General features: G+C 68.7%; 53 protein-coding genes and 1 riboswitch (1 of these 54 running past the window's edge). Of the genes, 35 read left to right on the forward strand and 18 right to left on the reverse strand.

Going from position 1 to position 56,750, the window contains the following annotated elements:
- Positions 1-1,107 (forward strand): IS1634 family transposase (locus tag B4E96_RS00005; protein ID WP_286955807.1); only part of this gene is annotated, 1,107 nt, incomplete at its 5' end.
- A 14-nt stretch (positions 1,108-1,121) separates the two neighbouring features.
- On the opposite strand, the gene B4E96_RS00010 is transcribed toward B4E96_RS00005, so the two are convergent.
- Positions 1,122-2,036, reverse strand: coding sequence for a hypothetical protein (locus B4E96_RS00010; RefSeq protein WP_286955809.1), 915 nt, complete (start codon positions 2,034-2,036; stop codon positions 1,122-1,124).
- A 1-nt stretch (position 2,037) separates the two neighbouring features.
- The gene (locus tag B4E96_RS00015; RefSeq protein WP_286955811.1) at positions 2,038-4,893 is read right to left on the reverse strand and encodes a hypothetical protein; all 2,856 of its coding nucleotides are present in this window, start codon (positions 4,891-4,893) and stop codon (positions 2,038-2,040) included.
- A 223-nt stretch (positions 4,894-5,116) separates the two neighbouring features.
- On the opposite strand from B4E96_RS00015, the gene B4E96_RS00020 reads away from it, so the two are divergent.
- The 3 genes from B4E96_RS00020 to B4E96_RS00030 all read left to right on the forward strand — a co-directional run bounded on the left by B4E96_RS00020 (position 5,117) and on the right by B4E96_RS00030 (position 7,086).
- Positions 5,117-5,893, forward strand: coding sequence for a hypothetical protein (locus B4E96_RS00020; protein ID WP_286955813.1), 777 nt, complete (start codon positions 5,117-5,119; stop codon positions 5,891-5,893).
- Positions 5,893-6,438, forward strand: coding sequence for a hypothetical protein (locus tag B4E96_RS00025; protein ID WP_286955814.1), 546 nt, complete (start codon positions 5,893-5,895; stop codon positions 6,436-6,438). Before B4E96_RS00020 ends, B4E96_RS00025 begins: the two co-directional genes overlap by 1 nt.
- A 147-nt stretch (positions 6,439-6,585) precedes the next feature.
- On the forward strand, positions 6,586-7,086 hold the full coding sequence (locus B4E96_RS00030; RefSeq protein WP_286955892.1) for an amino-acid N-acetyltransferase: 501 nt from the start codon (positions 6,586-6,588) through the stop codon (positions 7,084-7,086).
- Between the two features lie 34 nt (positions 7,087-7,120).
- On the opposite strand, the gene B4E96_RS00035 is transcribed toward B4E96_RS00030, so the two are convergent.
- Entirely contained in the window at positions 7,121-8,122 is a 1,002-nt protein-coding gene (locus tag B4E96_RS00035; RefSeq protein WP_286955815.1) for an A/G-specific adenine glycosylase, read from the reverse strand.
- A gap of 38 nt (positions 8,123-8,160) precedes the next feature.
- On the opposite strand from B4E96_RS00035, the gene B4E96_RS00040 reads away from it, so the two are divergent.
- A complete protein-coding gene (locus tag B4E96_RS00040) occupies positions 8,161-8,919 on the forward strand; it encodes a hypothetical protein (protein WP_286955816.1) in 759 nt (252 codons plus the stop codon).
- 49 nt (positions 8,920-8,968) lie between these two features.
- On the opposite strand, the gene disA is transcribed toward B4E96_RS00040, so the two are convergent.
- Together disA and radA are read right to left on the reverse strand one after the other, a co-directional pair.
- Positions 8,969-10,081 carry a DNA integrity scanning diadenylate cyclase DisA gene (disA, locus tag B4E96_RS00045; protein WP_259793665.1) on the reverse strand — a complete coding sequence of 371 codons (1,113 nt, stop codon included), beginning with the start codon at positions 10,079-10,081 and terminating at the stop codon, positions 8,969-8,971.
- Between the two features lie 143 nt (positions 10,082-10,224).
- Complete coding sequence (radA, locus tag B4E96_RS00050; RefSeq protein ID WP_259793662.1) at positions 10,225-11,616, reverse strand: DNA repair protein RadA; 1,392 nt, start codon at positions 11,614-11,616, stop codon at positions 10,225-10,227.
- 367 nt (positions 11,617-11,983) lie between these two features.
- Here radA and B4E96_RS00055 point away from each other — a divergent pair, with 367 nt between their 5' ends.
- The gene (locus B4E96_RS00055) at positions 11,984-14,176 is read left to right on the forward strand and encodes an HNH endonuclease signature motif containing protein (protein WP_286955818.1); all 2,193 of its coding nucleotides are present in this window, start codon (positions 11,984-11,986) and stop codon (positions 14,174-14,176) included.
- Positions 14,177-14,300: 124 nt separating this feature from the next.
- On the opposite strand, the gene B4E96_RS00060 is transcribed toward B4E96_RS00055, so the two are convergent.
- Positions 14,301-15,833 (reverse strand): aldehyde dehydrogenase family protein, encoded by a 1,533-nt coding sequence (locus tag B4E96_RS00060; RefSeq protein WP_259793660.1) that lies wholly within the window; start codon positions 15,831-15,833, stop codon positions 14,301-14,303.
- 51 nt (positions 15,834-15,884) lie between these two features.
- Positions 15,885-17,042 (reverse strand): NAD(P)/FAD-dependent oxidoreductase, encoded by a 1,158-nt coding sequence (locus B4E96_RS00065; protein ID WP_286955820.1) that lies wholly within the window; start codon positions 17,040-17,042, stop codon positions 15,885-15,887.
- A 240-nt stretch (positions 17,043-17,282) separates the two neighbouring features.
- Here B4E96_RS00065 and B4E96_RS00070 point away from each other — a divergent pair, with 240 nt between their 5' ends.
- Positions 17,283-18,173, forward strand: a complete 891-nt coding sequence (locus B4E96_RS00070; protein ID WP_239557130.1) for a LysR family transcriptional regulator — start codon at positions 17,283-17,285, stop codon at positions 18,171-18,173.
- A gap of 4 nt (positions 18,174-18,177) precedes the next feature.
- Positions 18,178-18,777: a class I SAM-dependent DNA methyltransferase gene (locus B4E96_RS00075; protein WP_170273221.1), complete on the forward strand. Its 600-nt coding sequence runs from the start codon at positions 18,178-18,180 to the stop codon at positions 18,775-18,777.
- A 12-nt stretch (positions 18,778-18,789) separates the two neighbouring features.
- On the opposite strand, the gene B4E96_RS00080 is transcribed toward B4E96_RS00075, so the two are convergent.
- From B4E96_RS00080 to B4E96_RS00095, 4 genes are all read right to left on the reverse strand, one after another.
- Positions 18,790-19,593, reverse strand: a complete 804-nt coding sequence (locus B4E96_RS00080; RefSeq protein WP_102161327.1) for an energy-coupling factor transporter transmembrane component T family protein — start codon at positions 19,591-19,593, stop codon at positions 18,790-18,792.
- Positions 19,590-21,074, reverse strand: coding sequence for an ABC transporter ATP-binding protein (locus tag B4E96_RS00085; RefSeq protein WP_102161328.1), 1,485 nt, complete (start codon positions 21,072-21,074; stop codon positions 19,590-19,592). Before B4E96_RS00085 ends, B4E96_RS00080 begins: the two co-directional genes overlap by 4 nt.
- On the reverse strand, positions 21,074-21,715 hold the full coding sequence (locus tag B4E96_RS00090; RefSeq protein ID WP_259833902.1) for an ECF transporter S component: 642 nt from the start codon (positions 21,713-21,715) through the stop codon (positions 21,074-21,076). Before B4E96_RS00090 ends, B4E96_RS00085 begins: the two co-directional genes overlap by 1 nt.
- A 29-nt stretch (positions 21,716-21,744) precedes the next feature.
- A riboswitch (TPP riboswitch) is annotated at positions 21,745-21,850 on the reverse strand.
- Positions 21,851-22,390: a DUF4916 domain-containing protein gene (locus B4E96_RS00095; RefSeq protein ID WP_286955823.1), complete on the reverse strand. Its 540-nt coding sequence runs from the start codon at positions 22,388-22,390 to the stop codon at positions 21,851-21,853.
- A 100-nt stretch (positions 22,391-22,490) separates the two neighbouring features.
- Here B4E96_RS00095 and B4E96_RS00100 point away from each other — a divergent pair, with 100 nt between their 5' ends.
- From B4E96_RS00100 to proC, 11 genes are all read left to right on the forward strand, one after another.
- Positions 22,491-23,432, forward strand: a complete 942-nt coding sequence (locus B4E96_RS00100) for a hypothetical protein (protein WP_286955825.1) — start codon at positions 22,491-22,493, stop codon at positions 23,430-23,432.
- 270 nt (positions 23,433-23,702) lie between these two features.
- The gene (locus B4E96_RS00105; protein WP_259793649.1) at positions 23,703-25,199 is read left to right on the forward strand and encodes an MmgE/PrpD family protein; all 1,497 of its coding nucleotides are present in this window, start codon (positions 23,703-23,705) and stop codon (positions 25,197-25,199) included.
- Positions 25,199-26,104 (forward strand): methylisocitrate lyase, encoded by a 906-nt coding sequence (gene prpB, locus B4E96_RS00110; RefSeq protein ID WP_286955827.1) that lies wholly within the window; start codon positions 25,199-25,201, stop codon positions 26,102-26,104. The genes B4E96_RS00105 and prpB overlap by 1 nt, the downstream gene beginning before the upstream one ends.
- Positions 26,101-27,225, forward strand: a complete 1,125-nt coding sequence (locus B4E96_RS00115) for a bifunctional 2-methylcitrate synthase/citrate synthase (protein ID WP_286955828.1) — start codon at positions 26,101-26,103, stop codon at positions 27,223-27,225. The genes prpB and B4E96_RS00115 overlap by 4 nt, the downstream gene beginning before the upstream one ends.
- A gap of 1 nt (position 27,226) precedes the next feature.
- Positions 27,227-28,018 carry an enoyl-CoA hydratase/isomerase family protein gene (locus tag B4E96_RS00120; RefSeq protein WP_175293105.1) on the forward strand — a complete coding sequence of 264 codons (792 nt, stop codon included), beginning with the start codon at positions 27,227-27,229 and terminating at the stop codon, positions 28,016-28,018.
- Between the two features lie 126 nt (positions 28,019-28,144).
- Positions 28,145-28,519 (forward strand): GntR family transcriptional regulator, encoded by a 375-nt coding sequence (locus B4E96_RS00125; protein WP_286955833.1) that lies wholly within the window; start codon positions 28,145-28,147, stop codon positions 28,517-28,519.
- Positions 28,516-29,439 (forward strand): ABC transporter ATP-binding protein, encoded by a 924-nt coding sequence (locus B4E96_RS00130; RefSeq protein ID WP_286955834.1) that lies wholly within the window; start codon positions 28,516-28,518, stop codon positions 29,437-29,439. The genes B4E96_RS00125 and B4E96_RS00130 overlap by 4 nt, the downstream gene beginning before the upstream one ends.
- Positions 29,440-29,500: 61 nt before the next feature.
- Positions 29,501-30,130 (forward strand): hypothetical protein, encoded by a 630-nt coding sequence (locus B4E96_RS00135; RefSeq protein ID WP_286955835.1) that lies wholly within the window; start codon positions 29,501-29,503, stop codon positions 30,128-30,130.
- 179 nt (positions 30,131-30,309) lie between these two features.
- Entirely contained in the window at positions 30,310-31,287 is a 978-nt protein-coding gene (locus B4E96_RS00140) for a Ppx/GppA phosphatase family protein (protein ID WP_286955836.1), read from the forward strand.
- Between the two features lie 22 nt (positions 31,288-31,309).
- Positions 31,310-32,239 carry a sugar phosphate isomerase/epimerase family protein gene (locus B4E96_RS00145; RefSeq protein WP_286955837.1) on the forward strand — a complete coding sequence of 310 codons (930 nt, stop codon included), beginning with the start codon at positions 31,310-31,312 and terminating at the stop codon, positions 32,237-32,239.
- Positions 32,240-32,261: 22 nt separating this feature from the next.
- Positions 32,262-33,077: a pyrroline-5-carboxylate reductase gene (gene proC / locus B4E96_RS00150; RefSeq protein WP_259874756.1), complete on the forward strand. Its 816-nt coding sequence runs from the start codon at positions 32,262-32,264 to the stop codon at positions 33,075-33,077.
- Between the two features lie 28 nt (positions 33,078-33,105).
- Here the strand turns inward: proC and B4E96_RS00155 are convergent, their stop codons facing one another.
- The 3 genes from B4E96_RS00155 to B4E96_RS00165 form a co-directional block, all read right to left on the reverse strand.
- On the reverse strand, positions 33,106-34,776 hold the full coding sequence (locus tag B4E96_RS00155) for a SulP family inorganic anion transporter (RefSeq protein WP_414632652.1): 1,671 nt from the start codon (positions 34,774-34,776) through the stop codon (positions 33,106-33,108).
- Positions 34,777-34,940: 164 nt separating this feature from the next.
- Entirely contained in the window at positions 34,941-35,618 is a 678-nt protein-coding gene (locus tag B4E96_RS00160; RefSeq protein ID WP_259793641.1) for a potassium channel family protein, read from the reverse strand.
- On the reverse strand, positions 35,611-37,014 hold the full coding sequence (locus B4E96_RS00165; protein ID WP_286955842.1) for a TrkH family potassium uptake protein: 1,404 nt from the start codon (positions 37,012-37,014) through the stop codon (positions 35,611-35,613). Before B4E96_RS00165 ends, B4E96_RS00160 begins: the two co-directional genes overlap by 8 nt.
- 112 nt (positions 37,015-37,126) lie before the next feature.
- On the opposite strand from B4E96_RS00165, the gene B4E96_RS00170 reads away from it, so the two are divergent.
- The 14 genes from B4E96_RS00170 (at position 37,127) to ccsB (ending at position 51,498) form a co-directional block, all read left to right on the forward strand.
- A complete protein-coding gene (locus tag B4E96_RS00170; protein ID WP_286955843.1) occupies positions 37,127-38,329 on the forward strand; it encodes an acetoin utilization protein AcuC in 1,203 nt (400 codons plus the stop codon).
- A gap of 143 nt (positions 38,330-38,472) precedes the next feature.
- Positions 38,473-38,571, forward strand: coding sequence for a 30S ribosomal protein bS22 (locus B4E96_RS00175; RefSeq protein WP_005504750.1), 99 nt, complete (start codon positions 38,473-38,475; stop codon positions 38,569-38,571).
- Positions 38,572-38,661: 90 nt separating this feature from the next.
- Complete coding sequence (locus B4E96_RS00180; protein ID WP_102161359.1) at positions 38,662-38,928, forward strand: glutaredoxin family protein; 267 nt, start codon at positions 38,662-38,664, stop codon at positions 38,926-38,928.
- A gap of 60 nt (positions 38,929-38,988) precedes the next feature.
- Positions 38,989-39,702: a redox-sensing transcriptional repressor Rex gene (locus B4E96_RS00185; protein ID WP_286955845.1), complete on the forward strand. Its 714-nt coding sequence runs from the start codon at positions 38,989-38,991 to the stop codon at positions 39,700-39,702.
- The gene (gene hemA / locus B4E96_RS00190) at positions 39,699-42,200 is read left to right on the forward strand and encodes a glutamyl-tRNA reductase (RefSeq protein ID WP_286955847.1); all 2,502 of its coding nucleotides are present in this window, start codon (positions 39,699-39,701) and stop codon (positions 42,198-42,200) included. The genes B4E96_RS00185 and hemA overlap by 4 nt, the downstream gene beginning before the upstream one ends.
- On the forward strand, positions 42,197-43,801 hold the full coding sequence (locus tag B4E96_RS00195; protein WP_259793629.1) for a uroporphyrinogen-III synthase: 1,605 nt from the start codon (positions 42,197-42,199) through the stop codon (positions 43,799-43,801). The genes hemA and B4E96_RS00195 overlap by 4 nt, the downstream gene beginning before the upstream one ends.
- An 8-nt stretch (positions 43,802-43,809) precedes the next feature.
- Positions 43,810-44,859: a porphobilinogen synthase gene (gene hemB, locus B4E96_RS00200; protein WP_286955849.1), complete on the forward strand. Its 1,050-nt coding sequence runs from the start codon at positions 43,810-43,812 to the stop codon at positions 44,857-44,859.
- The gene (locus tag B4E96_RS00205) at positions 44,856-45,386 is read left to right on the forward strand and encodes a MarR family winged helix-turn-helix transcriptional regulator (protein WP_286955851.1); all 531 of its coding nucleotides are present in this window, start codon (positions 44,856-44,858) and stop codon (positions 45,384-45,386) included. The genes hemB and B4E96_RS00205 overlap by 4 nt, the downstream gene beginning before the upstream one ends.
- 65 nt (positions 45,387-45,451) lie before the next feature.
- The gene (hemL, locus tag B4E96_RS00210) at positions 45,452-46,792 is read left to right on the forward strand and encodes a glutamate-1-semialdehyde 2,1-aminomutase (RefSeq protein WP_286955853.1); all 1,341 of its coding nucleotides are present in this window, start codon (positions 45,452-45,454) and stop codon (positions 46,790-46,792) included.
- Positions 46,789-47,463: a histidine phosphatase family protein gene (locus B4E96_RS00215; protein WP_259844206.1), complete on the forward strand. Its 675-nt coding sequence runs from the start codon at positions 46,789-46,791 to the stop codon at positions 47,461-47,463. The genes hemL and B4E96_RS00215 overlap by 4 nt, the downstream gene beginning before the upstream one ends.
- On the forward strand, positions 47,460-48,071 hold the full coding sequence (locus B4E96_RS00220; RefSeq protein WP_286955854.1) for a TlpA family protein disulfide reductase: 612 nt from the start codon (positions 47,460-47,462) through the stop codon (positions 48,069-48,071). Before B4E96_RS00215 ends, B4E96_RS00220 begins: the two co-directional genes overlap by 4 nt.
- A complete protein-coding gene (locus B4E96_RS00225; protein ID WP_286955856.1) occupies positions 48,068-48,832 on the forward strand; it encodes a cytochrome c biogenesis CcdA family protein in 765 nt (254 codons plus the stop codon). The genes B4E96_RS00220 and B4E96_RS00225 overlap by 4 nt, the downstream gene beginning before the upstream one ends.
- 33 nt (positions 48,833-48,865) lie before the next feature.
- The gene (gene resB, locus B4E96_RS00230) at positions 48,866-50,419 is read left to right on the forward strand and encodes a cytochrome c biogenesis protein ResB (RefSeq protein ID WP_259793620.1); all 1,554 of its coding nucleotides are present in this window, start codon (positions 48,866-48,868) and stop codon (positions 50,417-50,419) included.
- Entirely contained in the window at positions 50,416-51,498 is a 1,083-nt protein-coding gene (gene ccsB / locus B4E96_RS00235) for a c-type cytochrome biogenesis protein CcsB (RefSeq protein WP_259844209.1), read from the forward strand. The genes resB and ccsB overlap by 4 nt, the downstream gene beginning before the upstream one ends.
- Positions 51,499-51,569: 71 nt before the next feature.
- Here ccsB and B4E96_RS00240 read toward each other — a convergent pair whose 3' ends face one another.
- Entirely contained in the window at positions 51,570-52,160 is a 591-nt protein-coding gene (locus B4E96_RS00240) for a PLD nuclease N-terminal domain-containing protein (RefSeq protein ID WP_286955858.1), read from the reverse strand.
- 136 nt (positions 52,161-52,296) lie between these two features.
- Between B4E96_RS00240 and B4E96_RS00245 the strand changes: the two genes are divergently transcribed.
- Positions 52,297-52,593: a DUF4229 domain-containing protein gene (locus B4E96_RS00245; RefSeq protein ID WP_259793615.1), complete on the forward strand. Its 297-nt coding sequence runs from the start codon at positions 52,297-52,299 to the stop codon at positions 52,591-52,593.
- Between the two features lie 30 nt (positions 52,594-52,623).
- Here the strand turns inward: B4E96_RS00245 and B4E96_RS00250 are convergent, their stop codons facing one another.
- The 3 genes from B4E96_RS00250 to B4E96_RS00260 form a co-directional block, all read right to left on the reverse strand.
- Positions 52,624-53,559, reverse strand: a complete 936-nt coding sequence (locus B4E96_RS00250) for a 1,4-dihydroxy-2-naphthoate polyprenyltransferase (protein WP_165884634.1) — start codon at positions 53,557-53,559, stop codon at positions 52,624-52,626.
- Between the two features lie 133 nt (positions 53,560-53,692).
- Positions 53,693-54,943: an AMP-binding protein gene (locus B4E96_RS00255; RefSeq protein ID WP_286955859.1), complete on the reverse strand. Its 1,251-nt coding sequence runs from the start codon at positions 54,941-54,943 to the stop codon at positions 53,693-53,695.
- A 19-nt stretch (positions 54,944-54,962) separates the two neighbouring features.
- Entirely contained in the window at positions 54,963-55,880 is a 918-nt protein-coding gene (locus B4E96_RS00260) for a 1,4-dihydroxy-2-naphthoyl-CoA synthase (protein ID WP_259854459.1), read from the reverse strand.
- A 59-nt stretch (positions 55,881-55,939) separates the two neighbouring features.
- On the opposite strand from B4E96_RS00260, the gene B4E96_RS00265 reads away from it, so the two are divergent.
- Positions 55,940-56,750, forward strand: the 5' portion of a protein-coding gene (locus B4E96_RS00265) for an o-succinylbenzoate synthase (protein ID WP_286955863.1). 275 nt of this gene lie beyond the right edge of the window; the window shows 811 of its 1,086 coding nt (coding positions 1-811); its start codon is at positions 55,940-55,942; its stop codon lies off the right edge, out of view.

Raw genomic sequence — 56,750 nt, forward strand, 5'->3', positions numbered from 1 at the left:
GATCAGATCGCGAAGGCCTGCTTCGCCTACAGCGCCGCCACCACGGGGCTGTCGCTGCTGCTGTATGACGTCACCACCTTGTACTTCGAGGCGGAGAAGGAAGACTCTTACCGCAAGGTCGGGTACTCGAAGGAGCGCCGGGTCGATCCGCAGATCGTCATCGGGCTGCTCGTCGACCGGACCGGGTTTCCCCTGGAGATTCGCTCGTTCGAAGGGAACAAGGCCGAGACGCACACGATGATCCCGGTGATCAAGGCTTTCCAGGACCGCCACAACGTGGCCGATATGGTAGTGGTCGCCGATGCCGGAATGCTGTCGGCGAAGAACCTGCAAGACCTCGACGACGCCGGCTTGCGATTCATCGTCGGGTCGCGGCAGACGAAGGCACCGCAGGACCTGGCGAAGTACTTCCACTGGCACGGCACCCACCACGAGGACGGGCTGACCGTCGACACCATCACGATGCGGCGGTCGGCACCCGATCCGGACCAGGTGCCGCGCCGGGCCGAGCCGGTGTGGGACCCCGAAACAGACACCGACAAATGGCGGGCCGTCTGGCAGTACCGGCGCAAGAGAGCGCTGCGGGACCAAGCAACGCTCAATCAGCAGCGCAACCGAGCGATCGCGATCATCGACGGGGAACGGGCACCGAAGAAGGCCAGGTTCGTGCGGGAGAAAGGCGGGAAGAAAGAACTCGACGAAGCCTCCTACGCACGAGCTATACAGCTCGTCGGTTGGAAGGGATACTCATCCAACATCCCGGCCAGCATCATGCCGGCGGCAGAGGTGGTGTCGTCCTACCACGACCTGTGGCACGTCGAGCAATCGTTCCGCATGTCCAAGACCGACCTGGCTGCCCGGCCGATCTTCCACCGAGTCCGCGAATCGATCGAAGCGCACCTGACCATCGTGTTCGCCGCCCTGGCGGTATCGCGCTACGTCCAGACCCGCACCGGGCTGGCGATCGGCAACGTCGTCAAGCGCCTACGGCCGCTGCGGTCGGCGACGATCGAGATCAACGGCACCCGCCAGACCTTCCCGCCCCACATCCCCGCCCAAGAAAAAGCCATCATCGACGCGATCATGAACGGCAAACTCACGCACTAACAAAATGAGCCAAGTCAGGTGCGCAGGCCGCTGATCTGTGCCGTGCAGGAACGCTCCCCGCTCAACCGCCAGCCGTCCTCAGCCGACTCACCGCGGAGCTCGGACGCGGCTCGCAGGCCGACGGTCGGATACTCCTTGACGGACCACCGGAGATCCGAGAGATCGTAGCGCTCCGCGTTCGGCCATGTCAGCGGGCACCCGGCTGGATTGGCCTCATCCTTCCGGGCGCAGTCGTCGATGATCGAGCGCACCTCGGCGTTGACAGCCTCGGTGAAGCGCTCCGTCGGCTCCGCGACGAGAGTGTACGAGTCCTGCGGCTCATCGGGGGTCGGGAAGGTCGCGTAGATCCGGACCTCCTTGGCGGTGACGAACTCGTCGTCCTCAGGGACTCCGATGGTGTAGATTCCCGGGAACGCGGGCAGCGTGATCTGCTGCCGGAACGCCGGGACCGTGACCCCGTTGACCGCCGCTTCAGACAGATGTGGCGTGTCGATGATGATCCGCTCCAGCTCCGGCGCTTCGAGCCTCCAGTCGCTGAAGAACAGTCCCTTCGGCCCTGCCCTGTGCAGCGTGAACTCGGTGGGGCGCAGTCCGAGGCCGAGGCGATAGTCGGCGGTGACGACGGCGGTGTCACCCTTGGTCTCGGTGCCGGTGATCTCGACCTGCTCGATCCGGTCAGCACCTGCGAGCACTTCGTCGGTCAGCAGCGTGGACTCCCCTGCAGGGATGTCGTGCTCGGCCATCGCCAGGGCACCGGCGGCGTCTCCGGCAGCGAGCTTCGAGAGATAGTCACGCACCGTGCCGGCAGGGCTGCTCTCACGGAGCCCCGTGAACCACACGATGGCGGCGATGAGCGCCACGACCACCGCGCCGACCACGACGCTGGGCAGCAGCGCGCGCCGGCGGCGGGAGGTCGGCTGGCGTGCCACCTCAGTATCCGCTGTTCTCCTCGACGCTGATGACGACCTTGCCGTCGACGATCTCGGCGGTGCCGGAGACGTCGAAGCTCACGGTGTTGTCATAGCTCTCCGAATCCCCGAACAGGCTGTACGTGCCGGTGATGAGCGCAGAGCCGGTGGACTCGGAGGTGATGCGCCACTTTGAGCCGTCGTTCGGCTCGGAGTCGCCGTAGCCGTATCCGTAGCTGCCGCTGTCGCTCAACGAGATGTCCGGGTACTCCTCGATCGACCACTTGACGTTCGTGACGTCGGAGTAGCTTGCCGACCGCGAGCCGAACGGGCAGCCGGCCGGTTCGGTCTCGGCCTTGCCTGCGCACGAGTCGAGCAGACTGCGCACTTGCTTGTTCACCTCATCGGTGAACGCCTGCGTCGGCGTGGCCTGCAGCACCGGCAGCTCCCCGCCGGCTTCCTCTGCGGAGGTGCCTTCGAAGAACGCCCGCGTCTGCACCTCGTCGGCCTCCAGATAGTCCGAGGAGTCGGCGAGGCTGACGGTGTAGAGCGCCGGGAAGGCCGGCAGGCTGAGCATCCCGTCGGTTGTCGGGACGGTCACGCCGTTGACGTTGACCTGGCTGAGGTTCGGGGTCTCGACGACGACCTGGCCCAGACCCGGGGAGGCCAGCCGCCAGTCGTTGAAGAAGATTCCGCGCTTGCCGACCTTGCGCACGTCCATCGTGACGTCGCTCTTCGAGCCGCCGAGGTCGAACTCGGCGGTGACGACGGCGGTGTCGCCGTCGACCTCGGTGTCGGTGATCGAGATGCCGTCCGGACGGGCTGCGGCGTTGCCGAGCACCTCGTTCGTCAGCAGTGTCCGCTCCTCGACCGGCACATCGACATCGGCCAGCGCGAGTGCCCCCTCGGCGTCACCGCTGGAGAGCTTCGACAGGTAGGAGCGCACGACCCCGTCGGGGCCGTAGAACCGCGAGTTGATCTGCCCGACGGCGATGATGCTGGCGACCAGCGCGAGCACGAGCGCCCCGGCGGCAATGCCCCAGATCTTGGCCTTGCGCCGGTCGATCGGCTGCGGTGGGCCCATCGGCGCGGCCGCGTATCCCGGCGGTGGCGGCGGGGCCGCCCCAGGTGGTGGCATTGCGCCGGCGGGCATGGCGTTCGGTGGCGGCGGGGTGGCCTGCACCGGTCCCGAGGCGGTGTAGGGTGCCGAGGTGGCCGGTGGGGTGCTCGGCGGAGGCGGCGTCGCTGATCCGCCTGGGGGTGCGACCGGGGGAGGAGGGGTCTTCATGTCCGGGTGGCGCAGCGCACCGCGCGGTTCGCTGATGCCCAGCGGCTGACCCCAGTACGGGTGGACGGCGCGCCCGCCGAGCCACGCGGCCAGCTGCGGCATCGTCAGCACGATGCGGGGTGCGATCGTGATCGCGAGGACCTCGATGAGCAGGCCCCAGAGGGCGAAGATGAGGAACGTCCACGGCAGCAGGCCGACACTGAGATTCAGCATCGCCGGGATGTCGCTGCCGAGCAGGTCAGCGCCCTGTCCGCTGGCCCGGCCGCTGACCTTGACCGGCAGCAGTACGACCGAGAGCAGTCCCCACAGCAGGCCGAAGGTCACCGGCAGCTGCCAGATCGAGGTCCACGGACTGGAGACGCCGGGCTGGTGGGCCCAGCTCGGCCGGCGTGTGACGGCTGCGGCGATCGCGGCGATGAAGGCGGCCAGCAGCACGGCGAGGAGGCCGAGCCACAGGGTGCCCGGGATCGTGTCGCTGAACATCGTCACCGCTGTCGAGCCGCCCTCGTGGCTGTCTCCGGCCAGTGCGCGGCCGCTGGCGGACAGGCCGCCGAAGTGGGTCAGCGCTGCCATCATGAGTGCGGCGGTGCCGGCGAGCAGCGGCACGAAGCTGCCGTGGACGTCGAAGTGCAGCGGCAGGACGAAGAAGCTAACGATGAGGAAGATCGCGCCGACGATGACGAGATGCAGCAGCGCGGTGCGCGCAGGGGCAGCGGCGTAGCGCAGCCACGGGAGGCCCGCGGCATCGCAGCCGCGGTAGTGGCCGAAGATCCGGCCGATGGTCGTGGCGATGAGGATGAAGATGAGGGGGAGGAAGAACGTCCGCGGGGTCACGGCGGAGAATTCGAGGGAGGCTGAGAAGTAGTCCTCGGTGATGTTCGAACGCGAGGCGAAGATGAGCTGGAGCAGGAACAGCACGGTGGTCAGCGACAGGGTCGTCAGGCCGATGCGGATCCAGAATGCCGCGACGGTGCGCGAGGGGTGGCGCCGTTCGCTCAGCATCGACCACCACACGAGAGCGGTGGTGAACACGGCAGTGATGAGCAGGGGAGCTCCGGCGAAGTGCACTGCCGCTGAGGCGCTCAGCTCGTCGAAGGCCTGACCGCTGAAGCGCAGTGCGGCCGACCCGCCGAGGGCGAGGGCGAAGAGGATGAAGGGCAGAGTGAAGCCGAGGGAACCGGTCGGCATGCCGTCAGCAGCGTCGGTGATGGCGTCGTTGATGGTGGAGACGACGATGAGGGAGATGATGAGCGAGGCGATGAAGCCGGCGGCCAGCCCGATGGCAGCGGTCACGAGGCCTTCGCGGATCGTCAACCCGTCGATGGGGCTCTGGCGGGCCGGCCACGGGCCGGTGGGATAGCTGTAGGTCCCCTGCTGCGGCTGCGAGCCCAGGTAGGATCCGGCGGGCTGACTGTAGGCCTGCTGCTGTCCGTCGGCCTGCTGGTGATAGACCGGCTGCGGTCCGGCGGCCGGCTGCGGCCCAGAAGTCGACCGAGGCGGTATGGAAGGCGGCGACGGGATGCCCTGCCGACCGGGATTCGCGCCGGGCGGGTTCGCAGGTGGCTGTTCCGGTGGCGGCTGGTCGGTCATGACGGCTCCTTGGCTCAGTCGCCTTCGCTGGGGAGGGGCGAAGCTTCTGCGACGTCGATTCAGTTCTCGTTTCCCACTGATGGCCCAGCGACGCTGACGAGGATGAGCGGATCACAAGGCTCCTCGGTGCCCACCATAACAAGAACCTGAACGTACTGTGTATGGTTCATAAGAGAACAGTCAGTCCATGGGTGAGGTGCCGCCGAGGACAGGAGACAGAGCCATGAGTGTTCCGCCCCAGGGAGATCCGCAGCACAACGGCTGGAACCAGCCGCAGAGCCACTGGCCAGCGCCGCAGCAGCCCCAGCAGCCGCAGTGCCACTGGCCGACGCCCCAGCAGCAGCCCCCCGGCCAGCCCTACACTGCCGGCCCACAGCCCCCGCAGCAGCGCCGCAAGCGCGGTCCATCGCCGGTGATCCTCGGCATCCTGCTCGTACTGGCACTCGGCGGCGGCCTCGGCTGGGGAGCCATTCAGCTGTTCGACTCCGACGACGACTCCGATGCCACCGCAGCCCCGAGTGCGCCGCCGTCTGCCGCCCCCACCGAGGATCCGACCGGCGGGGAGACCAGCGATGAGGGCGACGACCCCACCGCCGAGGCGAGCGACGGCGCCCTGCCCGACGACCCAGCCGAGGCGCTCAGACAGCGCATCGACACCGACGCCTCGGAGGTGGCCGCCGACATCGAGGGCAGCTGGGTGCCGCAGCTGAGCTCGAAGAAGGTCGGCCTCGAAGCCGAGGGCCGGACGTGGGACGAGCAGGCGATCCTCGATGAGCACGAGCGGCTGCGTGAGGAGCACCCGCGCGTCAAGCTGCTGTGGTCCGGGGACTACGCGAGCTTCAAGAGCAAGGACTTCTACGTCACGATCGTCGGCATCACCTTCGACGATCCTGACCAGGCGCTCGCCTGGTGCGGTTCGCACGGCCTCGATGCCGACTCCTGCTACGCGAAGAAGATCAGCACCACCGGCGGCCACGACGGCACGACAAAGACGCGCTGATGACCACCCGCAGCCAGGACACCGCGGCGATCGCACGCGCCACCGGCCGCAGGTGGGCCGAGATCACCGACACCTTCGCAGCTGCCGGCGGTGAGTCGCTGTCCCACCGCGAGCTCGCCGACGTCGCGGCAGGGCTCTTCACCGGCGTCGACAATCCCGACTGGTGGGCCCAGGGCGCGGCGGTGGCCTCTGAGCAGCAGATCGGCCGCCGGCTGCCCGGCCAGCGCGTCGACGGGACCTTCGAAGTCAGCGTCACGAAGACCGTGTCCGGTGATCCCGATGATGCGCTGGCGGCCTTCGAGGCGCTCATGGCCGGTCGCAGCGAGCTGGGCGGGATCCCCTTCGCCGAGGCGCCGGTGACCTCGCGGACGCAGAAGTGGCGGTACTGGCGGGTCCCGTTGTCAGACGGCACCCGGATCGCCGTGACGATCGACACCCGCCGGCCCGGCGCCTCGGGCGTGGCCGTGCAGGTCAGCCGGCTCACCGGCCCCGAGGCGGTCGAGACGTGGCGGGAGTGCGTGCGCAGTCTGCTGGCTGGGATGTGAGCAGACAGCCCGCTGCGCCGGGACTACCATGACGACATGACCGGCCACCAGCCCCACCTGCACACGGATGAGAACGAGCCCACCGCCTCGGCGCCGGTGTGGGCCGAACGCGACTTCGCCCACCGGCGGCTCCCCGGCGGGCTCATCATGCGCAGGGCGCGCACAAGCGATGTCGCTGCGATCCGCAGGCTCGTCCAGCCGCTGGTCGATGAGCGGATCCTCGTGGCCAAGGAGGCCGTCAACTACTTCGAGGGCCTGCACGAGTTCCGGCTCGTCGCCGACCCGGACGCTCCCGGTGGAGAGCGGGTCGTCGGCTGTGCGGCGCTGCACGTGCTGTGGGAGGACCTCGCCGAGGCACGCACCGTGGCGGCCGACCCGGACTACCGGGGGCGGGGGATCGGACGGATGCTCATGGAGCAGCTGCTGGCCGATGCGCAGGCGATCGGGGTGCGGCGGGTGTTCTGCCTGACGTTCGAGACCCGGTTCTTCGCCTCGCTCGGTTTCGAGGAGATCACCGGCACCCCGGTCTCACCGGAGGTCTACGTCGAGCTGCTGCACAGCCATGACGAGAACACCGCCGAGTTCCTCGATCTCGCCCGCGTCAAGCCGAACACCCTGGGCAACTCGCGGATGATGAAGCACCTCTGAGCCGCCGGTGCCAGGGCCCCGGGGCCCTGCGGCTTCAGTGCGGCAGGTGCAGCCCGGCTCGGCTCTCGGCGGCCAGCCCGTCGGCGATGAGTGCGTCGATGAGCCGGCCGATCCGCTGCCCGTCGCCGAGCTCGCGCACCCGCAGGATCGCCGTCTCCACCGCCTCGTGCGCGGCGCCCTGCGCATCGAACGTGCCATCGGGCCCGCCGTCGAATTCCGTCGCCGAGGCGGTGAACAGGTCGCGGGCGACCGGCGCCTCGGCGGCCTTGAGGACGGCCATGATCGCCCCGCGCAGCTGCCGGTCCGTGCCGTGCCACGCCTGGGTTTTGGGTTTCCGGGCCGGGTCGTCGCCGGCGGGGCGGCCGGCGGCCAGCCAGCGGCACTGCTCGGCCAGCGGGCAGACCTCACACGCCGGGTTGCGGGAGGTGCACACGAGCGCGCCGAGCTCCATGACCCCGGCGTTCCATGCCACGTGGCGGGCGTCCGGTCCGTCGGCGGGCACGAACTGGGCGGCCCAGGCGGTCTCGGACTTGGTCAGCGCGCCCTTGGGGTGGGCGTGGCCGTCGAAGACGCGGGCGAGGACGCGGCGGATGTTGACGTCGAGGACGGTGGTGCGCCGCCCGCAGGCGAACGAGGCGACTGCGGCGGCGGTGTAGGCGCCGATGCCGGGGAGTGCGCGCAGCGTCTCCTCATCACACGGCACCCGGTCGCCGTGCTCGGCGGCGATGACGGCCGCGCACTCCTTCAGGCGCAGGGCCCGGCGCGGGTAGCCGAGCGAATCCCAGGCGCGCAGCACCTCGGCGGTGGGCGCGGCAGCGAGGTCGGACGGGGCCGGCCAGCGGGCCATCCAGTCCCGCCACCGGGGCACGACGCGGGCGACCGGGGTCTGCTGGGACATGATCTCGGAGACGAGCACCGCCCACGCCGAGGTGCCCTGCGCCCGCCACGGCAGGTCGCGGGCGTGGGCGTCGAACCAGGTGAGGACCGCCTCGTGCGCGGCGGCGAGGTCGGTTTCGGCAGGTGTCCGGTGTGTCATCGTCGTCGCTTACAGCTGCAGCCCGTAGGCTTCAGGTGATGTCTCCTTCTGCGCGTGGTCAGGGTTCCCAGCGGCGCCGGCCGAGTTCGGCTCGCGGCGCGCGCCCGGCAGCCCGCTCGACGGCTGGCTCCGGTGGCGGCGGCCCGCGCCGCCCCGACCCTGCAGTCTATCGCCGCCGGCGCATCGTCGTCGGCGTGCTCGCCCTCATCGTCGTCTGCCTGCTCGTGCTCGGCATCGTGCTCATGGTCAAGGCGATCCAGAAGGTGCGCCAGGACTCCCGCGATCAGGCCGCAGCCGAGGCGGCGGCCGCCCAGTCGCCGGAACCGACCCTCCCAGCCCCGACCGGGGACGAGGCCTCGGGCGCCTGCCCGGCCGATGCCGTGGAGATCATCGCCGGGACCGATGAGGGATCCTACGCGCCCGGCGCCTCGGCGACCCTGGAGCTGACGGTGAAGAACAACCACGACGTCGCCTGTGCGATCTCGGTGGGCCCGGAGCATCAGGTCTTCGAGATCCGCCAGGACGGCAAGACGCAGTGGTCGACGGAGTACTGCACGCCGGGTGGCTACGAGGCGGATGAGGACGTGCGCGTCTTCGCCCCGGGCACCGAGCGCAAGTCGACGCTCAAGTGGGAGATGATCCCAACCGACAAGAACTGCAACCGCACCGGTGACTCGTTCAAGGCAGGCGAGTACGAACTGGTGACGAAGCTCGGTGAGGTGGAGAGCAAACCCGCGCGGTTCACCGTCGAGGAGCCGTCGCCGGAGCCGACCGAGAAACCCGAAGACGAAGGCTGATTGCAGTGCTGAGGTGCGGCCTGACGTCGCAGGCTGACGGAAGGCTGCGTCAGTTCTCGTGGACTTCCTCTTCGATGCGGTTGAGGCCCTCGCGCACGATCCGTGCACGGTGCTCGCCGACGCCCTCGACGGACTTGAGCTCTGAGAGCTCGGCTGCCAGCAGCTCGGTGAAGCGGCCGAAGTGCTCGGCGAGCCGGTCGACGACCATCGGCGGGACGCGGCGGATCGTCGAGAGCAGCCGGTAGCCCAGCGGGTAGACGTAGCGGTCGAGGGATTCGCTGGCGGCTGAGGAGCCGATGGTGCGGGCGACGATGTCGATGTCGATGAGGTCGTGGCCGGGCAGCGCGGCGAGGTTGTGCAGGACATTGTCGATCGAGTCGTGCTCGGGGATCGCGTCGATGTAGTCGCGCAGCAGGTGATACTGGCTGTCGCTGCGGGGCCCGACGAGCTCATCGTGCTGCAGGGTGATGAGGCGGGCGTCGTCGCCGAGTTCGAGAATGTAGGTCTGGATCTCCTTCGAGATCCGGCGCACCATCTCCTGGCGCTGCAGGACGACGAGCATATCGGCCAGGGTGGCCCGGTCGACGATCTCCAGGTACGTCAGCGTTGCGGTGACCTCGTCGAGGCGGTGCTTGTAGCGCTCCAGGGTGTCGAGGGCCTGGTTGGCGCGGGCGAGGATCCTGTCGGAGGTCTCGAGCACGTGCCGGATGCTGTGCACGTAGACCTGGATGATCTGCATCGACTGGCTGACGGAGATGACGGGGAATCCGGTCTGCTTGGCCACGCGCTCAGCGGTGCGGTGGCGGGTGCCGGATTCCTGTGTGTCGATCGAGGGATCGGGCAGCAGCTGCACGCCTGCGGTGTGGATGTGGGAGGCGTCGCGGCTGAGCACGATGGCGCCGTCGAGCTTGGCGAGCTCGCGCAGGCGGGTGGCGGAGAATTCGATGTCGATGTTGAACCCGCCGGTGGAGATCGAGTCGACGACCTTCGATGAGCCGAGCACGATGAGCGCACCTGTGCGGCCGCGCAGCACTCGTTCGAGGCCGTCGCGCAGCTCAGTGCCCGGAGCGACTGCTGCGAGAGTGGAGAGGACGAGATCGTAGCTGGTCTGGTCGACCTCGCGCTGAGCGTCAAGGAAAAGGGGATTTCTCGCCGCGCGCACCTATGCTCTCCGATCAATGTCTACGGTCCTCTCAGTAGGCTAGCGAACCGTGTGGCACCCCGGCGGGGAATACTGTTGCGAATGGGCAACAGTTGTGTTGCCGATCTGCCGCAATCCTCGGGGCAATGGGTGTTGTTGTGTGGTCAGCGCGTCGTGTTGTTGAGTTCGAGGCCCATGGCAGCTTCGACGGCCTGCCGGATGCTGTCGCATTCGCTCACATCCATCCCGCGCGGGACGGTGACGTTGTTGAGCCCGCCGGCGGCGACGATCGCATGGCTGACGCCCTGCCGGTATGCCTCTTCCAGCCGCTGTTCGATGCCGGGGACATTGCGGATCTCACCGGACAGGCTGATCTCCCCGATGGCGATGACGCGGTTCTCCAGCGGCCGGAACTGCCAAGCGGACTCCAGCGCGAGTGCCAGCGCCAGGTCGGCCGCCGGCTCGATGACTTTGGCACCGCCGACAGTAGAGGCGTAGACATCGCATTCGGCGAAGCTGTGCAGCATCGGCTCGCTGTTGAGCACTGCGAGCGTCATCGCGAGCCGGTTGGCATCGAGCCCGCTGACCGTGCGCCGCGGCGCCCCCTTCGTCTGCTTGTCGACAAGCGTCTGGATCTCAACGAGCAGATGGCGCTTGCCCTCCTGCACGACCGTCAGGCACGAGCCCGGCGCATGCCCGCTGCCGCGTGAGAGGAACAGACCGGTGGGGTCGGGCACCGACTGGATGCCGAGCTCGGTCATGTCGAAGCAGCCGACCTCATCGGTGGGCCCGTAGCGGTTCTTCACCGCGCGCAGCAGCCGTAGGCGCGAGTGCTTATCGCCTTCGAACTCGCACACAACATCGACGAGGTGTTCCAGCAGCCGCGGGCCGGCGACGGTGCCGTCCTTGGTGATGTGCCCGACGAGCACGGTCGGCACGTCGAGCGACTTTGCTGCGCGGATGATCGCCGCCGCCACCTCGCGCACCTGCGTCACGCCGCCGGGCACGCCCTGCACCTCGGCGGAGGCCAGCGTCTGCACCGAGTCGATGATGAGCAGCTCCGGCTGGATCTCGACGATCATGCCGAGCACGGTCGCGAGATCGGATTCTGCGGCCAGCAGGAGGTCGGGATGCATGGCGCCGATGCGCTCAGCGCGCAGCCGCACCTGACCGGCCGATTCCTCACCGGTGATGTAGAGGGCGCGGCGCCCCTCTCCCGACTCGCGCGAGGCCCGCCCGGCCACGTCGAGGAGAAGAGTGGACTTGCCGACGCCCGGCTCGCCGGCGAGCAGGATGACCGCACCGGGGACAACGCCGCCGCCGAGGACCCGGTCCAGTTCGGAGACCCCCGTGCGGAATGCGCGGGTGCGAGTGCCATCGACTTCGGTGATCGGCTTGGCGAGCTTGCTCGCCGGCACTTCCTTGGCCTGCGTTTTGATCGCTGTCGCGCCACCGGCAGCTTCCGACTGCTCGAGAGTTCCCCACTCGCCGCAGCGAGAGCATCTGCCCAGCCACTTGATGCTGCTGTAGCCGCATTCCGTACAGGTGTATGACATGTACTCAAGTCTGGCATGCGCCACGGTCATCGCAGCCTCCGCTGTGGATAACCGCTGGTCAGGAAGCGATGTCAGTGCCCTCGCCTAGTGTGGGAAGCCGATCGGAAGCCGGTTGTTTCCGGCCGTCGACAACAGGGGAAATACACCTAGACATCACACTTAAGCACGATTATAATCGAACGAAAGAGGTGCTCTTCACCTCTTGATCGTCCACGAGGAGGTGGCGGCAATGAGAACTCGGGCTCCCGATCCTGAGGAAACAGAGCCATTGATCGAGGCCGCCCTCCGTTCGCACATCAGCCGCCCGCGGTACAGAGGAGTTCTGCCCGGCCGGGCTGCCACGGGGCGCAGAAGTCACGGCGAGGCCGTGCGCGGAGACCTCGATGACCGGCTCAACCGGCTGCACGCCAGCCGCGTCGCCCAAGGACTGCTCAAAGTGCACGAGTTCGAGGACGTGCTCGCGAGCTACAGTGCGCGCCTGGACCGTGAGCCTGAGTACCGCGAGCTCGCCGCCACCGTAGACACGTGGATCAAGTACCGGCCAGCGCGATTCCGGCACGTGCCACCGGCTTCTACGTCCTCAGAGACGATCGAGTGGACGGTCCCCTGCACCGAAGAACAGCTCATGGAGTTCATGCGAGGCCACCAGGGGATGGAAGATGCAGACGTCGAGACCCTGAAGTCAGGCAACGAGGCGATGGATCACGTCACCTTCGTCATCGATCCCTCCGCAATGCATCGCATCGAGGCGGACCTCAGCTGGGATCGCGGACTGCCCGACCTCAGCGATACCGACAGCATCCACAGCACGCTGATCCACCAGAACCTCGACATCCGCCCCCGCCGCAAAGGCAAGCTGCGACCGCGTACGATCATCGGCCACAGCGCCCACGGACGCTTCTCACGCCTCGGCGCTGTCAGTGCGGATGACCGCACGCGCGGCAAGAAGAAGGCGAAGAGCCAGTTCCGCCCGATCGCCGACGGGGTCAAAGCGCAGGTCGCAGAGAGCATGGCCGCCGCACTCGCCCAGGTTGAGGACACCTTCACAAGTGAGCTGCTCCTCGGCCTCACCGAAGTGTATGACTGCACCACGCAGTCGGCCGTGACCAAGGTCAAGCGCGCGGCACGCGCCATCCTCGGCACACCCCGGTTGCTGTCGATGGTGCGCGCAGGTGAGCTCTCCTTCGATCGTCTGGAATATGCAGTGCGTGCTGCAGGCAAGCTGCCGGCGCGCAAGATGCCGATCTTCGACGACAAGATCTCCCAATGCCGGGCGACGAAGATGGTCTACTTCCGCCGCGCAGTCAACGAGCTGATCGCCGCGCTCATGACCGATGATGAGCGCAACGAGGAAGCCTTCTCCAGACGCCGCGTCGTCACACACCACAACGCCAACGGCACCAGCGAGATGACGCTCATCGGCCCCACACACTCTCTCGTGCTCCTCGAAGCGCGTCTCGCAGGCATGGCCAAAGCGATCCGGCGCGGCCAGCTCTCAGTCTTCGGCGAAGAACTGCCAGAAGGGCACGTCTCGGTCGAGGAGCGCACACTCGAGCAGCTAAAATTCGACCTGCTGGCCGGCGCGATTCTCGCCACCGAGTCCGAATGCGCCCCGGTTGACGAAGCAGGCGCGGAGTCCATCCCCGGTGTCGAATCAGACCGCACGCGCGTGCGCTTCACCTGCCCAACCGACACCGAATGGCTGCGCCGCCAGGCGCGCGTGAACATCACCGTGCCGATGATGACGCTGCTGAACGAGGACGCCGATATCCCCGGCACGCTCAACGGCATCCCCATCAATCCCGAGGCCGCACGCCACATCGTCGGGTCCGGGCCGAAGACCGTCTATCGCATCCTCACCGACCCTGAAACCGGAAAGGTGCGCGACGCGCAGGCGCAGACCTACACCATTCCCGAGGCGATGCGCATCGCTTTGGTGGAGAAGTGGCAGTACTGCACCGCGCCAGGTTGCCACCAACCAGCGCGCAAGGCTGAACTCGATCACCAGCGGCCTTTCGACCACAGGCACCCGGCAGCCGGTGGGCTCACGACGATGAAGAACCTGCACCCGCTGTGCAAGATGCACCACCAGCTCAAGACACAGGGCGTGCTGCGCCTCTCATCCTGCGGAAACACCGAGATGATCTGCTGGGAGATAGAGGGCCGCACATGCGATTCGGTGACCATTCCCGAAAGCCTGCTCGGAGTCCTCAACGCTGAGCACTTCGCCGCTATGGCTGAAGGGCGGCTGCCCAATCCCAGCCCGGAACCGGTTCTGCGAATACCGGATCGCTCCGGCGGAGACGATGACCCAGACGATTCCGCCGGATCAACCACCGCGCGGACATACCGACCTGCTGATTCCACACCAGCAGCTGATCCAGCGTGCCCACCGCGTCAGAAGCGGCAGGAGAAGTCGGAAAGTCCGGACGATGCAGCGTCTGCCCCGCAGACTAAGCCAGGTTCCGAACAGAAACCCCAGCCGCGGAACGTCGTCGACTACCTCAAGGGTGAACCGACCGGCGGCTGGGAGAACTCGATTGACCCACCGCCGTTCTGATCGATTCCCACCACCCGGATACGTCCATCGCCCCGGTCCGAACTCAATGCTCGAACCGGGGCGATGACAGCGGTGATCAGCCCACCTGCAGCTGAAGCTAGCCGCTGATCAGGTCAGCTCCAGATCAGAGGAACTTCACTCCCTGGGCCAGCGGCAGTTCACCGGAGTAGTTGACGGTGTTCGTCGCTTGGCGCATGTACGCCTGCCACGAATCCGCGCCGGACTCGCGTCCGCCACCGGTCTCCTTCGTGCCACCGAAAGCACCGCCGATCTCAGCACCGGAGGTGCCGATGTTGACGTTGGCGATGCCGGTGTCCGAACCGGCGAGGAAGCGCTCGGCCTCAGCCTGATCCTGCGTGAAGATCGCTGACGACAGGCCCTGCGGCACAGCGTTGTTCAGCTCGATCGCGTCATTGAGATCCGTGTACTCCATCACGTAGAGGATCGGTGCGAAGGTCTCCGCCTCGACGATCTCCGTCTGCCCGGGCATCTTCACGACAGCCGGCTCGACATAGTAGGCATCCGGGGCGTCATCGGCGAGCACCCGGCCGCCGCCGCACAGCACCTCGCCGCCCTGGGCCGTCGCAGCCTCAAGCGCTGCCTGCATGTCATCGAAGGCCTTCTTGCTGATGAGCGGCCCGACGAGCACACCGTCCTCCGTCGGCGCACCGATGCTGAGCGTGCCGTAGGCGTCGACGATCTTGCCGACGAGCTCGTCGACGATATCGGCGTGCACGATGAGGCGGCGCAGCGTCGTGCAGCGCTGACCGGCCGTACCGGCGGCAGCGAACACGGCGCCGCGCAGCGACAGATCCATGTCCGCGCTCGGGGCGACGATCGCAGCATTGTTGCCGCCGAGCTCCAGCAGCAGACGGCCGAAGCGCTGCTGCACCTTCGGGCCGACAGCCCGGCCCATCGGCACCGAACCGGTCGCCGAGAGCAGCGCGACGCGCTCATCCTCGACGAGCACCTCGCCCACAGACCGATCGCCGACGAGCAGCAGATTGAGGTTCTCCGGTGCGCCCTCTTCCTTCGCGGCCTGCGCCAGCAGCGCATTCGCGCCCAGGGCCGACAGCGTCGATGCCTCCGAGGGCTTCCAGATCACCGTGTCACCGCAGGCGATCGCCAGCGCGGTGTTCCACGCATACGGGGCGACCGGGAAGTTGAACGCGGTGATGATGCCGACGACACCGAGCGGATGCCAGGTCTCCATGAGCCGGTGGCCCGGGCGCTCACTCGGCATCGTCTTGCCGTACATCTGCCGCGACTGGCCGACGGCCAGCTCACAGATGTCGATCATCTCCTGCACCTCGCCGGCCGCCTCGGACGGGGTCTTGCCGGCCTCAACGGTGACGAGCTTGGCGAGTTCGTCCTTGTGCTCTTCGAGCAGGCGGCCCCAGCGCTGCACCACCTTGCCGCGCACGGGAGCCGGCACGTCCTTCCACTGGCGGAACGCCTGCTGGGACTTGGCCACCGCCTCGGCGGCGGATTCCGGGGTGTCGACGGCGATGTGGCCGAGGATCTGGCCGGTGATGGGGGAGGGCAGCGGCATCGACTGCGCCGACTCCTCGGTCAGCAGCGAATCGAAGTCGATGCCGCAGGCTGCCAGTCCTTCGCGGGTGAGCTGGATGATGGCGTCCTGGCTGGGAAAGGTCATGGATGCTCCTTCTCTTGTGGGGGTGTCTTCAGTGTGTCGCAGATCGCTGGCTTATACGACGTTCATCTCGACGCGCAGCTCCTCGCGGTCGAACCGCTCGACGCTCAGACCGCTGACGTCGACGAACGGCGCGCGCCCGAGGTAGAGGTCGCGCACGACCTCGCCGACGGCCGGGCCCTGCAGGAACCCGTGGCCGGAGAACCCGGTCGCGTAGATGAATCCGGGCAGCTGGGCGGCAGTGCCGATGAGCGCGTTGTGATCAGGGGTGCACTCGTACAGGCCGGCCCAGCCCTTGCCGATTCCGACGTCGCCGAGAGCCGGCGCGCGGTGCTCGATGAGCTCGGCGAGCCGGTCGAGCCAGGCGGGGTCGGTGTGCAGGTTGAAGTCGCGGACGTCCTCGACCTCCGGGGCGCCCATGAGCAGTCCGCGGCACTCGGAGTGGAAGTAGAACGACGTGGTGAAGTCGATGGTGAACGGCAGCTTCGTCGCGTCGAAGTCGACCGGCTCGGTCACCGCGACGTGCCGGCGCAGCGGGGTGACCGGCAGGTCGACGCCGGCCATCTCGCCGATCCGCTGCGACCATGCGCCGGCGGCGCACACCACGTGCGAGGTGGCGATCTCGCCCTTCGTCGTCGTCACCCCGTGGATCTCGTCGCCGGTGGTGACGATGTCGGTGACCTCGCAGTTCTGCACGAACGTCACCCCGCGCTTGCGCGCCGCGCACGCGAACCCGCTGACCGCCGCCTCGGGCGTGCAGTGGGCGTCCTCGGGGTTGAATGCCGCTGCCACCAGGCCCGAGGTGGAGATCACCGGGGAGAGCTCGTGGGCTACGGAGACGGTGAGCATCCGCGAGGACTGGCCGAGGGAGCGCTGCAGCTCGACGTTGCGCTCGAACGCTGCAGCATCAGCGTCGTTGTCGAGTAGGAACAGGTAGCCGCTGGTGACGAGATCGAGGTCGGTGTCGAAGTCGGTCTTGAACCGGCGGAATGTCTCCAGGCTGCGGGCGCCGAGCATGATGTTGGTCTCGTCGGAGAACTGCGTGCGCAGGCCGCCGGCGGCTTTGCACGTCGATCCGGAGCCGAGCTGGTCGCGTTCGATGACGACGATGTCCTCGACACCGGCCTCGGCCAGGTAGTACGCGGCTGCCACGCCCATGATGCCGCCGCCGATGATGACGATCGAGGCGCTCGGGGGCAGGGGAACAGTCATGGTGAACCTCCTCTTCAGGCCGGCGCGGCCTGCCGGGACCGTGTGGGTCCGCCAGTCTGCGCCGGGAGCACAGGCCCGACGACTGTGTCGGGTCTCACAACTGCGTGTGCTGTCATCTTCCGCCAGCCAACCGGCTCCAGGCAACGTCCTGACAGCGATGAACTGTGAATGCAGCGTTTAGTATTACTGAAAGGCGGCCGGTGCGGCCGATGGAGAATGTGGCAGAACGGGGGAGTGCCGATGGCGATGAACTGGACGCTCGTGCAGCTGCGCGCCTTCGTCGCCGTCGCCGAGCTCGGCACCATGAGCGCGGCCGCCCGCGCGCTCGGCTACACGCCCGGGGCGGTGAGCCAGCACATGGCGACCCTGCGCCGGGTCATCGGCGCCGATCTGCTCGTCGCCGCCGGTCGCGGCTTCACCCTCACCGAGGCCGGCCGCACCCTGCTCGAGCGTGCGCGGGCGGTCATCGCCGCTGAGGAGCAGGCCGCCGAGGCGGTGCGCGGTCAGGACTTCGGTCGCGTCGGCGCGGTGACCCTGGGGGTGTTCGGCTCGGCTTCGGTCGTCGCCTTCGCCGCCGCGGCCAGCCGGTTGACCGGCTCGGGTGTGCAGGCCCGTGAGATCGATGTCGAGCACATGCCCGAGGCGGTGCTCGCCGGCCGCATCGACGTCGGCATCGGCATCGATTATCCGGCCGCTCCGATTGCCCCGCAGCGCGGGTTGCGGGTCAAGCGCGTGCACAGCGAGGAGTTCTCCGTCGTCGCCCCTGCCGGGCAGGCGCCGTCGCATGAGGAGCTTGCCGGTGGCACGTGGATTCTGCCGCCGAGCCGGTCGCTGCAGGGCCGGGCGGTCCGCTTCGCGATCGCAGGCCTCGGGTTCGCCGCCCGCGAGACCCACATCATCACCGACACCTCCGTGGCCCTGGCGATGGTGCACTCAGGGCTCGGCTACACGCTCGGCACCCCGGTCATGATGGCGCTCGCCCCGGGCGGGCTGCAGCTGGTCGACGGCACCGAGGCAGGCGGCCGGCACATCGTCGTCATCAGCCGGGAGGAGCAGGCCGACCGGCCCGACATCACCGCCGTCACCGATGTGCTCACCGAGGTCTTCGCCTCGGGCGCGGGGATACGATGAGCCCATGAGCTACCAGCACCAGTGGGCGCAGATGATCGCCAAGGATCCCGAGCACTCGCACCGCTACGCCGAGCGCTGGCGCAGCCTCGCCGCCGCCGGCCACGACCTCGACGGCGAGGCCCGGCTCATCGACGCGATGGCCGAACGCGGAAGCCGCATCCTCGACGCCGGCTGCGGCACCGGCCGAGTCGGAGCATACCTGGCTGAGCGCGGCCACAGCATCGTCGGCATCGACCTCGACGAGGTGCTCATCAGCGAGGCGCGCGAGACCTGCCCGGCAGGCGAATGGCACGTCGGCGACCTCGCCGAGACCGGCCCCGAGCAGCTCGGCGACGGCTTCGACATCGCCGCCAGCGCCGGCAACGTCATGACCTTCCTCGACCCCGCCTCCCGCTCAGCCGTCATCGCCAACCTCGCCTCCGTGCTCGCCCCCGGCGGGCGGCTCATCACCGGTTTCGGCGCCGGCCGCGGCTACGACTTCGACGAATACGCCGACGACCTCACGCAGGCCGGCCTGCGCATCGAGCACCGCTTCGCGACCTGGACGCTGCAGCCGTTCGCAGCCGACAGCGACTTCCTCGTCTGCGTCTCCGTCCGGGCCTGAACACGGCGGGTGTCACGACCCGATCGTGAAGATGAAGTTCCAGGTCCCAGCCGCCACCGCCGCACCGATCGTGACGGCAGCGGCGATGATCGCACCGGCGACGAGGGCTCCGTCGCGGGGATGGAATGTCGAGACCCGCGCCCACGTGCGGTTCTGCGCACCGAAGCCGCGGCCCTCCATCGCCATCGCCAGCCGGGTGCCGCGCCGGATCGCCTGCACGAGCAGTGCAAACGAGGTCTGGAAGAACCCGCTGATCCGGGCGAACACGTTCCCGCCGGCCACACCTCGGGCCCGGCGGGCTTGGGTGAGGGTCTGCCATTCGGCGATGAACAGGGTCACGAGCCGGGCGGCGGCGAGTGCCGCGAGCACGAAGGTCGCCGGCAGCCGCAGGTGCTGGATGAGGCTGTCGGCCAGGTCGGTCGGGTCGATCGTCGCGATGAGCATGACCGCCGGCAGCGCGAGCGCGAGCGCGCGCAGCGCCACCGCAGCACCCATCGTCAGCGAGTCGCTGGTGAGCAGCAGAGGGCCGGCATCGACGATGACGGTGCCGGTCTTCTGCGACAGCAGCGCGGTGCCCCAGCCGGCCATGAGCGCGGCCAGCGGCAGGAACCACAGCCGCTTGACGAGCACGGCCAGGTCGAGGCCGGTGAGCGGCAGCATGAGGATGACGAGTCCGAGCATGACCGCGGCGGAGACGACGTCGATGCTGAGCACGACCGCGATGGCGAGCACTGCACCGGCGGCGAGCTTGGCGACTGGATTGCAGCGCACGAGCGGGGTCTCCCGGACGACGGGGACGAGGAGGTCGGCGTTCATGCGCGCACCGCCTGTCCGCGGCCGAAGAGCATCCGCTCAGCGGCGATCGCCTGGAGGAACTCCGCATCATGGCTGACGGTCAGCAGCGCGGTCCCAGCATCGAGCAGCTCGCAGCTGAGCGCCGCGAGCTCCCGCCACGTGTTCGCATCCTGGCCGAAGGTCGGTTCGTCGATGATGAGCACCGGCGGGCGGGTCGCCATCATGCACGCCACCGACAGCCGCCGCTTCTCCCCACCGGAGAGCGTGTGCGGATGCGCATGCGCCAGCCGGGTCAGCCGCAGGCGTTCGAGCAGCTCGGCCACCCGCGCCTCGGTTTCGGCCTGGGCACAACCGGCCTGGCGCGGACCCAGCCGCAGCTCATCGGCGACCGTGGTCGTCAGGAACTGATGCTCCGGCTCCTGGAACACCGTGCCGATCCGGGCGACGAGGTCAGCCGCCGGCCACCGGTGCGGGTCGTCGCGGCGGGGCGCCCCGCGCCCGAGGTCGAGCAGCCGCGGCGTGGCCCGCACCCTCCCAGCACGGGCAGGCAGCAGGCCGCCGAGGGTGAGCGCGGTCGTCGACTTGCCAGCGCCGTTGTGCCCGACGAGTGCGAGCGCCTGGCCTTCGGCGAGGTCGACGCTGAGGTCACTGACGGCGACCGGGCCACGGCGGGAGCGGGCGACGGCGAGCTTCTCGGCCTCCAGCAGCACCGCACCCGCCGGCCGCGGGACGCGCGGCTGGGGGAGTGCGGCACCAGGCAGCCAGACCCCAGCGCCAGCCAGGGTGCCGCGCAGCGCCGGGCCGTGCAGCACCGCATCGGGCGCACCGTCGGCGACCAGCCCGGACTCGCCGAGCACGATGATCCGGTCGACGTGATCGGCCCAGATGTCGACCCGGTGTTCGACGATGAGCAGGGTCGCACCAGAGGCGGCCTGCGCGTCGAGAACCGCCTGGCACACCTCGGGAACGGCGGCCGGATCGATGTTGGCCGTCGGCTCGTCGAGCACCATGAGCCCGGGAGCCATGGCGAGCACGCCGGCCAGAGCAAGGCGCTGCTTCTGCCCGCCGGACAGCGCCGACGTCGGATGATCCCACGGCAGATCGAGGCCGACGGTGGACAGCGCCTTGCGGGCGCGGGCGGGCATCGCGGCCGGGTCGACGCCGGTGTTCTCCATCCCGAAGCACACATCGTCGCCGAGCCGGGCGAGCACCACCTGCGCGTCCGGGTCCTGCAGGACGAGCCCGGTGGTGCCCGAGGTGGGATCCGGTGGGCGGCCGCCGACGAGCAGCTCGCCGGTCCGGTACCCGGACTCGGCCGGCAGGACTCCTGCGATCGCATGCAGCAGCGTCGACTTCCCAGCCCCTGAGGAGCCGAGCAGCAGGACGCGCTCACCGGCCTCGATGCGCAGGTCGATGTCGCTGACAGCGGCGCGCTTGCGCCCGGAGTGCCGCCAGCCGAAGCCGCGGGCGAGGACGTCGACGCCGCGGGTCGCGGCGGCCATCAGACTTCTCGCGCGCTGCGTCCGGACGCGAAGGCGCCCAGCGCACCGGTGCGGGCGATCGCCTTGAGCGCGAACCACGAGACGAGGCCGGCGAGCACCATGCCGGAGATGCCGGCGAAGACGGTGTAGAGCGCCTTGTGCTCAAACGTCCAGGCGGCGTTGTAGAGGATGTTCTCGCCGATCGCCAGCGACAGCCCGGCACCCAGGCCGGCGAGCAGCGTGGCGATGAAGGTGTAGCGGCGGTAGCGCAGCAACGCGAAGATGATCTCAGCGCCGAAGCCCTGGATGAGCCCGGAGACGATGACCATGAGCCCGAAGTAGTTGCCCGGCACCGCCGAGACAATCGCAGCGAGCACCTCGACGTACAGCGCTGCACCGGGCTTGCGGATGATGAGCCCGCCGAGCACGCCGCCGAGCACCCACACGCCGGTCAGCAGTCCCTTCGTCGGCGGGTAGAGGGCCTGGAACGGGGCGCTGATCGTCTCCCAGGAGTTCGACCAGGCCCAGAACACGATGCCGATCGCGACGGCGAGCACGGAGGCGACGACAATGTCGACGACCCTCCAGCGCATCGTCGCCGGAACTCCGGCAGGCATGTTGTTGGGTTCGGAATGGGTGTGGCGGGTCTGGACGTCAGACATCGCAAATCCTCCTTCAATCAGGCAAGGAGGGGTGAAGAGACTCGACTTCCTCCGGCGGTATGAACCGCGTCAGGTTCGAGGGTCTGCAGCTGTGCACTCTCAGCGCTCCTCATGAGCGCTCCCCTGTCGTCGCGTCTACGGTAGCAGACCCATGTACGCCAGGGCGGCTTTGACGATGTGCTCCTGTCCGTGGTTCATCTCCGCCACGATGTCCTCGCGCAGTGCTTCGTCCGGGGTCAGCCAGTCGAGGCTGAGCGCATCCTGGCGCGGCGTGCACTCACCCTGCACCGGCAGGATGTAGCACAGGGCGATCGCATGCTGGCGCGGATCGTGAAGCTTGGAGGCACCCTCGGTCGGGAAGTACTCGGCAACGTGGAACGGGTTGAGCGAGCTCGGCAGCGACGGAAACGCCAGCGGCCCGAGGTCCTTCTCGGCATGGCGCATGAGCGCATCGCGCAGGGTCTCGTGGAAGCGCACCCGCCCGCCGATCACCTCGCGCACGAGCGAGCCGTCATCGCCGGTGCGCAGCAGCAGCCCGACCTTGTCCGGCACACCGTGGTCGTCAAGCAGCACCGGCACCGCATTGATGTAGGCCATCGGCAGGCGTCTGCGCAGCCGGGCCAGCTCATCGGGTTCGAGCCAGTTCTCATCGAAAGCCAAAGCGGTGCGTGTCATAGTCCCATGGTTCCACACGGGCTCTGGTCAGGCCAGACTCCAGGCGCATGTCCCCAGGAGCGGGAAGCGTGAACCGCCGGGGCTGCGATAGGTTCGGGGCATGAGCGATGACATGAACGAGCAGCCCACCGGCGCCGACCAGCATCTCGCCGACGAGATCAGCGCCCACTACCACCCGATCGCCATGACCCTCTTCGGCCTCCTGGACGCCGAGGACCAGATCGACCAGCCCGAATCGCAGGCTGTCGACGCCGCCCAGATCGCCGAGGTGTCGGTCGTGGCCGCCGCGCTGCGGATCTGGCACTGGGTCGCCTCCGGTCCGAACGCGCAGCGCCCGGCCGCCGAGACCGGCGAGCTGAGCGGTGAGGAGCTCGCCGCTGTCGCCGAACTCGCCCGACTCGAAGAGGCCGGTGGCGCCAAGACGCTGGCTGAGCTGCCGCTGACCGAGCGGGCCTGGGCGACGCTGCTGCTGACCGGCATGCTCGAACAGGCCGGGCCTGAGTCGGTGACCGTCGGCCTGCCCGAGCTGTTCAGCCCCGTCGCCGAGGCGGTGGCTGAGGACCGTGCGATCGAGCCCAGTGACGAGCAGGCCGGGGCGCTCGCCCGCTGGCTCAGCGTCTGGGCGCTCGCCGCGGCGAACCACTGGCAGCAGGTCAACACCCAGGTCACCGGCGCCGGTGACCTCGATATCCCGCTGTTCTCGACCCTGGCGATGTACCTCGGTGCCGGCGGGCGGGTGAGCCTGCCCGAATCCGAGCAGATCCACGCTGTGCTCGAGACCGACGAGCGGCTCAAGGCCCACACCGCCGAGTTCTTCCGGCTCCTCGGCTACGCCCCGGAGACGATCTCCGGGGAGAGCTTCGCCCATGTCGTGCTCGCCGGCACGTCTGAGACCCTGCTGCGGATTCTCGGTGACTGGCGCTCCGGCGGCGTGCTCATCGACGCCGGAGACAGCAAGCTCCGGGCGCATCCGGGAGCCCGGCTGTCGCTCATCACCCTCGTCTCGATCATCCAGGGCACCGGACAGCCGGCAGAGGACTGAACCGGCAGGGCATCAGCGCAGGCCAGCGGGCTGGCCGCGCAGCTGGGACGGGACCCGGTGAGCGAGGCCACATGTGCGCGTGGCATCCTAGAGAACGTACGGCGTTTGTGCTGCCCCTGCTCATGTTTTATCTTGATATCAAGATAAAGTGTGGCGTGGCGCTCAGCCCGCGCCGCTCATACAGTTGAATGCAGCCCGCGAACACCTCGGGCCCTGACGGTCAGCGTCGCCGACACCTCGGCTGCCGACGTCGAGATAAGGAGAATCTCCATGATCAACCATGAAGTCCGCACGTATAAGAGCTCGGAAAACCTCCCCCGCGAAGATCAGCTGGCCTGGAAGATCGCAGAAGTCGCATCCGATCCCGTCGCCGTCGAAGCCGACGTGACCGACATGGTCATCAACCGCATCATCGACAACGCCGCCGTCGCCGCCGCCTCGGTCCGCCGTGACGCACCGACCCACGCCCGCGAGCAGGCGCTGCCGCACAAGTCCAAGCCCGGCGCCACCGTGTTCGGCCAGCCGCTCGATGACACCGTCTCCCCGGAATGGGCCGCCTGGGCCAACGGCGTGGCCGTGCGCGAGCTCGACTTCCACGACACCTTCCTCGCCAAGGACTACTCGCACCCCGGTGACAACATCCCGGCCATCCTCGCTGTCGCCCAGCACCTCGGCGTCGACGGCAAGGACCTCGTCAACGGCATCGCCACCGGCTACGAGATCCAGGTCGACCTCGTCAAGGGCATCTGCCTGCACGAGCACAAGATCGACCACGTCGCCCACCTCGGCCCCTCTGCCGCAGCCGGCATCGGTGCGATGCTGCACCTGCCGACCGAGGTGACCTTCCAGGCCGTGCAGCAGGCACTGCACGTCACCACCGCCACCCGCCAGTCCCGCAAGGGCGAGATCTCCTCGTGGAAGGCCCACGCACCGGCATTCGCCGCCAAGATGGCCGTCGAGGCCGTCGACCGCGCGATGCGCGGCGAAGGCGCCCCGAGCCCGATCTACGAAGGCGAGGACGGCTTCATCGCCTGGATCCTCTCCGGCCCCGAGGCCCGCTACACCGTGCCGCTGCCTGAGAAGGGCGAAGCCAAGCGCGCGATCCTCGACACCTACACCAAGGAGCACTCGGCTGAGTACCAGGCCCAGGCGCTCATCGACCTCGCCCGCAAGATGGGCAAGGAGATCGACGATCTGACCAAGATCAAGAAGATCGTCATCCACACCTCGCACCACACCCACAACGTCATCGGCACCGGCGCCAACGACCCGCAGAAGATGGACCCGAAGGCCACCCGCGAGACGCTGGACCACTCGATCATGTACATCTTCGCCGTCGCCATGGAGGACCAGGGCTGGCACCACGAGGACTCCTACGCTCCCGAGCGCGCCGCCCGCCCGGAGACCGTCGCCCTGTGGCACAAGATCGAGACCACCGAGGATCCTGAGTGGACCCGCCGCTACCACTCGACCGACCCGGAGGAGATGGCCTTCGGCGGCCGCGTCGAGATCGAGTTCGAGGACGGCTCGACGATGGTCGACGAGATCGCCGTCGCCGACGCCCACCCGAACGGCGCACGCCCGTTCGTGCGCGAGAACTACGTCGAGAAGTTCCGCACCCTGGCCAAGGGCATCATCGCCGAGGAGGAGCAGGACCGCTTCCTCGACCTCGTCCAGCGCCTGCCGGAGCTTTCCGCCGATGAGGTCCGCGAGCTGTCCTTCGTCGTCGAGGGCCTGGAGCACACCGGGTCGAAGGGGATCTTCTGATGCTCGGCGCCACCACACCAGCAGCCCAGCGGCGCAAGCGGTTCCGCGAACTGCTCGCCGGCAGCGAGATCGTGCAGTTCCCGGGCGCGATCAACCCGATCAACGCCCAGATCATCGAACAGCTCGGCTTCGAAGGCGTCTACATCTCCGGCGGTGCGTTCTCCGCAGCGCAGGGGCTGCCTGACATCGGGCTCACGACGCTGACCGAGGTCGTCGCCCACGGCCGGAACATCTCCCGGGTGACGAACCTGCCGACCTTCATCGACGCCGACACCGGCTGGGGCGAGGCGATGAATGTCGCCCGCACCGTCCAGGAGTTCGAGGACGCAGGCCTGGCGGGCATGCACCTGGAGGACCAGGTCAACCCCAAGCGCTGCGGCCACCTCGACGGCAAGGAGGTCGTGAGCACCTCCGAGATGGTCAAGCGGATCTCCGCAGCCGTCAAGGGCCGCCGGGATGAGAACTTCGTCATCTGCGCCCGCACCGACGCCCGCGCCGGTGAGGGACTCGACGCCGCGATCGACCGCGCGAAGGCCTACGCCGACGCCGGGGCGGATCTCATCTTCCCCGAGGCCATGCGGGACCTGTCGGAATTCGAGACCTTCGCCTCGGCGCTCGACGTGCCGATCCTGGCGAACATGACCGAATTCGGCAAGAGCGAGCTGTTCACCACCGAGCAGCTCGCCGGCGCCGGCGTGCGGCTCGTCATCTACCCGGTGACGACGCTGCGCATCGCGATGGGAGCCATCAAGCGCGGGCTCGAGACGATCCGCGCCGAAGGCACCCAGGAAAGCATCGTCGAGGGCATGCAGACGCGTGCCGACCTGTACGAGACCATCGACTACGGTGCGTACAACGACTTCGATGCAGACATCTTCAACTTCTCACAGGAGGGTCACCAGTGACCGAGACCGACATCAAGAAGGGCCTGGCAGGCGTCGTCGTCGACACCACGGCTGTCTCCAAGGTCGTCCAGGAGACCAACTCGCTGACCTACCGCGGCTACCCCGTCCAGGAGCTCGCCGCGAACTGCACCTTCGAGGAGGTCGCCTACCTCATCTGGAACGGCGAATTGCCGAGCGCCGCCCAGCTGGAGGAGTTCACCGCCCGTGAGCGCTCCCAGCGCGCCGTCGACGACAAGCTCGTCGACCTCATCCTCGGCCTGCCGAAGGACTGCCACCCGATGCACGTCGTGCAGACCGCCGTCGCCTACCTCGGCTCCGTCGACCCGGAGGCAGACGTCGAGGGCGAGGAGGCCAACCGGGCGAAGGCCGAGCGGCTGTACGCGCAGCTGCCGACGATCGTCGCGATCGACCACCGTCGCCGGCACGGCCTCGACCCGGTCGCCCCGACGACCGATCTGCCGTATGCCGCGAACTTCTTCAAGATGGTCTTCGACGAGGTCCCGGCCGACGAGGTCGTGCGCTGCTTCGACATCTCGATGATTCTCTACGCCGAGCACTCCTTCAACGCCTCGACGTTCACCGCCCGCGTCATCACCTCGACGACCTCGGACCTGTACTCGGCCGTCGCCGGTGCCGTCGGCGCGCTCAAGGGACCGCTGCACGGCGGTGCCAACGAGGCCGTCATGGCGATGCTCGAAGAGGTCGGCACCGCTGACAAGGCGGAGGCCTGGATCGACAACGCGCTGGCGAACAAGCAGAAGATCATGGGCTTCGGCCACCGCGTGTACAAGAACGGCGACTCGCGCGTGCCCACCATGCGCGCCGCCTTCGAGGACATGGTCCAGGTCAAGGGAGCAGACGAGCTGCTCGCCCTCTACAACGCCTTCGAAGAGGACTTCGTCGGCCGCAAGGGCATCTACCCGAACCTCGACTACCCCTCAGGTCCGGCCTACCACCTCATGGGCTTCGACACCGAGCAGTTCACGCCGATCTTCGTGATGAGCCGCATCACCGGCTGGACCGCCCACATCATGGAGCAGCAGGCGTCCAACGCACTCATCCGCCCGCTCTCGGCCTACGACGGCGAAGAGCAGCGCGAAGTCCCGGCTGACCGCGGCTGACATGAGCACGCTGGACCAGCTGCGCCGGTCCATCGAGAGCATCGAGGGTTTCGGCTTCACCATCACCGGTGGAGTCGGGACCCTTGTCCTCGATCGGCCCGAGAAGCGCAACGCCCTGTCCCGTCAGATGTGGCAGGCCCTGCCGGACATCCTCGCGACCATCGACGCCAGCGATGAGCTCTCGGTGCTCATCCTCACCGGCGCCGGCGGGCACTTCTCAGCAGGCTCCGACATCCACGACCTCGATGTGCCGCTGGCGGACTTCTGGGAGACGAACTCCACCGCCGAGGCGGCACTGGCCTCGGTCTCGATTCCCACCATCGCCGCGATCGAGGGCAACTGCGTGGGCGGGGGCACCGAGCTGGCTGCGGCCTGCGATGTGCGGGTGGCGGCTCCCGGGACCATCTACGGGGTGACGGCTGCCAAGCTCGGCCTCGTCTACCCGCCGGGGCCGACGAAGCGGCTGGCGGCGATCATCGGCGATGCGTGGGCGAAGTACTTCCTGCTCACCGCTGAGATCATCGACTTCGACCAGGCGCTCAACCTCGGCTTCATCCACACCGTCAGCGAGGATCCGCTCGCCACAGCGCACGAGATCGCCGCGACGATCGCCAGCCGCTCGCCGCTGTCGCAGACCGGAGCCAAGCAGATCCTCTCAGGCGCGGTGCCCGATGTCTCCGCCGGGTCCTGGCTGGCTGAGGCGTATGCCACCGAGATCGTCGAGGGGCAGGAGGCGTTCTTCGCCAAGCGCCGGCCCGACTTCTCCTTCACCCGCCAGGACTGGCAGGACTGACCCGCTCCCGAGGCGGTGCTTCCGTCCCAGCGCACTGACGCCCCCGCATCCGTGCGGGGGCGTTCTTGCATCTCCCTGCGTTGAATGGTTTGCTAGTTGAGTAAGTAACCAAGGAGGAGGAGATCCATGATCGAAGAAGGCCGCGCGCTGTTCCTGCAGATCGCCGAGAGCATCGAGAACAGCATCGTCGACGGCTCACTGGCAGAGGAGTCCCGAGCGCCGTCGACGAACGAGCTCGCCGCGTTCCACCGCGTCAACCCGGCCACCGCCGCCAAGGGGCTGACGATGCTCGCCGACAAGGGCCTGCTGACCAAGAGGCGGGGGATCGGCATGTTCGTCACCGCCGGCGCCCGCGAGAAGCTGCGCGCTCAGCGCCGCGCAGTCTTCGCCGCTCGCTTCGTCGAGCCGCTCATGGTCGAGGCCGCCACCATCGGGCTCAACGCCGGAGAGGTCATCGCCATGGTCAAGGACCGCGCCGCAGCAGTCGGAGCGCAGTCATGAACCCCGTCGTCAGCGTCCGCGACCTCGTCAAGACCTACCCGTCAGGCAATGCGCTCGACGGCGTGAGCTTCGATCTGGAGGCGAACACCATCTACGGCTTCCTCGGCCGCAACGGCGCCGGCGAGTCGACGACCATGGCGATCCTCACCAGCCAGCTCTTCGCCACCTCGGGCACAGTGCGCGTCTTCGGCGAGGACCCCTATGAGAACCCGCGCGTGCTCGGCCGGATGTGCTTCGTGCGCGAGAACCAGAAGTACCCCGAATCGATGACCGCCGCCCAGGCGCTGCGCGCAGCCAGCCTCTTCTACCCCGGCTGGGACCACGACTTCGCCGAGCGCCTCGTCGCCGACTTCCGGCTGCCTCTCAAAACGAAGGTCAAGAAGCTCTCGCGCGGCCAGCTCTCGGCTGTCGGCGTCATCATCGGGCTGTGCTCACGCGCCGAGATCACCTTCTTCGACGAGCCCTACCTCGGACTCGACGCCGTGGCACGGCAGATCTTCTACGACCGCCTTATCGCCGACTACGCTGAGCACCCGCGCACCATCCTCATGTCCTCGCACCTCATCGATGAGATCGCCAGCCTTATTGAGCGCGTCCTCGTCATCGATGCCGGCCGCATCATCATGGACGAGACCGTCGAGGAGGCGACCTCGGCCGTCACGCGCGCCTCGGGACCCACTGCCGCACTCGACCGGCTCGCCCGCGGCCCCCGGGTACTCGAGCGCAGGACCATGGGCAGCGCCGGCGCGCTCGTCTTCCACGGCATCCCCAACGAGTCCGAGTCGGACCTGACCGCCCAGTCCGGCGTGCGCCTCGAACCAGTCGGGCTGCAGGAGTCGATCGTCCACCGCACTGCGGCCGCCGCCGCGGCGACCGGCCCCGAGCTGACCCCCTCCAGCATGGAAGGAGCACTGTCATGAGCCAGACCGAGCGCATCGTCAATGTCATCCGCCTGCAGTTCGTCAACCGGCAGCCGTTCCTGTGGGTGCCGCTCATGGTCTTCGGCTTCGCCATTGCGCTGCCCTCGTCATCTACGCGATCATCCCCGAATCCGGGCCCAAGTACGGCGGGGCGAGCCAAGCGCCGATGTGGTCGTTCCTCTTCGTCGGCGTGTCGGCGATGACCCTGACCTTCCCGTTCTCCCAATCGGTGGGCCTGGCCCGCTGGGAGTTCTACCTCGGCAGCCTGGCAGCGGCGGCTGTCACCTCCGCCGTGCTGGCCACGGCGCTCGTCATCCAGGGCGTCATCGAACAGGTCACCGACGGCTACGGCATGGGCGGCTTCGTCGCCTACCTGCCGTGGGTGTGGGAATCGGGCTGGTGGAGCGCAAGGCTGACCTTCTTCGTCTTCACGCTCATGGCCTTCGTCCTCGGCTTATGGGGTGCGACCGTGTTCAAGCGGTGGGGGATGACGGTGCTCGTCGCCGTCCTCGGCAGCCTTGGTCTCGCTCTCGCTGCTGTGCTGCTCGTCATCTCCCGCCGCGAAGCCTGGGGTGAGGTCATCGCCTGGTTCGCCACCGCCGGCTCCCTGCAGCTGACCGGCTGGCTTGCGCTGCTGACCGCCGTCCTCGCCGGCTTGTCCTACCTCACGCTGCGCCGCGCGGTGCCCTGAGCATGCGCATCGACTCGGCCGCCCGCGCCGCTCACATCCGGGCCAGCGGGCGGCCGGCGGCACCGGTTCCTGCTCCAGTGCCCCGTGCCCGAGGCGGAACCCGCCTGCGCAGATGGGCAGGTCGCCTTGTGCGACGGGCACCGGATGAGCGGAGAGCCATGTGACGGTAGGATGAACCCGTGCGCCTTGCAGTTCTCGATATCGGATCCAACAGCATCCACCTCCTCGTCGTGGATGCCCACGTCGGTGCCCCGCCGATGCCGGCCACCTCGCACAAAGAGGTGCTGCGCCTAGCCGAGCACCTCAAAGACGACGGATCGATCACCTCGTACGGCCAGCAGCGCCTCGTTGACTTCTGCAAGGAGTCGATCACGATCGCCGAAGAGCAGGGCTCCGAGCAGATCCTCGCGTTTGCCACCTCGGCGATCCGCAGCGCACCCAACGGCGATGAGACGATCGAGCGGATCCACCGGGAATCCGGGCTCACCCTCAACGTCATGAGCGGGGAGGAGGAAGCCCGCATCACCTTCCTCGCCGCCCGCCGCTGGTTCGGCTGGTCAGCCGGCAACATCCTGCTCCTCGACATCGGCGGCGGCTCCCTGGAGATCGCCGCCGGCACCGACGAATACCCCGACATCGCACTCTCCCTGCCGCTGGGGGCTGGGCGCATGCACAGCCGGTTCCTCTCAGCCGACCAGCCCAGTGAGGACGACATCGCAGCCCTGCGCCACCTGGCCCGCAAGGAGATCGGCCGGATCGCCGGTGACGTCAACCGCGTCGGCAAGCCGGAGAAGATCGTCGGCTCGTCGAAGACCTTCCGGTCCCTGGCCCGCATCGCCGGTGCCGCGCCGAGCGGCGACGGCATCTACGTGCCGCGCAAGCTGCAGCGCAAGGACATGCCCGGCATCATCGACACGCTCCTCTCACGCACCCCAGCGCAACGCGCCGAGCTGCCCGGCGTCTCCGTCGCCCGCTCCGGCCAGGTGCTCGCCGGCGCGATCGTCGCCGATGTCGCCTTCACGATCTTCGGCATCGAATCGATGAAGATCAGCCCCTGGGCGCTGCGCGAGGGCGTCATCATGCGCAAGCTCGACCTGCTCGACTCCTCGGAGTCCGTGTCCATCCCGCGCGGCCGTCCGCTCGCCCTCGACCTGTAGGCCGCGTACTAGACTGGTCGGTGTGACACCGAGAGCATCGCGACCCCGACGGACGTTCCGCAAGGCGCTGACGACGCCGAACTCCGCGCGCGCGAACTCCCGCCGCCACCGCGAGTTCTTCGAACGTGTCCCGGTCTACGAGTTCGGCGTCAGACACGTCTCCGACCACCCGATCCGGCTGGGCCTGTCGACGTCCTCGGTCTATCCGATGACGGTCACCACCTGCTTCGACACCGCCGCACGTCTGGGCTACGAGGGCGTCGAGATCATGATCACCAACAGAGCCGAGACCCAGGACGTCGATTTCATCCGCTCTGAAGTCCAGCGCACCGGTCTGCCCGTTCTCTCGCTGCACGCCCCGACCCTGCTGTTCATGCCGCGGGTGATGACGAGCGATCACTGGGAGAAGCTGCGCATCACCTGTCGCATCGCAGCCCAAGTCGGCGCCCGCTCAGTCGTCCTCCACCCGCCGTTCCGCTGGCAGGGCGACTACGCCCGCAACTTCGTCACTGGGGTGCGTGAGATCAGCGAGGAGACCGGCATCACCCTGGCCGTGGAGAACATGTACCCGTGGCGGGCCGGCATCCGCGAGGTCCAGGTCTACCTGCCCGACTGGAACCCGATCGGCTACGACTACGACGCGGTCACCTTCGACTTCTCACACGCTGCGACCGCCGGGATGAACGCACTCGAAGCGGTGAAGGAGCTGTTTCCCAAGCTGCGCCACATCCACCTGACCGACGGCGCCGGATCTCTCAAGGACGAGCACCTGGTGCCCGGTCGCGGCCATATGCCCGTCGCCGAGGCGCTGCAGTACTTGGCCAAGGAGAACTGGTCCGGCGATGTCATCGTCGAGGTCAACACCCGCTTCACCACCAGCTCCCGCAAGCGCGAGGAGATGCTCATCGAATCGCTCGAGTTCGCCAAGCGCCACCTCGGCCTGCGCGATTGAACCGAACCGACAGGAGGACCTCATGACACTGGCATTCATCGGCACCGGATCCATGGGCACCGCCCTGCTGGCAGGAGTCATCGCCGGTGGTTGCGACCCGGCTGAGATCATCGCGACGACGAAGTCCGCCGACAGCGCCCGCAGCCTCGAACGCGAGCACGGGGTCCGCGCCCTGGCCCTTGACGACGATCCCGGCGCCAATCGCAGCGCTGCCGCCGAGGCGGACTGCGTTCTCCTCGGCGTCAAGCCGTGGATGGTCAAGGACACCGCCGCCGAGGTGGGTGCTGCGATGGCAGCCGACGCGATCCTCGTGTCGATGGCCGCAGGCGTCACCCTCGATCAGCTGGCAGCCGCCTCCGGGCGCGAGGCGGTCGTGCGGATCATGCCGAACACGCCCTGCCAGATCGGCTGCGGGGTCATCTCGCTGTCCCCAGCTGACGCGGTCAGCCCGGACAGGGTCGAGACCCTGCGTCAGCTGCTGTCCGGTGCCGGTGATGTCGTGCCCCTAGACGAAGATCTCATCCCGGCGATGACCGGAATCTCCGGTTCGGGAGTCGCCTACTTCTTCCTGCTCGCTGAGGAGATGGTCAAGGCCGGTGTGGCGATGGGCCTCGATGAGCAGACCGCCGCCGGCATGGTCGTGCGCACCGCCGAGGGCGCTGGACGGCTGCTGGCCAAGCACCCGGACCCTGCGGCGCTGCGCACGGCGGTGACGAGCACCGGCGGGACGACCCACGCGGCGATCACGACATTCGACGACGCCGGATTCGCAGACCTGGTCGCACGCGCGGCCCAGGCCGCCGGGCAGCGGGCCATCGAGATGGCCGAGGAGTACTGAACCGAGGAGTACCGAGCCGGCGAGCCGGTCAGCCGGCGCGACCCTCCCGCTCGATGTGGCTGCGCGCGTGCGCGACTGCGGCGTCGAGGTCGTCGAAGAGGTGATTGGGGTGCCGCAGAGCCGCTGACAGCCCGCCGGTGCGGGCAAGCCGCTCATGGCGGGCCTGGATGCCCTTGACGAGCACCGTGATGCCGCGGCGCTCGAGTGTGGTGACGAGTTCGGTGATGACCCGGGCGCCGGTCGAGTCGAGCATCCGGATCTGCGACATCCTGAGGATGACGACCGAGACGTCTTCGATATCGGCCAGCTCGGTCAGCAGCCGGTCGCCGACACCGAAGAACAGCGCCCCGTCGAGCCGGAACAGGGCGATGCGCTCATCGCCGGGCTGCGCCGCGCCCGGCAGCTCCTCCCGCGTCGTCGTCGACTGCGCCGACAGGGTGCGCAGCGCGAAGAACGCGGTGACGACGATGCCGATCCCGACCGCGATGATGAGATCGAAGGACACGGTGATGAGCGCGGTGAGCCAGAAGACGAGCGCATCGGCACGCGAGGCGCGGCACACCTCGGCGGCCACAGGCACATTCACCATCCGCACCGCCGTCAGCAGCAGCACCCCAGCCAGCGCGGCGAGCGGGATCTGGGAGACGAAGCGGGCGGCGAAGAGCACCACACCGATGAGCACGAGAGCGTGGACGACGGCCGCCAGACGCGTCTGCGCACCGGAGCGGATGTTGACGGCCGTGCGCGCGATCGCACCGGTGGCCGGCATGCCGCCGAAGAACCCGGCGCCGATCGACGCCAGCCCCTGGCCGACGAGCTCCCGGTCTCCGTTGTAGTGCCCGACCGGGCTGAGTGTCGACGCGACGCGGGCCGAGAGCAGCGACTCGATCGCCGCCAGTGCTGCGACCGTGAGCGCGGGACCGGACAGGGCGGCGATGAGGTGCAGATCGAAGGCCGGCAGATGCGGCAGCGGCAGCGTCTCGGGCAGGGTGCCGATGCGCTCAAGCGGAGCGTCGAGCCAGGCGGCGAGCAGCGCGGCAACGATGATCGCGATGATCGAGCCGGGCAGCTGCGGGTGGATGAGCGGGGCCAGCAGCATGATGCCGATGACGAGGACCACGGTGCCCAGCGTCCAGCCGAGCTGCGGCCAGCTGGCCCCGGCGGCGGCCTGCACGGCGTGGACGACGGCGTTGCGCGACTGCCCGGTGTCACTGCCGAGGGCAGCCGGGATCTGCTGGAAGAAGATGATCGTCGCAATCCCGAGCGTGAAGCCCTCGATGACGGGAAACGGGATGAACGCGACGCTGCGGCCCAGCCGCAGCAGCCCGGCGAGGACGACGAGGGCACCGGCCATGAGGGCGACGACCGGGATCGCGGCAGGACCGTGGGCGGCGGCGATCGGGGCGAGCACGACGACCATCGCGCCGGTCGGCCCCGACACCTGCACATGCGAACCACCGAAGACCGCGGCGATGAGGCCGGCGACGATCGCCGTGACGAGTCCGGCCTCGGCGCTGAGACCCGAGGAGATCGCGAATGCCAGCGCCAGCGGCAGCGCGACGATGCCGACGGTGAGACCGGCGAGCAGGTCCCGCCGCCACGTCTGCGGCAGCCGCCGGTAGTCGGCGGCATTGGGCAGCAGTGAGGCGCGCGGCAGCAGCGCGCGCAAGCGGCTGGGCTCAGGCGGCCCAGGCACCATTTCACCTCCGGCAGTCGACACAGGCACCCACAGCGATCTACTGGGGCAGCAGCCCGCTGGGGGCGGCGGCCCGCTGGGGACCGAGCATCTTCATCCAAGCATGCCTGCGGTCGCGGCGGGGGCAGTGTCAGAAAGCTGAGACCGCCGGGCTCGGCGCGTGGGGTTCAGGGGCGGCCGGCGAAGCGGCCGAGCAGCTCGACGTGACCGGCGACGATGAGGACATCCTGGCTGCCGACACGGGACGACGGCTCCGCATAGGTGAAGTCCCGCCCGGGGCTCTTGATGCCGACGACGGTGACGCCGTAGGTGTCGCGGATGCCGGATTCGGCGAGCGTGAAGCCCTGCACCTCCTTCGGTGGGCGCATCTTGACGACGGCGAAGTGGCCGTCGTCGAACTCGATGTAGTCGAGCATCTGCGAGGACACGAGGTGGGCTACGCGCGCTCCGGCCTCGGATTCGGGGAACAGCACATGCTCAGCGCCGATGCGGCGCAGGATCTTGCCGTGGGAGTTCGAGATCGCCTTCGCCCACACCTGGTCGATGCCGAGGTCGACGAGATTGGCCGTCGAGAGCACACTTGCCTCGATTGAGGTGCCGATGCCGACGACCGCGGTCGAGAAGTCCTGGACACCCAGCTGGCGCAGCGCTTCGATGTTCGTCGCATCCGCCTCGACGACGTGGGTGAGCCGGCCGGACCACTCCTGGACCACCTCCGCATTTCGCTCGACAGCCATCACCTCGCGGCCGAGCCTGATGAGGTTCTCAGCCGTCGAAGCGCCGAAGCGGCCGAGGCCGATGACGAGGATCGCATCGTTCGCGGGCTTTCCCGACTGCTTAGCCAATGATCGGCCTCTCCTCCGGATAGCGGAACAGACGTTGCTGGTGTCTGGCGGACAGCGAGGCCGCCAAGGTAATCGTACCGAGCCGGCCGAGGAACATGAGAGCACTGAGGACGTACAGACCGGCATCAGGGGACTTCTCCGTCACACCGGAGGACAGCCCGCAGGTGGCGAAGGCGGAGATGACATCGAAGATGACATCGTCGAGCGGCAGCCGCGTGATGTGCAGCATGAGCAGAGTGCCGACGAAGACGAGAGCGGCGCCGGCGAGCGTGATCGAGATCGCCACGCGCACCGCTGCCGGGTCGATGCGCCGGTGGAAGACGGTGACGTCCCTGAGCCCGCGCGCCTCGGCGAGCGCGGCGAGGACGAGCACCGCGATCGTCGTGACCTTGATGCCGCCGGCGGTCGAGGACGAGCCGCCGCCGATGAACATGAGGACGTCGATGAGCAGAAGGCTGGTGCCGTACATCTCGGTGACGTCGATCGAGGCCATGCCCCCAGACCGCGGCATCGCAGCCATGAACAGGGTGTTGGTGATCGAGTCGCCCAGGCTCAACCCGCCGATCGTCTTCTCGTTGCCGGATTCGAAGATGTACAGCAGCACGAAGGACACGAGCAGCAGCAGTCCGGTGGTCGCCAGCGTCAGCTTCGTGTGCAGGTCCCAGCCGCGCGGGCGATTCCACGTGATCGCGACCATGAGCACCACCGGGAAGCCGAGCGAGCCGATGAGCATCGAGACCATGAGCACCATGAGGATCCACGGATCGTCGGCGAAGTACTCGATGCCCCCGGTGTGCAGCGTGAACCCGGCGTTGTTGAAGGAGGTCACGGCATAGAACAGGCCGTGCCACAGCGCTTCGCCCAGCGTCTCGCCGCGGATGAGCAAGCGGGGGGTGAGCAGGGCCATGATGACAGCTTCGACGGTGAAGATCGTGATGAGCACTGCGCGCAGCAGCGTGCCGACCTGGCCGATCTGGAAGGTGTTCGTCGCCTGTGCGGCGATGAGCCGCTGACGCACGCCCAGCCGTTTCGACACCGCCATCCCGAGCAGCGACGCCAGTGTCAGGATGCCGAGGCCGCCGACCTGCATCGCCGCGACCATCACCCAGTGGCCGAACGTCGACCAGTACTCCTCGGTCACGACCGGGGTCAGGCCGGTGACGCAGACGGTGGAGACGGCGACGAACAGGCTGTTGGCGAACGAGTAGTCGGACGTGTCGGCGTGGGCGACTGGCAGCGACAGCAGCACCGTGAAGATCGCGATCGCGATGACGAACGAGGCGATCGCCAGCCGTGCCGGCGAGGCCTCGGCGACCTCGTCGAGGACGTCGCGCAGCCGCCGCCCCGGGTGGAACACCCGGTCGGTGAAGGTCGTCTTCGGTCGCTGATGAGCCACAGCGTCAGTGTAGCCGGGGACGGTGCGGCTGCCGCGGCGCTGGCGGGCAGGCGCATGGCGGCTGTGGCGGGGCGCTGTTCCGCAGCTCACACCGAACCAGTAGAGTGTGGCCATGGCCAAGCGAGAGACAGAAGTCTTCGTCATCTGGGACGAATCCTTCACGCAGTACAACTTCGGACCGACCCATCCGATGAACCCGCTGCGCCTCGACCTGACCGCGAAGCTCGCGACCGAATTCGGTCTCTTCGACCACCCTCGCATCCACATCTCCGGCGTCGGCGGCGTCGACGAGGACGCGCTCGCAGCCCTGCACACCCAGGACTTCATCGACGCAGTCAAACGCGCCGAAACGACCACGGACATCGCCCCTGATGTTGCGCAAACCTTCGGAGTCGGCACCGATGACGTGCCCCGCTTCGACAGGATCCACGAAGCCTCCGGACGGATCTTCCAAGGCAGTCTCGAAGCCGCCCGCGCCATCACCTCGGGACGCTATGAGCGGGCGGTGAACTTCTGCGGCGGGATGCACCATGCGATGCCGGGCAGGGCCGCCGGATTCTGCATCTACAACGACCTCGCCGCCGCCATCCAGCATTTCCTCGACCACGGCTATGAGCGGGTCTGCTACATCGACCTCGACGCCCACCACGGTGACGGCACCGAGCACTTCTACTGGGACGACCCGCGGGTTATGACGATCTCCGTGCACGAGAACGGCCGCTTCCTGTTCCCCGGCACCGGCTTCGCCAACGACATCGGCGGACTCGACGCCGCCGCCTCAGCGGTCAACATCGCCCTGCCCCCGCGCACCGACGACCACGACTGGCTGCGCGCCCTCGACGCCGTCGTCCCGGCCGTCATCCGCGAATTCGACCCGCAGGTCATCGTCAGCCAGCACGGCTGCGACGGTCACTCCGCCGACCCGCTCACCCACCTGCGGCTCAGCGTCGACGCGATGCGGGTGGCCACTCAGTGGGTGCGCGACCTTGCCGACGATTACGCCAACGGCAAGTGGCTGGCCACCGGCGGCGGCGGATATGCGCTCGTCGAAGTGGTGCCGCGCGCCTGGACGAACCTCGTCGCGATCGCGGCTGGAGCCGACATCGACCCCGCCACCGCGCTGCCGGAGCGCTGGCGGACCTACGTCGAGGACGTCACCCGCATCACCGCCCCGCATATGATGACCGACGGCCACGACGGCACCTTCGACCCGTGGGCCAACGGCTACGATCCCGAATCCGACCTCGACCGCACAGTCATGTCGACACGGAAGAACATCTTCCCCTTCTACGGCCTCGACGCCCACTTCGACTGACATCCGACCCGCCGCGCAGGCGGCCTCCTTGACTCGAGTGCGCAGTTTTGGAATAGCTCCAGGCAACGATAGAATTAAGCGGTTACGTCTGACAGGCGAACGATCAGTGTTCGCCCCGATCGCCTACCCGTGAGGATTTATCTATGGGCTCAGTCATCAAGAAGCGCCGCAAGCGGATGTCGAAGAAGAAGCACCGGAAGCTTCTGCGCAAGACCCGCCACCAGCGCCGCAACAAGAAGTAAGCGGCTGCGTGCGTCCCCGTCGTTTCGTGCGGCGGGGTTTCGTGCTGATAAGGCCCCGGCACGCAGGCCGACAGCGAGGAGGATGACCGGATGAGCGTCGAGCTGACGTTCCTCACCCGCCCCGGATGCGGGCTGTGCGTCACCGCCATGGACGTCATCGAGGACACCCTTGGCGAGCACATCGCCGCAGGCGACGTCACGGTCACCACCGTCGACATCGAAACCGACGCCGACCTTATCGCCCAGCACGAATGGGACATCCCCGTCGTGCTGCTCAACGGCCGCAAGCACGCCAAGCACCGCATCGACGGGACCCGGCTCAAGCGCACCGTCGAGACACTGCTCGCCCACGGCTGAGACCGCCGGCGGGCCACACACCATACGGCATCGTGACACAGACAGGGGGTGAGGTCGTTGGTGAGCACCGCTTCGCAATCCGGCGGCACCGGACTGTCCTCCGTGCCCGCCCCGGTCGTCGCCCGCATGCCCGGCTACCTGCAGGCCCTTGACGAACTCGCCGCCGCCGGCCAGCAGACCGTCTCCAGCGAAGAGCTCGCCGGACGCTGCACCGTCGGCTCGGCGATCCTGCGCCGCGACCTGTCCCACCTCGACTTCGCCGGCCGCCGCGGCGTCGGCTACGACACCGCCGCCCTCGGCGCCGCGGTGCGCCGCTTCCTCGGCCTCGACCGCACCCGCCGCATCGCCATCGCCGGTGCCGGCCGCCTCGGCTCGGCGATCGCCGACTACGCCGCCGTGCGCTTCAGCGGCTTCGAACTCACCGCAGTCTTCGACACCGCGCCCGAGGTGGTGGGCACCACCGTCGGCGGCGCACCCGTCCTGCCGGTCGAGCAGCTCGCGTCCGTCACCACCGAGACCGGCATCGAGATGCTCATCATCGCCGTGCCCGCACCGGCCGCCCAGGCTGTGGCCGACGCCGCTGTGGCCGCCGGCATCACCGGGCTGCTCAACTTCGCCCCCACCATGGTCACAGTGCCCGAGGACGTGCACGTGCGCCATGTTGACCTCGCCACCGAGCTGCGGGTCCTCGCCCACTACACCGCCCCGGCCCAGCCGGCCGGAATCGACTCGACCGACCTCCGCAACACACGTCCTAGGGAGCATGCACTGTGACATTCCTCGTGCTCGGGATCTCACATCGGTCCGCACCGATGTCCGTCCTCGATGCCATCGCCCTCGACTCAGATGGAGTCGAGGCATTGGCCTCCGGGGTGCGCGCCGGTGACTACGTCGACGGCGCCTGCGTGCTCTCGACCTGCAACCGGCTCGAGGTCATCGCCGACGCCTCGGCCTTCCACGGCGGCCTGGCCGACATCGGCTCCGCCCTCGTCGACGCCACCGGCCTGGACTGGACGAGCCTGTCCGAGCACGTCTACGTCTACTACGACACCAAGGCCGTCGAACACCTCCTGACCCTGGCCTGCGGGCTTGACTCGATGGCCGTCGGCGAAGCCCAGATCCTCGGCCAGCTGCGCAGCGCCTACGTGCACGCCCAGCAGGCAGGGGAGCTGACGAAGGAGCTTGGCATCGTGCTGCAGCAGGCGCTGCGCGTCGGCAAACGCGCGCACGCCGAAACCGAACTCGACTCCGTCTCCCAGTCCCTGCTCGACAAGGCGCTGACCTCCGCCGAAGCCCACATCGGCAGCCTCGAGCGCTCCCGCGCACTCGTCGTCGGCGCCGGCGCGATGTCCGGACTGACCGTCGCGACCCTGCAGCGGGCGGGTGTTGCCCGCATCACCGTGATGAACCGGACCCTGGAGAAGGCCGAACGGCTCGTCGCCCCCGTCGGCGGCCGTGCTGTCGAGCTCACCGCCGAGACGCTCACCGCCGAGATCGCCGATGCCGACCTCATCGTCTCCGTCACCGGTTCGCGCGGCACCGTGCTGAGCCGGGAGGACATCATCGCCGGCATGCAGGCCGACTTCGACCAGCAGCCCAACAAGTTCATCGTCGACCTGGCACTCCCGCACGACATCGACCCGAGCGTGTGCGAACTGCCCCACATCCGGCTCATCGGCCTCGGGGAGCTGTCCGAGATGTTCGCCGAATCCGATCTGCGCAGCCCGTCTGGCGTTGTCGAGATCGTCGCCGAAGTCCGCAGCATCATCCGCTCAGAGCTCGCCGCCTACCGCGCTGAGCACAAGGCCCGCTCGATCGCCCCGACCGTCACCGCGCTGCGCTCGCATGCCGAGACCACCGTGGCCGGCGAGTTCGAGCGACTGAGCCGCAAGATCGGCGCGAAGGTCGACAGCGAGGTGCTCGACGAGATCCGCACCGCGCTCAAGCGCACCGCCGACAAGCTCGTCCACACCCCGACCGTGCGGGTCAAGCAGCTGTCCGTGCAGGACTCCGACGTCGACTACGCCGCAGCCCTGACCCAGCTCTTCGACCTCAGTGCCACCTCCGGCCGCCGAGGAGAGCCCCAGCGCATCGACCGGTCGAAGGTCTCGGTCACCGCTCCCGGTGTCGCACCGGTCAGCGCACGCGATGACCACCACGTCGAAGCCGACGGGCTGCGCCCGGTCGCCGACCACACCCTCGACGTCGTCGAACCGGCCCACTACACCGGCCGCACCGTCAAGCTCGGCACCCGCCGCTCACGGCTGGCCCGCTCCCAGTCGACCGCCGTCGCCCAGCAGATCGCCGCCCAGACCGGCTGGCGTGTTGAGATCGTCGAAGTCGTCACCGAAGGCGACGTGAATATGAGCCCGCTGGCCGCCATGGGCGGCTCCGGCGTCTTCGTCTCCGCCGTGCGCACCGCACTGCTGACCGGCAAGATCGACATCGCCGTCCACTCGCTCAAGGACCTGCCGACCGCCCCGGCCGCCGGCATCGACCTCGTCGCCGTGCCCCCGCGCGTCGACCCCTCCGATGTGCTCATCGCCCGCGACGGCATGACCTTAGCCGAACTGCCGGCCGGTGCTGTGCTCGGCACCGGATCGCCCAGACGCGCCGCCCAGCTGCGCGCCGCCCGGCCCGACATCGAAGTCCGCGGCGTGCGCGGCAACGTCGACACCCGCATCAAGCACGTCACCGACGGCCGCCTCGACGGCGTCGTCCTCGCCGCAGCCGGCGTGCGCCGCATCGGCCGGCTGGCCGAAGTCACCGACGTCCTCGACGCCGCCGTCATGCTCCCAGCCCCCGGACAGGGCGCCCTGGCCGTCGAATGCCGGGCCGCCAACGCCGATGTCGGCGAATTCGACACCGAGCTGCGCACAGCCCTGTCAGGCATCCACGATGCCGACACCGCCCTGGCCGTGCAGGCCGAACGCGCGATCCTCGCCCACGCCGAAGCCGGCTGCTCAGCCCCGATCGGCGCGCTCGCCGAGATCGACGGCAATGCCCTCACCCTCACCGGCGTGATGGCAGACGACACCGGCCGCCTGCAGCGGGCGACCCGCACCGCCGACCTCACCACCGCCTCGGGCGCGGAGGACCACCCGGTCATCGCCAAGGAGCTCGGCAGTGCGATCGCCGACGAGCTGCTCACCATCCTCGGGGTCGTCCCCGACACCGTCACCGGCGCCAACGCTCCCAGCGAGCACATCGACCCGCGCAGCGAGCACGCCGCGGCAGCCGACCGGCAGTCCGTGAGCGAGGTGAGCCGATGAGCAAGGACTCCCGTCCCGAGGCGCAGGCCGCCGTCCGCCCGATCGTCCACTTCCTCGGCGCCGGACCCGGCGACCCGGGCCTCATGACGTACAAGGGCGCTGAGCTGCTCGAACGCGCCACCCTCGTCGTCTACGACGCAGGCGAACTCGACGACATCGTCGACGCCTACGTGCCCGCCACCGCCACCCGGCTCGACTCAGCCGAACTCGGCGCAGCAGCGACCACCCGCGGACGCAAGCTCGCCCAGCTGGCCCGCGAGCACACCCGGGTCGTGCGCATCGTCCCGCACGACGGCGTGCTGTTCTCCACCACCACCGATGAAGCCGCCGGCTGCAAGCGCAACGGTGTCGACTTCGAGATCGTGCCCGGCGTGGGCCTGACCTCGTCGATGTCGGCCTACACCGGCACCCCGATCACCACGAGCCGGGTGCGCTCGGTGCGCTTCATCGAGGCGAGCCCGCAGACCTACGTCGACGTCGCCCGCCACCGCAACACCGGCCACGTCATCACCGGCAGCGTCGACGAGGTCTCGGTGGCCATCGACAGCCTGCTCGGCGACGACTGGGATGCTGACACCCCGATCCTGCTTACGATCGAGGTCTCGACCCTCCAGCAGGTCTCCGTGGAGACGACGCTCGGGGATTCCGGCCCGCACCTGGCCAAAGCGCGCCCCGACCAGCGGGTCGTCATGCTCATGGGCCAGGGCATCGACATGCGCAAGGAGCTGTCCTGGTTCGAGACGAAACCGCTGTTCGGCTGGAAGGTGCTCATCCCGCGCACCCGCGAACAGGCCTCAGCCACCCAGGACCTGCTGGCCGAGTACGGTGCCGAGGGCACGATCGTGCCGACGATCGCGATCCAGCCGCCGCGCACCCCGAATCAGATGGAGAAGGCGATCCGCGCGCTCGTCGAAGGCGACTACCAGTGGGTCGGCTTCACGTCTGTCAACGCTGTGACCGTCGTGCGCAACTGGCTCGAGGACCTCGGCCTCGACGCCCGCTGCCTGGCCGGAGTCAAGGTCGCCGCCGTCGGCGACCAGACCGCTGCCAGCCTGCAGCAATGGGGCGTCATCCCCGACCTCGTGCCCTCCGGTGAGCAGTCCGCCCGCGGCATGCTCGAAGACTGGCCGCCCTTCGACGACGGATACCACGCGATGAACCGGGTGCTGCTGCCGCGCGCCGACATCGCCGGCGAGGTGCTCGTCACCGGGCTGCGCGAAGAGGGCTGGGAGGTCGACGACGTCACCGCCTACCGCACCGTGCGCGCCGCCCCACCACCGGCCCCCGTGCGCGAGGCGATCAAGCGCGGCGACTTCGACGCAGTGCTCTTCACCTCGTCATCGACCGTTCGCAACCTCGTCGGCATCGCCGGCAAGCCCTTCCACACCACCGTCGTCGCCTGCATCGGCCCGGCGACGGCACAGACCGCCGAAGACCACGGCCTGCGCGTCGACGTCATGGCAGACGAAGCCAACCTCGGCTCCGTCGTCGCCGGACTCGTCGAGCACGCCCGCGCCCGCCGCGAGGAGATGCTCGCCGCAGGCCGCACCCCGCTGCGCCCGTCGCAGACCCGCCGACGCAGCTCACGCCGCAAGAAGTGAGGATGCACATGACGCCCACCCCCTCCGCACACACCGCTGACCGCACCATCGGCCTGGCCCCGGGCGCGATCCGCCCGCGCCGCCTGCGCACCACCCCGGCCCTGCGCCGGCTCGTGGCCGAACACCGCCTCGACCCCGCGCAGCTCATCCTGCCGATGTTCGTCAAGGAGACCCTCGACGCTCCCGTCGAGCTGCAGGGCATGCCCGGGGTCTTCCAGCACACCCTCGACTCGCTCGTCACCGCGGCCCGGCAGGCCGCAGCCGCTGGAGTCGGGGGAATCATGCTCTTCGGCATCCCCGCCGAACGCGACCCCGAGGGCAGCCAGGCGTGCGCCGCTGATGGGATCCTCAACCGCGCCATCACGGCTGTGGCCGAGGCGGTCGGCGAGGACACCGTCGTCATGGCCGATCTGTGCCTCGACGAGTTCACCTCCCACGGCCACTGCGGAGTGCTCGCCGAGGATGGCAGCGTCGACAACGACGCCACCCTCGACCTGTATGCCCAGATGGCGCTCGCTCAGGCCCGCGCCGGCGCCCACGTGCTCGGGCTGTCGGGCATGATGGACGGCCAGGTCGCCGCCGTGCGCGCCACCCTCGACGCCGCCGGATTCACCGACGTTGTGGTGCTCGGCTACACCGCCAAGTACTCTTCGGCCTTCTACGGGCCCTTCCGGGAAGCCGTCGAATCCCAGCTCGAAGGCGACCGCCGCACCTACCAGCAGGATCCGGCCAACGGCCGCGAGGCGATGCGCGAACTCGAACTCGACCTCGCCGAAGGCGCTGACATCGTCATGGTCAAGCCTGGTCTGCCCTACCTCGACGTCCTCGCCCAGGTCGCCGAGGCCTCCCCGGTGCCGGTGTGGGCCTACCAGATCTCCGGCGAGTACGCGATGGTCGAATTCGCTGCGCGGGCAGGAGCCATCGACCGGATGCCGGCGATCCTTGAGAGCCTTACCTGTTTCGTGCGCGCCGGCGCCGATGCGGTGCTCACCTACTGGGCGACCGAGGTCGCCGAGCACCTCAACGCCGAGGCCGCTGGAAGGCGGGGCCGGCGATGATGATGGATCGTGACCGCGTGCGCGACGGCGAGCGGGTCCCGCACGTCTCACCCGTGACCGAGGCGCCGGATGAGCCGCGCTGGCTGAGCGAGGACCAGCAGGTCGCCTGGCGCAGCTTCCTCATCGCCCACCAGCTGCTCATGAGCCAGCTCGACAAGGAGCTGCGCGCGACCCACCGCATCGGGATGCCCGAATACGAAGTCCTCGTCCATCTCTCCGAACAGGCCGGCCGCTGCATGCGCATGGCGCTGCTCGCCGACGATATGGGCATGAGCCGGTCCCGGCTGACCCATATCGTCTCCCGGATGGAGAAGCGTGGACTCGTCGAGCGCACTGCGATCGCCGAGGACGGCCGCGGCATCAACTGCTCGCTCACCGACGACGGCTGGACGCTGCTCGAGCGCTCCGCCCCGTTGCACGTCGAAGGCGTGCGCCAGCACCTCATCGACCTGCTCGACGACAGTGAGGTCGAGACGATGCGCTCGATCTTCCTCAAAGTGAATTCCCATATGCGTGACGTACCGTAAGTGCCGCGTGCGCCCTGGCCAGCGGCCGGGCACCTGACCGTGACGAACTGCCGAAAAGGAGCTCCATGACCTCGCAGAACCTGACAGCCTCCCAGCAGCTCTTCGACCGGGCACTGGCCGTCACCCCCGGTGGCGTCAACTCGCCGGTCAGGGCCTTCGGAGCTGTCGGCGGCACCCCGCGCTTCATCGACTCGGCACAGGGTGCGACGCTGCGCGATGTCGACGGCAACGACTACATCGACCTGATCGGCTCCTGGGGGCCGATGATCCTCGGCCACGCCCACCCCCAGGTGCTCGCCGCCGTCACCGAGGCCGCGCAGAAGGGATTCTCCTTCGGCACCCCGTCGGCCAACGAGGTGGCACTGGCTGAGGAGATCGTCGCGCGCGTCGAACCGGTCGACGAGGTCCGCCTCGTGTCCTCGGGCACCGAGGCGACGATGTCGGCGATCCGCCTGGCCCGCGGTTACACCGGCCGGGCGAAGGTCGTGAAGTTCGCCGGCTGCTACCACGGGCACGTCGACGCGCTGCTGGCCGCCGCCGGCTCCGGACTGGCGACCTTCTCCCTGCCCGACACCCCCGGCGTCACCGGCGCAAGCGCGGCCGACACGATCGTGCTGCCCTACAACGACCCCGACGCCCTGGCTGCCGCCTTCGCCGAACACGGCGCCGACATCGCCTGCGTCATCACCGAAGCCAGCCCCGGCAACATGGGTGTCGTGCCGCCGCGTGACGGCTTCACCCAGACGATCCGGTCGCTCACCCGCCAGCACGGGGCACTCATGATCTCCGATGAGGTCATGACCGGCTTCCGCGTCTCCGCAGCCGGCTGGTACGGCTACGAATCCGCAACCGCCGGCTACCCCGAAGGCCCCGCCGACCTGTTCACCTTCGGCAAGGTCATGGGCGGCGGCTTCCCGGCCGCAGCCTTCGGCGGCCGCGCCGAGGTCATGCAGCACCTCGCCCCGGCAGGCCCGGTCTACCAGGCCGGCACGCTGTCGGGGAACCCGGTCGCCACAGCCGCCGGAATCACCACCCTTAAGCTCACCACCGAACTCGACGTCTACTCCCACCTCGAGCGCGCCGCCGACATCCTCCGCCCAGCCGTGAGCGAGGCGCTGACCGCCGCCGGTGTGCCGCACCGGATCCAGAGCGCGAACTCGATGTTCTCGGTGTTCTTCACCGACCGCGAGGTGCGCAGCTACGACGACGCCCGCGCCCAGGACTCCGCCGCCTACGGGGCGTTCTTCACCAGCATGCTCGAATCCGGCATCCACCTGCCCCCGAGCGCCTTCGAAGCCTGGTTCCTGTCCCTGGCCCACACCGACGAGGTGCTCGAGCGGATCATCGCCGCCCTGCCAGCCGCCGCCTCGGCCGCGGCCGCCCACAGCGCAGGAGAGAAGGCATGAGTCAGGTGCGCATCCACCTCACCCGCCACGGCGAGGTCCACAACCCCGACGGGCTGCTCTACGGCCGGCTGCCCGGTTACGGGCTCTCATCGCGCGGCCACGAGATGGCCGGCCGGCTCGCCGAGCACTTCACCAGCCCGGACTTCGCCGTTTCGGCACTTGTGAGCTCGCCGTTGCAGCGCGCCCAGGAGACCATCGCCCCGCTCGCCGGCGCCCTGGAGATGACCCCGCGGATCGATGAGCGGGTCATCGAGGCCGCCAACAGCTTCGAGGGCATGGTCGTCGACCGCTCGCATCTGACGCAGCCGGCCAACCTCGTGCGCCTGTACAACCCGCTGCGCCCCTCCTGGGGCGAGCCGTACCAGCAGCAGGTGATGCGCATGCGCGCCGCGATCGCCAGCCTGCGCCGCCAGCTCGAACCGCTCGCCGCAGGCGACGGCGTGGCCGGCGGCAACGGCACCGTCGACGGGGTCATCGTCTCCCACCAGCTGCCGATCTGGGTGACCCGCCGGGCCGCTGAGGGCCAGCGGCTGTGGCACGATCCGCGCGAACGCGAATGCGCGCTCGCCTCCGTCACCACCTTCACCTATGAGGCAGGAGAGCTCACCGGCATCGAGTACACCGATGTGTGCGCTGACCTCCAGCCGGTCAAGGCGGTGCCCGGCGCATGAGGGACCAGCCCTTCGGCCGCCGGCCGCTCAGCCGGCGCGGACTGCTGACGCTGGCCGCCTCGGCCGCCGGGACGATCGTGCTCGCCGGCTGCGCGAGCGAGAACGACGAACTCGCCCAGCAAGCCGGCAGCGAACAGGGATACGTCTCCGGCTCCGGAGTCATCACCCAGGTCGCCCCAGCCGACCGAGGCGAACCGCTCGACCTCGACTTCGAGACCCTCGACGGGGAGAAGCAGTCCCTGGCCGGGCTGCGCCCGAAACTCGTCGTCATCAACCTCTGGTACGCCGCCTGCCCGCCATGCCGCAAGGAGGCCCCCGACCTCATCGAGGCCTCCGAGAAGTTCGCTGACGACACTGTGTTCCTCGGCGTCAACGTCCGCGACCAGGCAGGGGCGGCCGAGGCGTTCATCAGGAATTTCGAGGTGCCGTACCCGAACATGCTCGACACCGACGGTGCGATGGTCGCCCTGCTCTCGGACATCCTGCCGCCGCAGGCCACCCCGTCGACCGTCATCCTCGACACCGAGGGCCGGGCCGCTGCCCGCGCCGTCGGTGCCGTCGACGCCTCGACGCTCACCGGGATGATCGAAGACGTGCTCGGCGAATGACCGATATCGGCCACACCTTCGCCCAGACGATCCTCGACGGGCCGCTGCTCATCGCGATGTTCGTCGCCGCGCTCGCCGGTGCGGTGTCCTTCGCCTCCCCGTGCGTGCTGCCTCTTGTGCCCGGTTACATCGGGTATGTCACCGGTCTGACCGGTACGACGATCGAGGAGAAGCGCACCTCGACGGTGCTCGGAGGAGTCGCGCTTTTCGTCCTCGGCTTCGCCGTCGTCTTCGTCGCCCTCGGCACCGCCTTCTCCGGGCTCGGCGCGGCAGCAGGGGAGTGGATCGGCCTGCTCACCCGAATCATGGGTGCTGTCGTCATCATCGCCGGCATCGTGTTCATGGGCGGCTTCGGCTGGCTGCAGCGGGACCGCCGGCTGCAGAGGAAGCCCAAGGCCGGGCTGTGGGGCGCACCCGTGCTCGGGGCGACCTTCGCGCTCGGCTGGGCGCCGTGCATCGGCCCGACCCTGGCCGCTGTGCTCGCCCTGTCCACCGGATTCGGCGCTGAAGGGCAGGTGTGGCGCGGCACGCTGCTGACCTTCGTCTACTGCCTCGGCCTCGGCATCCCGTTCCTCATCGTCGCCTTCCTGCTCCACCGCGGCGCCGGCCGGCTGGCCTGGGTGCGCGAACACCAGCAGACGATCGTGCGGACCGGGGGGATCATGCTCATCCTGCTCGGCCTGCTGCTCGTCACCGGTGTGTGGAACGCCTGGATCCAGCAGCTGCAGGGCACCATCGGCGACTTCGACCTGCTGATCTGACGGCCCCGACCATCTGCCACACTTGACGAGGATATGAGTACGAAGACCGCGAAACCCGCCCCGCCCGACATCGGCGCACTCGGCATGCTGCGCTGGGCCTGGCGGCAGCTGACGACGATGCGCACCGCACTCATCCTGCTGCTCGTCCTCGCCCTGGCCTCGATCCCCGGATCCCTGCTGCCCCAGCGCATCCAGGACCCTGCCCAGGTCACCCAGTACATCGAGGACAACCCGCGGATCGGCCCGTTCCTCGACGCCGTGCAGCTCTTCGACGTCTACGCCTCCGTGTGGTTTGCCGCGATCTACATCCTGCTCATGGTCTCGCTCGTCGGCTGTGTGCTGCCGCGCAGCAAGCAGCACTACAAGGCGATGCGCCAAGCCCCGCCACCGGCGCCGCGTCGGCTGTCCCGGATGCCCGGCTACCAGGCCTTCACCGCCTCGGGCACGGCCGAGGACATGCTCACCGCCGCCGAGGCGAGGCTGAAGAAGCTCGGCTACCGCACCATCCGGCGCGGCGACGCAGTCTCAGCTGAGCGCGGCTACCTCCGCGAGACCGGCAACCTGCTCTTCCACATCTGCCTGCTCGGCGTCACCGTCACGATGGCGGTCGGCGCGCTCATCGGGTATTCCGGCCAGCGCATCCTCGTCGAAGGCGAGACCTTCACCAACTCGCTCGTCGCCTACGACTCCTTCGAACCCGGCTCGTACTTCTCCGCCGACCGGCTCGACGACTACCGGCTGCGGCTCAACAGCTTCGATGCCAGCTTCGACGACACCGCAGCCGGCAACCAGTTCGGCCAGCCGCGCGCGTTCAACGCCGACGTCACCACCATCCAGCACGGCCAGGACACCGACCACAGCCTGCGGGTCAACGAACCGATCCGGATCGACGGCTCCCGGGTCTACCTCACCGGCAACGGCTACGCCCCGGTCATCACCGTGCGCGACGGCGACGGCAATGTCACCTACTCCGGGCCGGTCGTGTTCCTGCCGCAGGACGGCGTCTACACCTCCCGCGGCGTCGTCAAGGTCCCCGATGCCAGCCCCGATCAGCTCGGCTTCGTCGGCATCCTGCTGCCGACCGCCTCACAGAACGAAAAGGGCGAACTCGTCTCCCAGTTCGCCGAACTGCGCAACCCCTACCTCGTGATGAACGTCTTCGCCGGCGACCTCGGCCTCGATGCCGGCATCGCCCAGTCGGTCTACGAACTCGACACCGACAACCTCGACCAGCTCGCCGGGCCCGACGGGCAGCCGCTGCAGCTGTATCTCAAGCCCGGGGAGACCGCCGAGCTGCCCGATGGGCTCGGCAGCGTCGAACTCGAAGAGATCAAACGCTACGTCGCTCTCGACATCCGGCATGACCCCACGCAGGGGATCATGCTCGGTTTCACGATCTTCCTGCTCGCCGGCCTCGGGCTCTCCCTGTTCGTGCCGCGCCGGCGCATGTGGGTCCGCGCCGCCGACACCGGCGACGGGGTGGCCACCGAGGTCGCCTCGCTTGCCCGCGGAGAGGACCCGCGCGTGGTGCAGGCGGCCGAGAGCCTTGCAGTAGAATTGAACAACTCACCCAGTCGAAAGGCATGACCCCCATGGACGTCAACGTCACGCTTGCGACGTGGTCGAATCTCCTGATCTACTCGGCGATGGCCGTGTACGCGATCGCCTTCCTCCTCTACTCCAGCGACCTGTTCGCCGGCCGCACCCTGGCCAGCAGCGGGAAGAAGGCCACCGCCCGCAGGGCCGGTGCGAAGACGAGCGCGAAGGCCTCAGCACCGGTGCGCACCACACGCAACTCCTCCGTCGCCGTCCTCGACCGCGAGGACGACGCCGAGACTGCTGATGCAGGGGCAGCAGACGCTGAGACCGGCGGGCCCGAGGAGAAGGCGACCGGCGCCTCGGGAACGGCCGGACGCCGCACCGCCGCCCGCATGGCGACCGCACTGACGGTGCTCGCGACCGGCCTGCACGTGGCCGCCGTGCTCACCCGCGCGCTCTCGGTCACCCGCGTGCCGTGGGGCAACATGATGGAGTACGCGCTCACCGCCTCCGCACTCGCTGTGCTCGTCTACATCGTTGTGCTGTACTTCGCCGACATCCGCTACCTCGGCACCTTCGTCGCCGGCGGCGCGCTCGTCACCCTGGGCCTGTGCATCACCGTCTTCTACACCCCGGCCGCGCAGCTCGTGCCGGCGCTGCAGTCGTACTGGATCTGGATCCACGTGCCGATCGCGATCCTCTCGACCGCACTGCTGAGCGTCTCGGCGATCCTCGCGATCTTCCAGATCCTCAAGGCCCGCACCGAGAAGAAGGACACCGTCACCGGGCTTGCGCGCATGTTCAACCGGGTGCCGGCCAGCGAGGCCGTCGAGCAGCTGTCCTACCGGATCGCCGCGGTCGGGTTCGTCACCTGGACGTTCACCGTCATCGCCGGCGCGATCTGGGCTGAGGTCGCTTGGGGCCGCCCGTGGGGCTGGGACGCCAAGGAGATCTGGTCATTCGTCGTCTGGGTCGTCTACGCCGCCTACCTCCACGCACGCGCGACCCGCGGCTGGTCAGCCACCCAGGTGGCCGTGCTCAACATCGTCGGCTTCTCCAGCCTCATCTTCAACTTCGCCATCGTCAACGTCTACTTCGACGGCCTGCACTCCTACTCCGGGCTGTGATCGGCCGTGGCGTGAGCTGAATGCAATGATCCGCAGGACCCCACGGTCCTGCGGATCATTCTTCTGTCTGCTTATGAGCGGCCTTTGGCGGAGTTGGCGCCGTTCTCGCCGCTCTCCGGGTGATCGTCCGGGGTTTCGCCGACGGCGCGCTCCTCGCGTTCGCGTTCGGCCAGCCAGCGCTCGAACTGCTCGTGCGGGCTCAGCTCCTCTTCCGGGGCCTCCGGCTCGGCTGCCGGTTCGGACGCCGGCCGTGTGGCCGGATTTTCAGCGGGCTCGGGTGTGGCCGATGCGTCCATGTCCTCCTGCGACTGGGCCCGGGTGCCGTGCGCTGCAGCAGTGCTGCCGGTGGACTTGCGGCGGCGCTCAAGCTCCTCACGGCGCTTGCGGCGCTCAGCCTGCTCGACCTCATCGGCGATCTTCTGCAGATAGTCCGGATCGTCATCCGGGGCGACCGGGCCAGCAGAGCGACGCTGGCCGGAACTGGAACGGCCGAACAGGAACCACAGCAGCAACCCGAAGACCGGCACGAAGGGGATGACGAGCAGCCAGCCCCATTTGGGCAGGACTCGAATGTGGGCGCGGTCCCGGACGACGCAGTCGAAGAAGCTGTACAGCGTGACAGCGACGAGAATCAGTGCGGCGGCTACCAGAATCCTTGTCATATTGCCTATCAGGATAGTCGATCGGCCCAGGCCGACGGAAACGATCCAGCGTCTCAGATGCGGCTTCTCAGCGCAGACTCAGGTGCGCCTCCCACGTTCGGGACGGACCGCCGACACCGCTACACTGGTGGGCATCATGCGTGACTATCTGATGTACCTGCTTGCCCGCCTCGCTGTGCTTATGGGCACGATCGTCGTCGTCTGGTGGATCGCAGGCCCCGGACTCATCTCGACGATCGCGGCGATCATCATCTCCGCTCTCATCAGCTACCTGGCGCTCAGGCCGCTGCGCGATTCGGCGACGGGTTCGCTCATCGCCTGGCAGGAGCGCCGCCGGGACAGCAGCGGGAAGGTCAAGGCGCGCACCGTGAAGAAGGGCAGCGACGAGGACCTGGAGGACAAGGAACTCGACCGCAGAGATCCTGACCGCTGACGTCTGCGGGCCCAACAGCCGTCTGCAGACCTACAGTGCCAGGCCGAGCGCCAGCAGCGCCGCATAGGCCAGTGCCGCCAGCCCCGTGTGCTTGATCGGCGGGATGAGTGCTGTGCCCTCCGAACCGGAGAGCACCACCTGCAGCGGTGAGATCGTGAGCACCAGCGACAGCGCCGCCAGCACCGCAGCCGGATGCCCGGTGAGGATCGGCACGAGCAGCAGCGCATACGGGAGGAACACGAGCAGCGTGTAGGCAAGCCTCGCCCGCTTCTCACCCAGCAGCACCGCCAAAGTCAGTTTGTCTGCCTGCCGATCTGTGGGGATGTCGCGCAGGTTGTTGACCATGAGCACTGCGCAGGCGAACAGCCCGATCGCGACCGCACCGGCGATCGCGGCCGCTGAGATCGCCGAGACGAGCGCATAGGTCGTCCCGAGCGTGGCGACGAGGCCGAAGAAGACGAAGACGAACAGCTCGCCCATCGCCCGGTAGCCGTACGGCTTCGAACCGCCGGTGTAGAACCAGGCCGCCCAGATCGCGGCGGCACCGACCGGGATGAGCCACCACGCCTGGGAGATGATGACGAGGATCGCACCGGCGGCCACAGCGACACCGAAGCTGATGAATGCCGCCCGCTTCACCGCCTCGGGCTCGGCCGCACCGGAGGCTGTCAGCCGCAGCGGTCCGACTCGTACGTCGTCGGTGCCGCGCACGCCGTCGGAGTAGTCATTGGCGTAGTTCGACCCGATCTGCAGTGCCAGGGACACGATGAGTGCGAGCGCTGCCTTGAGCAGCAGGAACGACAGTGATACATCAGGGTCAGGGTCGTCGAGCATGCTGCCGATGACGAGGGCCGACAGACCGCCGAGCACACCGAGCGCGGCTCCGGTCCCCAGCAGCACGGGGGCGACGGCCAGCGGCAGGGTGCGCAGCCGAGCTCCCTCGACCCACTGCGGGAAGGTTGCCATCGAAGTCCTCAATGTCATTCAGATCGAGCCATGGTCAGTGCGCTGGCCAGCAGTTTCGCCAGCATGCAGACCAGTCTAGTCTGCCACTGCGACAGGCCGTTTCCCAGCGCGGCGCATCACAACTCGGTTGCAGTCAGGTGCGCTCGGCCAGCCCGAGACGCTCAACCAGCTGGCGGCGCAGGGCGCGCCTGTCCGGTTTGCCCAGACCGGTCGCCGGCAGCGCATCGAGTTCGACCGCATAGACCGGCCGGTGCAGGCTCGGCAGGTCCGGCACCGAGGCGGTGAGCCGCTCGGCGAGCGCGCGTGCGGTGGCGACAGGGCCGCCGTCAGTCGTGCCGGGACGGTCGGTGACGATCGCGCAGGCGAGCACCTCACCCCATTCGGCATCCGGCACGCCGGTGATGAGCACCTCGCGGACGCCAGCGGCTTCGAGGGCGGCAAGCAGCGTGTTCTCGACGGCCAGCGGGCTGATGTTCTCCCCACCGGAGATGACGACGTCATCGGCCCTGCCGAGGACGCTCAGCACCCCGTCGGTCATCGTCCCCAGATCGCTGGTGACGAACCGGCGGGCCCCGTCGTCACCGGTGGTGAACCCGCTGCCGGCCACCTCCTCGGGATCGGGGAGTGCGCGCAGCCGACCGCCGGTGACATCGACATAGCCGTCGGCGAGCACATCGCCGGCCAGCACCACCCGGCCGGTGTCGTCGATGCTGATGTCGACGTCTGCGAAGGGGACCCCGTCGTAGACGCAGCCCCCGCAGGTCTCGCTCATCCCGTAGGTGCGCACGATGTTCAGGCCGGCTGATGCGGCGCGGGCGAGCAGGCTGGGGGAGATCGCCGCCCCGCCGAGCAGGATCGCGTCGAAGGAGCGCGCGAGCTCAGCGGCGACCGGATCGGCCATGATGCGGGTGAGCTGGGTGGGCACGAGCGCGGTGTAGAGCGGTCCGGGCGGGCCGGATGAGGCGATCATGTGCAGGGCCGCCTCCTGCAGCGCCATGACATCGGCGCTGAAGGACTGCGCGGTGAACGGCCCGCGCACGGCGAAGGGCACCGTCTGGGCCTGCAGCGAGCGCAGCACCACCTGCGTGCCGGCGATGTGGTTGACCGGCAGCGCCAGGTACCAGCGGCCGGGCCCGCCGAGGATTCCCTCGGTCGCCCGCGCCGAGGCGGTGAGTGCCTGAGCAGAAAGCGCCACTCCCTTGGCCGGTCCAGTGGTGCCCGAGGTGTGGACGACGAGGGCCGGGGGCCGGCGGCCGGTGCCGGCGTCGTCGTAGTGGTGCGGGTCGACGACGGTGACCTGCCCGTCGCGGGTGGGCGGCAGCACGACGGTGTGTGCGCCGGCGAGTGCCCGGCGCAGCAGTTCGGCGAGTTCGGTGTGGTCCATCGAGCGGGCCCTCACCGGCTCAGTAGTACCAGGGGAACGGCGACCAGTCCGGGTCGCGCTTCTCCAAGAACGCATCCCGGCCCTCGACGGCCTCATCGGTCATATAGCCGAGGCGGGTGGCCTCACCGGCGAAGACCTGCTGGCCGACGAGACCGTCGTCGACGAGGTTGAAGGCGAACTTCAGCATCCGCTGGGCGTTCGGGGACTTGCCGAGGATCTCGCTGGCCATCGTCAGGGCCGCGGTTTCGAGCTCGGCATGGTCGACGACCTCGTTGACCGCGCCCATCTCGGCCATCTCCTGGGCGGAGTAGGTGCGGCCGAGGAAGAAGATCTCCCGGGCCCGCTTCTGCCCGACCATCTTCGCCAGATACGCCGAACCGTAGCCGGCATCATAGGAGCCGACGTCGGCGTCGGTCTGCTTGAACTTCGCATGCTCACGCGAGGCGATCGTCATATCGCACACGACGTGCAGGCTGTGGCCGCCGCCTGCCGCCCAGCCGGGAACGACGGCGATGACGATCTTGGGCATCGTGCGGATGAGCCGCTGGACTTCGAGGATGTGCAGGCGCCCGGCGCGCGCCGGGTCGACGGTCTCGGCGGTCTCGCCAGCGGCGTACTGGTAGCCGGAGCGTCCGCGGATGCGCTGGTCGCCACCGGAGCAGAACGCCCAGCCGCCGTCCTTCTCGCTCGGTCCGTTGCCGGTCAGCAGCACACAGCCGACGTCGGGGGTCTGCCGGGCGTGGTCGAGGGCGCGGTAGAGCTCATCGACGGTGTGCGGGCGGAACGCGTTGCGCACCTCGGGCCGGTCGAAGGCGATGCGCACACAGCCGATGTCGGCGCCCTCGGCGTCGATGGCCCGGTGGTAGGTGATGTCGGTGAAGTCGAAGCCGGAGACCGCGCGCCAACGGCTGGGGTCGAAGATCTCAGAGACAGACATGCCCTTACCTTAGCGCTTGGGACCGTCGCAGGTGCCGGTGCGCGGCGTAGTGTGGAGGCATGATCCCAGACTGGCTGGCCGACCTCGTCACCGGCACCGACGACCTCGATGAGCTGCTGCCTGAGCGCCGCGTCGTCGAGCTGCCGATGATCACCCGCTTCCGCGGCATCACCTCCCGGCAGGCACTCGTCTTCCGGGGGCCTGCCGGATGGTCGGAGTTCTCACCGTTCGTCGAATACGCCGCGCCCGAGGCGGCACGCTGGCTGGCAGGTGCGCTAGAGTTCGGCCACCGGCCGGCTCCAGAACCCCTGCGCGATGCCGTCCCGCTCAACGGCACCATCCCCGACTGCCCGCCCGAGGCGGTGCCGGGTCTCATCGCCCGCTACCCGGGTGCCGGAACCTTCAAGATCAAGATCGCCGCCCGCGGGATCACGAGCCTGGACACTGATCTTGCGCGCATCCGGGCCGTGCGCGCCCACGCTCCGGCAGCCCGGCTGCGCTTCGACGCCAACGCCGGCTACCCGCTCGCAGACGCCCAGCAGCTGTGTGCCGCCATCGCCGAGCTGCCTGAGGTGGGCGACTGGCTGGAGTACATCGAACAGCCCGTCGCCGCGGTCGAGGATCTCGCCCGGCTGCGGGAGTGGATCGCCGCCCGCGGGCTGCCTATCCGCATCGCTGCCGATGAGTCGATCCGCAAGGCCGATGACCCCTACCGGGTCGCAGCTCTCGGGGCGGCTGATGTCATCATCGTCAAAGCCCAGCCGCTCGGCGGCGCCCAGCACGCTGCCGAGGTCGTCACCGGATGCGGGCTGCCCGCTGTCGTGTCATCAGCCCTGGAGACCGGCATCGGGCTGCGGGCAGGCGCGCTGC

It is taken from the genome of Brevibacterium sp. UBA7493 (assembly GCF_002479565.1).
In the GTDB taxonomy this organism is placed as follows: Bacteria; Actinomycetota; Actinomycetes; order Actinomycetales; family Brevibacteriaceae; genus Brevibacterium; species Brevibacterium luteolum.

Excerpts from the sequence above, each read along its gene's own strand:
- B4E96_RS00125 (WP_286955833.1), top strand. The coding sequence starts at position 28,145 with ATGATCGAAGAAGGCCGCGCGCTGTTCCTGCAGATCGCCGAGAGCATC.
- B4E96_RS00040 (WP_286955816.1), top strand. The coding sequence starts at position 8,161 with ATGTCTCCTTCTGCGCGTGGTCAGGGTTCCCAGCGGCGCCGGCCGAGT.
- proC (WP_259874756.1), top strand. The coding sequence starts at position 32,262 with ATGACACTGGCATTCATCGGCACCGGATCCATGGGCACCGCCCTGCTG.
- B4E96_RS00105 (WP_259793649.1), top strand. The coding sequence starts at position 23,703 with ATGATCAACCATGAAGTCCGCACGTATAAGAGCTCGGAAAACCTCCCC.
- B4E96_RS00215 (WP_259844206.1), top strand. The coding sequence starts at position 46,789 with ATGAGTCAGGTGCGCATCCACCTCACCCGCCACGGCGAGGTCCACAAC.
- B4E96_RS00020 (WP_286955813.1), top strand. The coding sequence starts at position 5,117 with ATGAGTGTTCCGCCCCAGGGAGATCCGCAGCACAACGGCTGGAACCAG.
- prpB (WP_286955827.1), top strand. The coding sequence starts at position 25,199 with ATGCTCGGCGCCACCACACCAGCAGCCCAGCGGCGCAAGCGGTTCCGC.
- B4E96_RS00075 (WP_170273221.1), top strand. The coding sequence starts at position 18,178 with ATGAGCTACCAGCACCAGTGGGCGCAGATGATCGCCAAGGATCCCGAG.
- B4E96_RS00250 (WP_165884634.1), bottom strand. The coding sequence starts at position 53,559 with ATGGCAACCTTCCCGCAGTGGGTCGAGGGAGCTCGGCTGCGCACCCTG.
- B4E96_RS00065 (WP_286955820.1), bottom strand. The coding sequence starts at position 17,042 with ATGACTGTTCCCCTGCCCCCGAGCGCCTCGATCGTCATCATCGGCGGC.
- B4E96_RS00255 (WP_286955859.1), bottom strand. The coding sequence starts at position 54,943 with ATGGACCACACCGAACTCGCCGAACTGCTGCGCCGGGCACTCGCCGGC.
- B4E96_RS00180 (WP_102161359.1), top strand. The coding sequence starts at position 38,662 with ATGAGCGTCGAGCTGACGTTCCTCACCCGCCCCGGATGCGGGCTGTGC.
- B4E96_RS00085 (WP_102161328.1), bottom strand. The coding sequence starts at position 21,074 with ATGGCCGCCGCGACCCGCGGCGTCGACGTCCTCGCCCGCGGCTTCGGC.
- B4E96_RS00035 (WP_286955815.1), bottom strand. The coding sequence starts at position 8,122 with ATGACACACCGGACACCTGCCGAAACCGACCTCGCCGCCGCGCACGAG.
- B4E96_RS00095 (WP_286955823.1), bottom strand. The coding sequence starts at position 22,390 with ATGACACGCACCGCTTTGGCTTTCGATGAGAACTGGCTCGAACCCGAT.
- hemB (WP_286955849.1), top strand. The coding sequence starts at position 43,810 with ATGACGCCCACCCCCTCCGCACACACCGCTGACCGCACCATCGGCCTG.
- B4E96_RS00070 (WP_239557130.1), top strand. The coding sequence starts at position 17,283 with ATGGCGATGAACTGGACGCTCGTGCAGCTGCGCGCCTTCGTCGCCGTC.
- B4E96_RS00245 (WP_259793615.1), top strand. The coding sequence starts at position 52,297 with ATGCGTGACTATCTGATGTACCTGCTTGCCCGCCTCGCTGTGCTTATG.
- B4E96_RS00260 (WP_259854459.1), bottom strand. The coding sequence starts at position 55,880 with ATGTCTGTCTCTGAGATCTTCGACCCCAGCCGTTGGCGCGCGGTCTCC.
- hemL (WP_286955853.1), top strand. The coding sequence starts at position 45,452 with ATGACCTCGCAGAACCTGACAGCCTCCCAGCAGCTCTTCGACCGGGCA.
- B4E96_RS00240 (WP_286955858.1), bottom strand. The coding sequence starts at position 52,160 with ATGACAAGGATTCTGGTAGCCGCCGCACTGATTCTCGTCGCTGTCACG.
- B4E96_RS00030 (WP_286955892.1), top strand. The coding sequence starts at position 6,586 with ATGCGCAGGGCGCGCACAAGCGATGTCGCTGCGATCCGCAGGCTCGTC.
- B4E96_RS00205 (WP_286955851.1), top strand. The coding sequence starts at position 44,856 with ATGATGATGGATCGTGACCGCGTGCGCGACGGCGAGCGGGTCCCGCAC.
- B4E96_RS00100 (WP_286955825.1), top strand. The coding sequence starts at position 22,491 with ATGAGCGATGACATGAACGAGCAGCCCACCGGCGCCGACCAGCATCTC.
- B4E96_RS00060 (WP_259793660.1), bottom strand. The coding sequence starts at position 15,833 with ATGACCTTTCCCAGCCAGGACGCCATCATCCAGCTCACCCGCGAAGGA.
- B4E96_RS00220 (WP_286955854.1), top strand. The coding sequence starts at position 47,460 with ATGAGGGACCAGCCCTTCGGCCGCCGGCCGCTCAGCCGGCGCGGACTG.
- B4E96_RS00175 (WP_005504750.1), top strand. The coding sequence starts at position 38,473 with ATGGGCTCAGTCATCAAGAAGCGCCGCAAGCGGATGTCGAAGAAGAAG.
- B4E96_RS00015 (WP_286955811.1), bottom strand. The coding sequence starts at position 4,893 with ATGACCGACCAGCCGCCACCGGAACAGCCACCTGCGAACCCGCCCGGC.
- B4E96_RS00155 (WP_414632652.1), bottom strand. The coding sequence starts at position 34,776 with ATGGTGCCTGGGCCGCCTGAGCCCAGCCGCTTGCGCGCGCTGCTGCCG.
- B4E96_RS00080 (WP_102161327.1), bottom strand. The coding sequence starts at position 19,593 with ATGAACGCCGACCTCCTCGTCCCCGTCGTCCGGGAGACCCCGCTCGTG.
- B4E96_RS00090 (WP_259833902.1), bottom strand. The coding sequence starts at position 21,715 with ATGTCTGACGTCCAGACCCGCCACACCCATTCCGAACCCAACAACATG.
- B4E96_RS00130 (WP_286955834.1), top strand. The coding sequence starts at position 28,516 with ATGAACCCCGTCGTCAGCGTCCGCGACCTCGTCAAGACCTACCCGTCA.
- B4E96_RS00195 (WP_259793629.1), top strand. The coding sequence starts at position 42,197 with ATGAGCAAGGACTCCCGTCCCGAGGCGCAGGCCGCCGTCCGCCCGATC.
- B4E96_RS00170 (WP_286955843.1), top strand. The coding sequence starts at position 37,127 with ATGGCCAAGCGAGAGACAGAAGTCTTCGTCATCTGGGACGAATCCTTC.
- resB (WP_259793620.1), top strand. The coding sequence starts at position 48,866 with ATGAGTACGAAGACCGCGAAACCCGCCCCGCCCGACATCGGCGCACTC.
- radA (WP_259793662.1), bottom strand. The coding sequence starts at position 11,616 with ATGTCATACACCTGTACGGAATGCGGCTACAGCAGCATCAAGTGGCTG.
- B4E96_RS00225 (WP_286955856.1), top strand. The coding sequence starts at position 48,068 with ATGACCGATATCGGCCACACCTTCGCCCAGACGATCCTCGACGGGCCG.
- ccsB (WP_259844209.1), top strand. The coding sequence starts at position 50,416 with ATGACCCCCATGGACGTCAACGTCACGCTTGCGACGTGGTCGAATCTC.
- B4E96_RS00025 (WP_286955814.1), top strand. The coding sequence starts at position 5,893 with ATGACCACCCGCAGCCAGGACACCGCGGCGATCGCACGCGCCACCGGC.
- B4E96_RS00120 (WP_175293105.1), top strand. The coding sequence starts at position 27,227 with ATGAGCACGCTGGACCAGCTGCGCCGGTCCATCGAGAGCATCGAGGGT.